This is a genomic window from Nesterenkonia aethiopica, assembly GCF_039534665.1.
GTDB lineage: Bacteria > Actinomycetota > Actinomycetes > Actinomycetales > Micrococcaceae > Nesterenkonia > Nesterenkonia aethiopica.
The window spans coordinates 168,676-225,106 of the sequence record NZ_BAAAVT010000003.1 but is presented as its reverse complement, the minus strand read 5'-3'; the positions used below and the strand labels follow the sequence as shown (position 1 = coordinate 225,106).

The window sequence follows — 56,431 nt, the reverse complement described above, 5'->3', positions numbered from 1 at the left end:
CCTGCCGGCGCACGCGAAGTGTCCCACCGTGGTGGTGCCGCTGAAGTTCTCCTGCCAGGAGTCCAACGCCGTCACCACCGCCACCGGCGCGATCCCCATCATCACCCCGGACGCCTCTGCGTCGGAGAGCGCCTCGGAGTCTCCACGGCGCAGCGATGACAGGCGACCCGTGGTCGCCGGCGTGGACGGTTCCGACTATGGCCGGGTCGCCGCGCTGGTCGCCGCCCGGGAGGCCAGCGAGCGCGGCACCACGCTCCGAATCGTCTGTGCACTGCCCCCGCTGGGCGCCACGCTGGTGTGGATCCCCACGCATGTGGAGGACGGGCAGGCAGTGGAGGAGCTGCGCGAGAAGCTCGAGGCCGGCCGCCGCTGGCTGCACAGCCACTACCCGAACCTGCACATCGACGCCGAGGTCATCGACGGCACCGCCGTGGACGTCCTGGTGGAGGAGACCCGCCACGCGCAGCTCACGGTGTTGGGCACCCGGGGCCGCGGCGGCTTCGCCGGCATGCTGTTGGGATCGACCTCCCAGGGCGTGCTCCACCACGCAGAGGGCCCCCTGATGGTGGTCCCGGAGAAGAAGGACCGGCGATTGGCCGACCGCCCGGAGTTCGGACCCGTCCTCGGTGAGTGAGCCTCCCGCCGGGATGTGAGCCGGGACAGCAGGAGAGGACGCATCATGGGCATCGGAGGAGTGGGCAAGGTCGCCATCGGCGTGCGGGACCAGCAGCGGGCGCTGTCCTTCTGGGTGGACGTCGTGGGCTGCCAGGTGGCGATCGACGCGCCCTACGGCGAGAGCGGCGAACGCTGGCTCGAGGTCACCACGCCTGACGGACAGACCCGGCTGGTGCTCAGCCTCGACCCGGACGGCGAACACACCCAGGATGCTCCGGAGGGCCTGCCCACCTCGGAGGTCTTCTTCTACGCGGAGGACCTGAGAGCGGCCTACGAGGAGCTGACCGCCCGGGGTGTGCGGTTCCCGACCCCGCCCCAGGAGCACCCCTGGGGCTGGTGGTCGCTGTTCGAGGACACCGAGGGGAACCGATTCGCCCTGCAGCAGCGCGGATGAGCCGCTGAGCGCCCTGCCCGGCGCTGCGGCTCACGACGTCGGCTGGGCCCCGGTGGTCCGGACGGCGTCGGCCCCTGCACGCACACCGCGGCGCACCGCCTCCTCCACGGAGGCGTCGGCGTCGAGCGCCGCCGCCAGGGCGCCCACGAACGCGTCCCCCGCCCCAGTGGTGTCCACCACGTCCACTGCGGGTGCCGGCACATGTGTGACCTCGACGCCGGGCCCCGGCAGGGACCGGCCGAGGTAGGCCCCGGCCGCCCCGGCGGTCATCACCACCGAGGGCACGCCGTCGGAGACCAGCTCCCGCATGGCCGCCAACCCTCCGCCGACGGGCGCCTCGGCGGCGCCGGGGGTCGATCCCCGGGAGCCGGCCAGCAGCGCAGCGGCATGCACGGCCTCATGCTCATTGACCACCAACGGGTCAGCACGACGCAGCGTCGCGGCGGAGACCTCCACCGCGGGTGCCAGGTTCAGCACCACCCGCCCCTGGGCGAGGCGTGCGGCCTCCTCCACACCCTCCCGGGGGATCTCGCCCTGCAGCACGACGACGGCGGCCTGGCTCAGCCGTGCCTCATGTCCGGCGACTGCGTCACGGTCCAACTCCGTGTTCGCCCCGGGGATCACCACGATCGAGTTCTCGCCGCCGTCGTCCACCGTCACCACGGCGAGTCCGGTGGGTGCCGCAACGGTGACCAGCCCGGTGAGGTCCACTCCGGCGGCGCGCAGACCCGACTGCGCCGGCTCGGCGAACTCGTCGGAGCCGACCGCGCCGATGAACGTCACGGATGCGCCGCGGGCGGCAGCGGCCACAGCTTGGTTCGCGCCCTTCCCACCGGGACGGACCTCCAGGTCCCGCCCCAACACGGTCTCCCCCGGGGCCGGGTGCCTGCGGGCACGGACGATCAGGTCGACGTTGATCGAGCCGACCACCACGACGCCCACGATGCCGCGCTCAGTCGCCGAGGGCGGATTCGAGTCGGGCGACCTTGCCCTCCAGCTCACCGCTGTGACCGGGACGGATGTCCGCCTTGATGACCAGGGAGATGCGACTGCCGTAGGGGGCCACCGCCTGGGTGGCGCGCTTGACGACGTCGAAGACCTCGTCCCACTCGCCCTCGATCTCGGTGAACATCGCGCTGGTGCGGTTCGGCAGCCCGGAGTCCCGGACCACTGCCACCGCGGCGGCGACCGCCTCGTGGACGGAGCCGTCCTCGGTCTGGCCTTCATGGCCGGGCTGCGGAGTGCCGGAAGGTGCCACAGAGAATGCCACGATCATGGCACCAGACTAGGGGCGCGCTCCGTGTCCTGACCAGAGGTGCTCACCGCCGCGATGACCCGGGCGGGGAAGTTCGTGGTCATCTCCTGCACGCCCAGAGCCAGCAGCAGCTCGACGTCCTCGAGCTCGTCCACGGTCCAGACCCGCAGGCCCGTCCCGCGGGCCAGCCAGGCCTTCACGTCGGCGCGTCGTTCCCGCACGAAGCGCATGCCCGGTCCGGCCAGCCCCACCTGGGCGTTCCACACCATGGCCTCGCAGTCGCGGGCCGTGCCGCGCATGACCGCCGAGACCACGGGCCGCAGCGCGAAGGAGAACCGCAGGTGCTCGAGCCGACGCAGCACCTGCTCCTCGGTGACCTGGTCGAAGAGCGCACAGAGCTTCTCCGGGGGCACCATCTCCGCCAGGTGGAGGAGGGAGCCCGGGGAGAAGCTCATGAAGGAGACGTCGACCTGCGGAGCCGAGGCCGCGGCGTGGCGAGACCGGGCCCCTCGGCCCGGGACCAGCGAGGTCTCCGGGTCCCAGCCGAATCGCAGCAGGATCTGCAGCACCTTCTCCTCCAACCGGTGCCCGAAGGGCGAGGGGTGCTTGAGCTCCACCGCCAGGCCGACATCCCGGCCCGCGTCGACCAGCAGCTCCAGCAGATCCTCGAACGTCATCAGCTGCTCGCCGGGGCGCCCATACTCGGCGGGCAGCCGCGGCGTCTTCCAGGAGTGCACGTCGAGCCGGCGCATGTCGGCCAGGGTGAGGTCGGCGACCGCGCCGTGGCCGTCCGAGGTGCGGTCCACCAGGGCGTCGTGGAAGCAGACCACCTCTCCGTCACGGGTCAGGTGCACATCGATCTCGATGCCGTCAGCACCCTCGTCCAGGGCACGTCGGTAGGCGGCCCGGGTGTGCTCCGGGAAGAGGCCGGAGGAGCCCCGGTGGGCGTAGACCTTCGCCCGACGGCGGGGACGCAGGGGGGTCATGAGGTCCAGGTCCGCCGGCAGCGGGTGCAGCGCGGGGTCGGGGATGCGCCCCACCGGGTGGGCCTGGGGCAGCGGGGACACCGGGCCGCTGGATCCGTGTCGACGTCGTTCATCAGCCACGGCTTCACGCTATCCCGCCGAGACCAACGGCGTGCGACGCCCAGGCGACGCGCCCCGGCGACTCCGGGTGAACAGCAGACGACAGGTCGGCCCCTCCCCTGCCCGGGGCTGTGGGGCGACCGGCCGCGCCGTCCATCAGGCGTCCCGATCCTCGCCAGGGGTTGCGGATGCGGAGCCCTCGGGGGCGCGCGACGGCGACTCGGGCGCCTCGGCCTGGACCTTCTGCAACTGCTGCTCGGCCCGCTGAGCACGCTTGCGTGCACGCTCCAGCTTGAGCTCGCGGCGGCGGGCGTCGCTGTCACTGCGACGCTCCTTCAGCTGGGTCCGACGCTCGGCACGCAGCTCCTTCTTCCTTCCGCGCCGCTCCTTCCGGTCGGCGCGGAACTTCTCGCGCTCCAGCGCGCGGCGCATGTCGTCGATCAGTGCCTGGGGGGTCTGCTCCGGAAGCTCCCCGAAGGTGCGGTGCGCGGCGCGGACGATCTGCTTGGCCAATACGTGGTTGGCCGCTCCCCCGACCACCGCGCCGATCCCGAAGGGGATCGCACGGGCCACCATAGTGGTCCCCTGGCGGATGAAGAAGCGCTTGACGAACTGCCGCTTGATCTGGTCCACCACCAGGCCACCCACACTGGATGAGCTCGCCAAGGATCGCATCGGCACCAGGGTGGAGAACGGTCCGGCGCCGCGGCCATCCACCTGCTCGGAGAGCTCCCCGAGCAGCTGGCGCCCTTCCTCGCCCAGCATGATCCCCATGACGAGGACCTGGGCCCGCTGCGGGTCCTCCGTGGAGACCCCGGACAGCTCAGCCACAGACTGCGCGTACAGGGCGCTGGTCTCCAGGAAGCCGCCGGTCGCCACTGCCGAGAGTCCCAAAGACACGACGGTCCCCACCGAGGGGATCGCCGCGGTCGCGCCGATGGCGGCGCCCGCTCCGGTCATCACGCGGACGAACTCCTTGTCCAGTTCTCGCGCCAGCTGCCGGTTGCTCAACGTCGGGTGGTTCTTCCGCAGGTGACGCAGATTCGCCATCACCAGGGGGCGCTGCACGGTGACGGCGCGGGTCAGGAAGCTCTCGGCGGCCGGGGTCAGGCTCCCGTCGTCGGCGAAGGCCTGTCGGGAGGCGAAGGTCAGCGCCTGCTGGCCGAAGAAGGTCGCGGCCGCGCCCCGCATGATCGACCGGCCGCGCCGCTCCTTCTTCCGGCGGGGAGCCGGCACCGGGCGTGGACTGGAGGGCCGGGGCGCCGGTGCCGGCGCCTCGGCAGGGGCGGGCGTGCGGTCGAGGGCACCACCGCGGGGGATCAGCGAATCAGGGGTCATTCTGCGGCTCCGATGGGTCGTCAGCTCCTCTGCCGCGGACGGGCCGCGACCGGGAGACGGGGACGGGGCGTTCTCCAAGGGAGACTAACGCATCCACCAGGACGCGGGGCAGTCGGGGCGCACCGCTGACGGGTCAGTCGGTCGCTCGGCCCGTGGGACGCGTCAGGGCGCCTGAAGATCCACCCAGACGAGGCGGTCGGCGAGCACGGCATTCCCGGCGGGGTCCACCAGGTCGAAGCCGAACTCACCCTCGGCGGGCCAGAAGATCCCGGAGTCGCTGACCTCGACCTCGGCGTCGGGCAGCACGAGGGAGACGCGCCGATCCGGCTCCCCCTCGACGGCCCGGGTGGCGTGCTCGTCGGTGTCCGTGTCGTCTCCGGCGCGCGCGCTGAGCGGCTGGTCCGTGACGGCCTCCGGGAGCGGGTCCTGCACTGCCGGGGAGTCCAGCAGCGGCAGGTCACGGTCGTCCTCGGGCTCGGCCTCGGCCGGGGCGCTGTCCCCGGGCCCGGCGCCGGGCTCGCCGACCACCACGAAGGAGGAATCGGGCTCGAGGGCTCCGGCCTCCCCGACGTCGTCATAGATGTAGGCGCCGCCCTGAGGGTCAGCGGACACGTAGTCCTCGATGAAGCGACGCTCGTCGGCTGCTCGGACGTCGTCGAAGCTGCGGGCCTCCTGCTCCGGCGTCTGGCTGTTGGCGATGACGTGGAGGGTCTCGCCGTCGTCGCCGATCTCCACCGGCACGTCCCACAAGGAGGTGGCCGAGAGCCGCAGGACGGACTTGTCCAGATCGGAGTAGTCGGCCTGGGGCAGCGAGTTGTCCGGCATGTCCTGCCACAGGAAGTCCTGGAAGGTGCGGACCTCGTCCTCGAGGATCGGGTACGCCGAGTAGACCACCATCCCGTGCTGGCCGGGGAACTCGCCGTAGCCCAGGGCGTCGCCGGGGCCGCCGATGCGGCCGTCGCCGTCGAGGTCGGTGCCCGAGTCGATGCCCGAGTTCGTCGGGGCGGTGTAGACGTAGGGCAGGTCCAGGCCTGCCGGGGCCAGATAGCGGGCGTTGAGGGTGTCTGCGATCCGACCGTCGGAGTCGTGGGTGATGCCGGTGAGGACCAGGATGTCCGGGGCGTTCAGATGCGCGGTGCGGGCCACGGTCCGAGCGGCGGGGCTGTGCCCGCCGCGGAGGGTCTCCAGCACGGTCTCTGCCGAATCGCCCGTCAGGCCCGCGTGCAGGGTGGCGACCCGGACATCGCCCTCGGCCTTCGCCACCGTGGTGTCCGCGGCGTCGGCAGCATCCGCGGCCTCCTCGGGCGCCGGCGTCGGCAGAGGCTGCCCGGGGGCCGGGTACGACGGCAGCGACGGCGCGGAGGACTCCTCGCCGTCGCTGGCATGTGTCGCATGCGCCGGACCGGCGGCTCCCAGGAGGAGCCCTCCGGCGATTCCGGCGGTCGCGCTGATCGCCAGGGTGCGGCGAAGTCCGTGCGCGGACATACGTGGGCCTGTAGGCATGCTGACCACCGTAGCGGCGGCCGGTGCCTCATCCAACCCAGATCAGCTCAAAGATTGAACAGTTACGGAGGTGTGACACTCGGGCGATGGAACGATTCATCGTTGTGACATGTTCGTGATGTGGATGCATGGTGACACACGCCACAGCGGGGCCGCCCCTGACCGGGACGACCCCGCCGTCACGATGCGCCTCGGGCCTCAGCCTCCAGACCGCCGCCCGAGGCGTCGCCTCATCCTTGGTCAGGATGCTTGGAGAGGTGCACGATCGCCGCGACCAGACCACCCCAGACGGTGATCAGCGCGACGAGCATCATCACGATCGCTGCAGCGTCCATCAGCGCTCCCCTCCTTCCGACGCGGACGAGTCGGCGGGTCCGCCGCGGCGGCGGCCATCGGCGCCGACCAGCTCGTCATAGTTGTCCTCATCGATCTCCGGGTCCTCCATATGCATGGCCGACCGGGCGTTCCACGGGCTGAGCGTCAGCACCACCGCGAGCACGGTGACCAGCGCCAGGGAGCCCCAGCCGAATGTGGCCACCACCCAGGTGTCGAAGCCGCCGTAGCCCTCGGCGATCTTGTCGGAGATGTCCATGTAGAGCAGAACAGCCAGCACGATCGGCAGCACGATGCCGATCAGCGCCTTCCAGACCGTGCCGACCCGGAAGGAGCCGTAGGCGTTGAGGCCCGCGGCCAGCACGTCCATCTTCCGGAACACCCAGGCCACCAGCAGGACCGCGACGAAGGCGCCGCCCACGATGCCGATGTTGTTGGAGAACGCGTCGACGGTGTCCAGGATCGTCACCCCGGAGACCCCGCCGATCAGCACGATCGAGATGATCGCACTGGAACCTCCGACGACGGCGACCGTCAGACCGCGCGACCAGCCCGTCTTGTCCTTCACCGCGGAGATCACGACCTCCAGGATGGAGATCTGCGAGGTGAAGCCCGCCAGGGTCAGCGAGCCGAAGAACAGCACACCCACCAGGGCGGAGGCGGGAGCCTCGGAGATGATCGTCGGGAAGGCCACGAACGCCAGCCCCAGCCCGGAGGAGACGACCTCGTCCACGGCCGTGTTGGCCGCCAGCGCCAGGAAGCCCAAGGCCGAGAAGACACCGATGGCCGCCAGCAGCTCGAACGAGGAGTTCGCGAACCCGACCACGAGACCGGACCCGGTGGCGTTCGACTTCCGCTTCAGGTACGAGGCATAGGTGATCATGATGCCGAACCCGACCGAGAGGCTGAAGAAGATCTGCCCGTAGGCCTGGATCCACACTGTGGCGTCCGTCAGCGCGCCCCAGTCCGGAGTGAACAGGGCGTTCAGCCCGGCGGCCGCGCCCTCGAGGGTCAGCGAGTAGGCCACCAGAATGGCGAACATGACGAACAGCACCGGCATCCCGATCAGGGACACCGTGGCGATGCCGCGGCGCACGCCGACGGCCAGGCAGAACAGCAGCAGCGCCCAGACGGCGATCAGCGGCCAGCCCACCTGCGCCACGAAGTCCACCGACAGACCTGCGCCTTCGGCGCCGCCGCCGTCGTACTGCAGGTACTCGGCGAAGAAGAAGCCCTCGGCGTCGTCGCCCCAGGCCTGGGACAGTGAGAACCAGGTGTAGCTGGCCGCCCAGGCGATGATGGCCGCGTAGTAGATGGAGATCAGGAAGCAGATCCCCACCTGAAACCAGCCGATGACCTCCGCGCCGGGGTGCAGACGCTTGAAGGCCATGGGCGGGGAGCCGCGGAACTTGTGGCCCACGGCGTAGTCGAACAGCAGGATCGGGATGCCTGCGGTGAGCAGGGCGATGAGATACGGGATCAGGAAGGCGCCGCCACCGTTCTCATAGGTGATGTAGGGGAAGCGCCAGATGTTGCCCAGCCCGACAGCCGAGCCGATGGCGGTGAGGATGAAGGCCTTCCGTCCTGCGAAGGACTCGCGGATCCGCACGCCGCCGGCCGAGCCCGAGGAGCCGACAGAGCTGCTCATGGTCTCTCTCCTGACGGAAGAAGAAGAATTGATTGGATAACCTCTTATCCTGACAGAACATCTGCGCTATCGTCACCAGTCAGGGCCGCGCGGCTTGCCCTCGGGACTCCACTTAAGGCCTAATGGACCATGAGCGTCAGTTTTTCGAGAATGAGATGCGCCATGACCATGACGGCGTCGACGCCGCTGCAGACTGCTGACCAGGCGACTGCTCCCACCCGGAGGACCTGGCGGCGCGCACGGCTCCGCCGTCTTTTTCATGCCTTCACCACGATCGAGACGCTGACCGAGACGACACTGCAGCACAAGATTTCACGGTAATACACAACCAAGGAGGACTTCATGGCTTCGCACACCGAAGCAGAAGTGAACCATTGGTCGGTGAGCTACGTCTGGCGAAGCCTCAGCAAGCCAGTCTTCATCCCGGCCGTCCTGATCATCGCCGCCGCCCTGATCTTCGCCACCTGGTTCGGCCGGGAGCACGGCGACGAGGCCTTCGAACAGCTCAACAGCAACATCGTCAACGGGATCGGCTGGTGGTACGTCGCCATCGTCACCGGGTTCGTGCTCTTCGCGATCTGGGCCGGGCTCTCCAAGGCGGGCAACATCCGACTGGGCCGGGATGACGAGAAGCCGGAGTTTTCGATCCTGTCCTGGTTCACCATGCTGTTCTCCGCCGGCATGGGCATCGGCCTCGTGTTCTGGGGCGTGGCCGAGCCGCTGTGGCACATGGTGGCCCCGCCGGACATCAGTGGTGAGGTCGGCGTCGACGCCGCCGGTGAGACCCTGATGGCCACTCAGGCCGAGCTGTCCGGCACGGCCATCGGCCAGTCGCTGTTCCACTGGGGCCTGCATGCCTGGGCGATCTACGTGGTCGTCGGGCTGGGCCTGGCCTATATGACCTTCCGCCGTGGGCGCCCGCTGTCCATCCGGTGGCTGCTCGATCCGGTCTTCGGCCGGCGGCTCATCGAGTCCTGGGTCGGTCACGTCATCGACGTCGTCGCGATCGTCGGCACCGTCTTCGGCGTGGTCACCTCGCTGGGCCTCGGCGTCCAGCAGATCGCCGCGGGGCTCGAGTTCATGGGCTGGGCGGAGTCCAACACGGCGCTGCTCACCTGGCTGATCGTGGGCATCACCGCCATCGCCACCATTTCGGTGATCACGGGTGTCCACAAGGGACTGAAGTGGCTGTCCAACATCAACATGACCATGGCCGCCGCCCTGGCCATCTTCGTCCTGCTGGCCGGCCCCACGCTGTACCTGCTGCAGCAGCTGGTGGCCAACGCCGGCGAGTATGCCTGGGCGTTCCCGCAGCTGATGTTCGAGACCGGCGCCTCCTACGCGGGCGGCGACGGCGGCGGCTGGTCCGCCGACTGGACCATCTACTACTGGGGCTGGTGGATGAGCTGGGCACCCTTCGTGGGCATGTTCATCGCCCGCATCTCCCGGGGCCGCACCATCCGTGAGTTCGTCTTCGGCGTGCTGCTGGCCCCGACCCTGATCGGCATCATCTGGTTCTCGATCTTCGGATCCTCCGGAATCTACTACCAGCTGACCGAAGGCGTCATGGTCGACGCCGAGGGCAACATCGGTACCGAGGCCGCGCTGTTCACCTTGCTGGAGCAGCTGCCGATCGCCTCCATCACCGCAGTGGTGGCGATCCTGGTGATCGCGTTCTTCTTCATCACCTCGTCCGACTCCGGCTCGCTGGTGGTCGACATCCTCTCCCACGGCGGCCGTCCCGACACGCCTCGCCTGACGCGAGTGTTCTGGGCTCTGGTCGAGGGTGCGGCGGCCATCGTGCTGATCGCCGCCGCGGGCGAGGCGGCCGACGCAGCTCTGCGCGTGCTGCAGGTCAGCTCCATCGCCGCAGCCGCCCCGCTGTCCATCGTGCTGGTGCTGGCGGTGATCGGCATGATCCGGATGCTGCACTACGAGGGCGCGACGGCGCCTCGCTATGTGCGGATTCGCCCGCAGGCCTCCCCGGCCTCCCTGGTTGACACCGCCCGCGAGGTGGCCGGGGCCGAAGAGGGCCCCGCGGTGGAGCGGAGCCTGCGCAAGATCGTCGCGGGCCAGGGCCGGGCCCTGTCCGGGTTCTTCGGCGGCACGTCCTCGACCCTGTCCGGCCTGCCATCCGGCACCGGCCGTGGGGTCACGGACAGCACCGTCACCACCACGGACGAGATGGTCTTCGCCATCCACGACGTCCCGGCCCACGCGACGCAGGTCAACCCGGAGACCGGCACGCTCAACCTCGACGAGGAGGCGTATTACCACGACCCGATCGCCGACGAACAGTTCGACACCCCGGAGTTCGCCGAGTCCGCCGAGGGCTGGGAGCAGGAGTCCGGGCACCTCTACGACGAAGTCGTCGGCAACGGCGACTCCGGCGAGGAGGAGGAGAACCCGCAGGCCTGACCCGCTGAACGGTCCCTGAGAACGCCGCTGGGCCCCGTCCGAATCATCGGACGGGGCCCAGCGGCGTTCTCAGGCGGCTGCGATCATAGGACACCGCAGCCAGGCGGGGGTCAGGAGCCGGGATTGAACTCGGCCGGGTTCGGGCCGAGGCGCCCGCCCTTCTCCAGACCGTCGATGGCCTCCAGCTCGGCGTCGGTCAGCTCAAAGCCGAAGACGTCGAAGTTGGCGGCGATCCGCTCGTCGGTGACCGACTTCGGGAACAGGATGCGGTCCTGCTGCAGGTGCCAGCGGATGACCGCCTGCGCCGGGGTCACTCCGTGGGCCTCGGCGGCGGCCCGCACGGCCGACTCGTCGAAGACCTGCCCCTGCGCCAGCGGGCTCCAGGCCTCGGTGGCGATGCCGTGCTTCTGGTTCGCCTCCACGACCTCGCGCTGCTGCAGGTAAGGGTGGATCTCGATCTGGTTGACCGCAGGGGTGCGGCCACCCAGGGCCACGATCCGGTCCAGGTGCTCCTCCAGGTGGTTGGAGACGCCGATCGAGGTGGACAGGCCCGCCTCAGCGATGTCCTCCAGGCCCTCCCAGGCACGCAGGTACTGGTCGGTGGCCGGCGCGGGCCAGTGGGTCAGGTACAGGTCCACGCGGTCCAGGCCGAGCTTCTCCAGGGAGGTCTCCATGGCGGCCCTGGCCTCGGCGCGGCCGAAGTCCGAGACCCAGAGCTTGGTGGTCACGTAGAGCTCGTCACGCGGAATCCCCGAGGCGGCGATGGCGCGCCCGACGCCCTCCTCGTTGCCGTAGACGGCCGCGGTGTCGATGTGCCGGTAGCCGACCTCGAGGGCCTTTGAGACCACACGCTCAGCGTCCTCGGCGGGCACCTGCCAGACGCCGAAGCCGAACTGCGGGATCTCCGTGCCGTCGTTGAGTGTGACAGTGGGTACAGCAGTCATCGCTTCCTTCTCTCTCACGGGTACACAGGCGAGCGAGAGCGCTCACGCCAGGTGTGAACCACCAGGATGTCAGGTTCATTCCGGCAACCAGCCATTTGTCTCCGGTGACGCAACTAAAGGTCACGACGACGGCGCGCCCTCCAGCCAGGCGCCCCGCGTCATCACCGCGCGCACCTCGAGTGCGTCATCCAGGACCACGAGATCGGCGAGGGACCCCGCCGCGAGGGTGCCGACCTCCTCGAGCCCGACCATCTGCGCCGGGTGGGCCGTGGCGGCCTGGAGAACCTGGTCCAGGGGAAGCTGCGCGCGCCGCACGCTGTGCCGCACGGCGGCCGAGATCGTCAGCGTGGAACCGGCGATCGAGCCGAGCTCTCCGGAGGGCTCCACCACGCGGGCCTCACCGTCGTCCACCTGAACCTCAAGGCTGCCCAGCCGGTACCGGCCGTCGTCGGCGGCCGCGGCGGACATGGCGTCCGAGACCAGCACGCAGCGGTGAGGCTTCACCGTGAAGGCCAGCCGTTGTGCGGCCGGGTGGACGTGCACGCCGTCGGCGATGAGCTCCACCCACGCGTCCGGATCCTCCAGCAGCGCGGCGACCGGGCCGGGCGCCCGGTGATGCAGGGACGGCATCGCATTGAACAGATGGGTGCCCACACTGGCCCCGTGGGTCAGCGCCTCGCGGATCAGATCGTAGTCGGCGTCCGTGTGGCCCACGGCGGCGACGACGCCGGCATCGACGAGCCTGCGCACCGCCTCCAGGCCTCCGGGCAGCTCCGGGGCGAGAGTGACCATGCGGATCAGCCCGGTGGCGAGGAACTCGTCGAGCGCCTGCAGATCGGGCGCGCGCAGGTGCTCCTCATGATGGGCGCCGCGACGCCGGGCGTTCAGCCAGGGCCCCTCCAGGTGGACGCCGGCGATCTCGCCGGACTCCACCAGCTCCCGCAGCCCGGCCAACGAGTCGCGCATCACCGGGTAGGGGTCGGTGACCAGTGAGGCCAGCATGGTGGTGGTGCCGTGACGCAGGTGTGCCGCCCGGACCGTGCGGGCCGCCTCCGCGCCGTCGAGGAACGAGGCCCCTCCCCCGCCGTGGACATGGACGTCCACGAATCCCGGGGAGAGCACACCGTGCTCGATGCTGACATCCGCCGGTGCGGGTGGCGCCCCCGGCCCCGACTCCACGATGCGCTCCCCCTGGAGGCGGAGCCACCAGGGGGACACATCGCCGGCGGGGGTCAGGGCCGCCGTCGCGTGGATCAGCGTCATCCGCGCTGCTCCGAAGCGGGGGTGGACTCGGCGTCCTCGTCCTCACGGCCGGGCGTCTTCAGGTTCCAGAGCCTGATCGCCGCGCGGAACAGCACGTAGTAGATCACCGCGTAGCCCAATCCGATGGGGATCAGCAGCCAGGGGTCAGTACCGATGTTCCAGTTGAGCACGAAGTCGAAGAGACCGGCGGAGAAGCCGAAGCCCATCTTGATCTCCAGGAAGTTCACCAAGGCCATCGCCGTACCCGTGAGGAATGCGTGGATGACGTAGAGCGGGAACGCGACGAACATGAAGGCGAACTCGAGCGGCTCGGTGACACCGGTCAGGAAGGCGGTGAGGGCACCGGCGCCCATCAGACCACCGACGGCCTTCTTCTGCGACGGCCGAGCCGCGTGATAGATGGCGAGGGCGGCCGCCGGGAGGGCGAACATCATGATCGGGAAGAAGCCGGTCATGAAGGACCCGGCCGTGGGGTCTCCGCTGAGGAATCGGGCGATGTCACCGTGGACGACCGTGCCTTCGGCCGTCTCATAGGAACCCAGGATGAACCACGGCGGGTTGTTCAGGATGTGGTGCAGACCCAGCGGGATCAGCAGGCGGTTCATCATGCCGTAGACGAACCCACCGAGCACGGCGTTCGCCGCGACCCATTCACCCAGGGCAGTGATCCCGGCGTCGAAGAGCGGGTAGATGAAGCTCATCAGCACAGCGATGATGATCGCCGCCAGCGCGGTGATGATCGGCACGAAGCGCCGGCCGCCGAAGAACGCCAGGTACGGGGGCAGCTTGATGCGGTAGTAGCGCTGCCACAGCCAGGCCGCGACCAGACCGATGACGATGCCTCCGAGCACGTGGAAATTGATCAGGGCCTGCTCCTCACCCTCGGCCGGTGCGCCGAGCACCAGCGGCGACATCGCCTCAGTGACGGCGTCATAGACCAGGTACCCGATCAGGGCGGCGAGTGCGGTGGAGCCATCGGCCTTCTTGGCCATGCCGATGGCCACGCCCAGGGCGAAGAGCAGCGGCAGGTGGGCGAACAGAGCGTCACCGGCACTTCCGACGACAGACGCGACCTGGTTCCAACCCAGTCCCTCCTCGCCGAGCAGGTCGGGCTGGCCGAGACGCAGCAGCAGAGCCGCTGCCGGCAGGGACGCGATGGGCAGCAGCAGGCTGCGGCCGAACTTCTGCACCGGCGCCAGGTTGATCTTGGGCATCGTGGATCTCTTCTTGGTCTCGGGGCCGCTGTCGGCGGTTTCGGGCGAACTCATCGGAGCGCTCCTTCCAGGGGCGAGTGAATCGGTGGTGGTGGGGTGGTTCTCTGTGGAGTCGGGCCGTTCAGGAGGACGACATGTCGTCCCGGCTGAGACTCATGTGGACCTGATAGCGGTCCCCGCGGTAGCGGGAGACCACATGCTCGGCCGGTCGGCCCGCCGCGTGGGAGACGCGACGGAAGACCAGCAGCGGGGTGGCCGGCTCGGCCTCCAGCATCCGTGCCGTCGGAGCGTCCGCCGCCTCACCCCACAGGGTCTGCTCGGCGGCGTCGATGAGGACGCCGTAGTCGGCGGAGAAGATGTCATAGAGGGACCCTGTGAGGTCCCGGCGGTCGAGATCCGGGAACAGGGAGGCCGGATACCATCCGGTCTCCACGGCGATGGGCTGCCCGTCGGCGCAGCGGACCCGGGTCAACGCCCAAGCCCGGCCACGCGATCCGGGGGTGCCCATCCCCAGCGAGGCGGCCGCCTCCGGAGGAGGTTCCACCGCCTCGCAGCTGATCAGCCGTGTGGTCGGGTGCAGCCCGCGGCGGCGCATGTCCTGGGTGAAGGACGCCAGGTGCAGCCGGCTCTCCAGCCGGGGCTGCACCACGAAGGTCCCCTTGCCGGGCACCCGCCGCAGCAGACCGTCCACGATCAGTGAGTCCACAGCCTTGCGGACCGTGGCGCGGGAGACCCCGTACTCAGTCATCAGCGTGCGTTCCGAGGGGATCATCTCCCCCGGCGTCAGCGACTCCGTGGCCAGGCGGGCGACGGCGGCGCTGAGCTGGATGTGCTTCGGCTCAGGACCATCGGTGATGCGCTGGTCCTGCCGCTGCTCGTCCTCCAGGGTCACGTGATCCACCTCTCGACAACTCGCTGTGTGATTGATACGGTCTGGTACGTACCAGTTGACTATGGCGTCGATCACAGGCGATGTCAAGGGCGCCACCACACAGCCCGACGGTCCTTCTCCCGAAAGCAGGAATCCATGTCCCTCCCGCAGGCACGGTCTACCCAGATGGCGCGAGAGATCGCCGAGCAGCCCGAGGCGCTGCGCGCCACCCTCGAGGCGCTGCTCCCGTCCCAGGGGCGTCTCAGCGAGTTGCTCTCCGGCCGACGCCACGTCCTCTTCGCCGCCCGCGGCACCAGCGACCACGCCGCCGTCTACGGCCGCTACCTGCTGGAGACCCAAGCCGGCCTCACCGGTGGACTGGCCTCCCCCAGCGTCGCCACGCATTACCGGTCCGACCTGGACCTCGCCGACTCCGTGCTCGTCAGCGCCTCGCAGTCCGGGCGCACGGAGGAGATCGTCGCCACCCAGCGCTGGGGCCGGGACCACGGTGCGGCCGCCGTCGCGCTGACCAACGGTCCCACCTCCCCGCTGGCGGCCGAGGCCGACGTCGCCCTGATCACCCGTGCCGGCGAGGAGCTCGCCGTCCCGGCGACCAAGTCCTACACCGCCCAGCTGGTCGGCATGGTGGTGCTCACCCTCGCCGCGCTGCGCCGGCGAGACCCGCAGGCCGCGGACGCCCTGGAAGAGCGGCTGCGTCACGTCCCCGAGGCCGTCGAGCGCCTGCTCGCCGCACGCGCCGGGGTGGACGCCGCCGTCGAGGTCCTCGCCTCCCACCGCACCACGGTGGCCACCGGTCGCGGCCTGCTCATGGGCACCGCCCTGGAGACCGCCCTGAAGATCGAAGAGACCTGCCTGCGCCCAGTGCGCGGGTACTCCTACGCGGATCTGCGCCACGGTCCCATCGCCGCCGTCGGCGAGGGCGTGGCCGCCGTCGTGCACGCCGCCGCAGACGGCCCGCTGAGCGAGCCGATGGTCCACCTGGCCCGTGACCTGCAGGAGCGCGGTGCCACCGTGATCGGCATCGGAGGAAACCCCGAGTTCCAGGCCGCCGCGGACGTCCACGTGCCCGGTGCCGACCTGCCGGAGACCCTTGCCCCGCTGGCCAACATCGTGCCCGCCCAGCTGATCGTCGAGGAGCTCTCCCGCACTCTGGGCCTCGACCCGGACGCGCCCCAGGGCCTGGCGAAGGTCACCCGCACCGACGCGTGACCTGCCCCGGCATCCCGCAGCTTCACCCACCTGAATCGCACCACCCGCACCCCTAGAGAAGGAGCCCCTCATGGCTGACCGTGCAGAGCAGATCCTGGCCGGACTCGGCGGATCCGAGAACATCATCGAGATCGAGCCGTGCATCACCCGGCTGCGCACCGAGGTCGAAGACGCCTCGCTCGTGGACGAGAAGGCCCTCAAGGCCGCCGGCGCCCACGGCGTGATGATCAGCGGCACCGTGGTGCAGGTGGTCGTCGGGCCCGAGGCCGACACCATCGCCGAAGACATCGAGGACCTCCGGTGACCGCTGAGAGACCGGCAGTCTCGCCGACGCGGGTGACCGCCCCCTGCCCGGGGCGGGTCCTCCCGCTCAGTGAGGTGCCGGACCCGGTGTTCTCCTCCGCGATGGTCGGGCCCGGCATCGCCCTGGACCCGTCGCCGGAGGAGACCACCGTCTGCGCTCCGCTGACCGGGAAGATCGTGAAGATCCACCCGCATGCCTTCGTGATCCAGGCCGAGTCCGGCGTCGGGGTGCTGGTCCACCTGGGCATCAACACGGTCCGACTCGAGGGTGAGGGCTTCGAAGTCCTGGCCGAGCAGGGCGCCACCGTGCACCGCGGCGACCCCATGGTCCGCTGGACGCCCGGGGAGATCACCGGCGACGGGATCTCCACCGTCATCCCCGTGGTGGCGCTGGACCAGCCGGAGGATGCCGTGACGACGACGACGGCGGACCACGTCACCGCCGGAGACGACCTGCTGCAGATCTCCCGGTGACCTCACCGGCCCGCTGAGCCCGGGACGACGCCCTCATCCCTGGTCAGCGGGCCGCTCCTGCCTTAGTCTGACTGCATCGACGACGTCGCGGAGCCAGCCTCCGCGGCGTCGTCACCGCCCGGTGCAGCTGCCGCCTGACACCGGCGGCACCCGCACCAGTCGAGCAGCAGAGGAGCAGAGATGACATCGTCCCCCGAGGCCGCGGCGCGACGCGCCGTCGTCGGCCGTGCCCTGCTGATCCTGGCGGCCCTGGGTGCCGCCGGCGCCGCAGGTGCCGGCATCGCCCAGTTGGCCTCCGCCGCCGACGACCACCTGATCTACGACGCCTGGCGCGCCTTCGGCCTGGTGGTCTTCGCCGGACTGTTCGCCCTGGTGGCCTGGCGGCCGACCGCCTACCCCGGCGTGCTGGAGCTGGCCTTCCTGCACAAGCTCGGCCTGGCGCTGGTCGCCTGGTCCCAGCTGGAGACGGCCGACGGCGCCTGGTTGACGCTCATCCTGGACGGCCTGCTCGCACTCGGACTTCTGGTGGCCTATGTGCTGCTGGGCTGCCACCGGGCCTGGAAGCGCGCCAAGCCCGCCGACGCCGTCGCGGACTCCCCGGCGGCGAGACTGGGGCGGAAGTCCTCCGGGAAGTCCCCACGGAAGTCCTCGGGGACGGAGCCCGCGACGCTGGAGGCCACCAAGCCGATGCCCGACCCGAGCGGACGCGGCGACCGACCGACCTCCACCGGCAGCACCTCAGGATCCGGGACCTCCGCCCGCCCGAACACGGCCGACGGCGGCTCCGGCGACTCCCAGGGACCCAGTGACTCCCAGGGACCCAGTGACTCCCAGGGGCCCGGGGGCATCCCCCGTCCGCCGCGCTCCTCCCGCTGAGCAGCCCCTTCCCCTCCGGCCGAGTTGGTCTGGAGTTGTGGATACTCGAGTCGATCGAGTCGAGTATCCACAACTCCAGACCAACTCAGCGTAGGGGCAGGTAGCCCGGCCGAGACAACGATGTCGGATTCCTGCTGGCGCCGACGGCGTCACCGGCGCATGCTGGTGCCGTGACCACCTCACTGCTCCCCGACGCCGAGGCCTGCATCAAGGCCGTGCGCACACGTGACGCCCGCTTCGACGGGCGGCTCTACGTGGGCGTGACCAGCACGGGGATCTACTGCCGACCCAGCTGCCCGGCTCCGCCGCCGAAGCGTGAGCATCTGACCTTCCACCCGACGGCCGCCGCGGCCCAGCGCGCCGGGTTCCGGGCCTGCCGCCGCTGCCGCCCGGAGGCCTCTCCCGGCTCGCCGGAGTGGAGCATCCGCCAGGACACGACCGCCCGGGCGATGCGGCTGATCGCCGACGGCGAGGTGGACCGCACCGGCGTGGAAGGACTCGCCGCGTCCCTGGGATACAGCTCCCGGCAGGTGGAACGGGTGCTCCGCGCCGAGCTCGGGGCCGGGCCGATCGCCCTGGCACGGGCCCAGCGGGCTTCCACCGCGCGGACGCTCATCGAAGGCACCGCGCTGAGCTTCACCGAGATCGCCTTCGCCGCCGGGTTCTCCTCGGTGCGGTCCTTCAACGAGACGGTGCGCGCCGTGTTCGCCGCCTCCCCCAGCCAGCTGCGGGCCGCCCGCCGCAACGGACGCTCTGTGGCCGCCGCCCGACCGGGGCAGGCCGCTGACCGGGCACCCCAGGACGACGGCGGCACCCCGCACCGACTGAGGCTGCGTCTGGCCTACCGGCCGCCGCTGCACGTGCCGAGTCTGTTCGGGCATCTCATCGCCACCGCCGTCCCCGGAGTGGAGACCTGGTCCCCGGCCTCTGGGACCTTCCATCGGGCACTGCGCCTGCCGCATGGCCTCGGGGTGGCCTCCCTGACCCCGGACGACGGCGAGCGCGGCTGGATCGACGCCGAGCTGCGGCTCACCGATCTGCGGGACCTGACCTCGGCGGTGCAGCGGTGCCGCCGTCTGCTGGACCTCGATGCGGATCCGGTCGGCATCGACGAGGCCATGAGCGCCGACCCGGTGCTCGCCGAGCTGGTGGCCAGCACCCCCGGCTGCAGGTTGCCCGGCACCACCGACCCCGAAGAGCTGGCCTTCCGTGTGGTGCTGGGCCAGCAGGTCTCCACCACCGCCGCCGGCACGACGGGTGCCCGCCTCACCCGGGCCGTCGGCGACCCGCTGCCCGATGCCCTTCGTCTGCCCGACGGCCCCACGCATCTGTTCCCCACGGCCGCGGCCCTCGCCTCAGCCGGGGCCAGCGCCTCCTCCGGCGACGATGACGGCACGGCCCCGCGGGGAGCAGCCTGGCCAGGCATGCCGGCGTCGCGCCGCGAGACCCTCCATGGGCTGGCGGATGCTCTGACCTCCGGGCGGCTGCGTCTCGGCGTCAGCGCCCCCTGGGGGGAGGTCCGCCGCCAACTGGCCGCCCTGCGTGGGATCGGCCCATGGAGCGTGGAGATGATCGCACTGCGCGGGCTGGGGGATCCGGATGCCTTCCCCGCCACCGACCTGGGAACCCGGCTGGCTGCGCAGGGACTGGGCCTGCCCGGTGACCCGCGCCCGCTGACCGCACGCGCCGAGGCCTGGCGGCCCTGGCGCTCCTATGCCACCGCCCTGCTGTGGGCAAGCAGCGACCACGCCGTCGCCCGCCTGCCGCAGCCCTCACCCCACACGAAGGAGACCAGCCCATGAGCCGGACGCCCACACAGGACGCAGAGGCTTCCCAGGCGACACAGAACACCCAGTCAGCACAGGGTGCGCGGTCGCACAGCATGATCGACTCCCCGGTGGGGCCGCTGGCGCTGGTGACCGACGGCGAGGCGCTGACCGGCGTCTTCATGGCCGAGCACCGTCATGCCGCCACGGATCGTCGGGGTGAGGCGGTGGCTCTCGGTGACGCCGCCGCCGTCGTGCGCCGCGCCGCCGAGCAGCTGGGCGAGTACTTCGTCGGCGACCGCCGGATCTTCGACCTGCCCCTGGCGCCGGAGGGCACCGCCTTCCAGCAGCGGGTGTGGGCGGCGCTGCAGGAGATCCCCTACGGGGAGACCTGGAGCTACGGACAGCTGGCCGCGCACCTGGGGAGCCCCGGCGCCTCGCGGGCGGTGGGGCTGGCCAACGGCCGCAATCCGATCTCCATCATCGTGCCCTGCCACCGGGTGATCGGCGCCGACGGCTCGATGACCGGCTACGGCGGCGGCGTTCCCCGGAAGGAGCATCTGCTGGCCCTGGAACGCGGGGAGCAGCCGCTGTTCCCCGCGACCGGGGGACCCGTGCCCAGCTGAGCGGCGCCGGAGGGCAGCCAGCTGGGCGCAGATCCCCCACATCGACCGGCAGGACCAGGGCGGAGAAGATCAGGGTCAGGCCCAGCGGAACTCGACGCCGCCGCCGAGATCGTGGCGACGGGCATCGCGCTCGGCCTCCGCACGGAGCCGGTCACGGCGCCCTGCCGTGTGCCCTGCCGTGTGCCGTGAGGTCCGGCGTGAGGTCCGGCGGCCCCGATCCTGGGGCGCCTGGGCGTCCGCCTTCGGGCTCACGGCCGGCCCGTCGCCCCTGCCATCGCCACCGTCGTGCCCGCTGCCGTCAGCACCGGTGTCGCCGTCACCATCGGCGTCTCCGCCGTCCTCGGCATGGCGCATCCGCTGCTCGGCGGCCTCCACCATCGACTGCCGCACCTGCGTCATGGACCAGACAACGGCCGCCCCCAGCAGCGCGGCGGCCCCGACGAACACCGTCGGCAGGCCGAAATGCTCGCCGATGAACCCGCCCAGCACCGCACCCAGCGGCATCAGCCCGAAGCCGACCGTCGTGATCGCGCCGGTCATCCGGCCCAGCACCTCACCGCTGACCAGGCGCTGGAACAGCGTGAAGGCGATGACATTGCCGGTCATGTTGAGGAAGCCCTGCAGGAGACCGGCGAGCAGCAGGACGTCGAAGCGGGGAAAGAGCACCGGCAGCAGCATGATCGGCACCTGCGCCAGGAAGGCGCCGAGCATCAGCGGCACCTCGGGAGCGCGCCGCGTCATCCGCTCCACCAGGAAGGAGGCACTGACAGCACCCACCGCACTGGCCACGGCGAAGAACGGGTACTGCGCCTCGGTGAGCCCGATCGCCGACCCCTGCCCCACCGCCCAGAGGACGAACACGGACATGAACGCCGTGGAGGCGAGGTTGGCGGCGCAGGACATGATCACCAACGGCCGCAGCACCGGGTGACGCCACACCAGGCGCAGCCCCTCGAAGACCGCGCTCAGACCGGCATCCGACGGCGACCTCTCCCCCTCGGCGGGCTGCTTCAGCTCCTCTGCGGCCCGCGGCTCCTCGGCAGCCCGCGTCACCGCGGTGGCTCGCGGCTGACCGGTGCGGCCCGCACGGTAGTCGCCGCGCAGCCCGAGGGTGATCAGCAGCACCGCCGCCGCACAGACTGCCGCGGAGAAACCCAGGAGCCAGCCGGCGCCGAGCACCACGAGCAGCCCGGCCACGGGGCGACCGATGAAGTCGTTGAAGACCTGCTCGGCGGCCATGGTGCGCCCGTTGGCGGCAGCCAACCGGGAGCGGGGCGCCACCTGCGGGACCATGGTGCGCCCAGCCAGATCCGCGAAGACCTGGGTGAGTCCGTAGAGACCCATGAAGAGGATCAGCACCTCGATGCGCAGCGCCCCGGCCAGGGCGACCGCGATCAGACCCACCAGGACGACGACCCGCAGGCTCAGGGCCACGATCCGGACCCGGCGGCGGTCGGAACGGTCGATCACCACCCCGGCGAACAGCCCGAACAGGAGCCAGGGCAGCCAGAACAGCGCCGAGAGCAGGGAGATCTCCTGCGGAGACCGGGTCAGCGAGACGGCGATCAGCGGGATGCCGGTCATCAGGACGCCGTCCGCGAGATTCGCCAGCGCCACGCTGCCCAGATGGGCCTGGAACCGCCGGCCGAGAGGTTCGGTTCCGGAGGTGGCCCCGTGGCTGACGCCGTCGTCGGACGTCTGCTCCGCTGTGGTGGTGTGCGCCATGGTGACCATCTCCGTAGACTGGTGCCGAGAAAGATTTGCAGAGATTTCTCTGCAACAACTTCTATGCAAAGGTATCTCTGCATATGAGCGCGCGCAAGACCCCCGGCCCGGAAAGTTCTGCCCAGCTGCCCGACCAGGCCCCGGAGAAGCTGCCCGGTGAGGCGGATCTACGGATGGACGCGAAGACCATGAAGGCCTTCGCCCATCCGCTGCGGATGGCGATGTACTCCTACCTGTCCGACCAGGGCTCGGCCACCGCCACCCAGCTGGCCAAACATCTGGACGAGAGCACCGGTCAGACCAGCTACCACCTGCGTCAGCTGGAGAAGCACGGCCTCGTGGAGGAGGATCCGGAGAAAGGCACCGGGCGCGAGCGGTGGTGGAAGCCCTCGGGGTTCAGCCTGCGCGCTGAAGTCATCCAGGGTGACCCGAGTCAGACACCGATGGCGCAGACCGTCATCCAGCACCAGATGCAGGAGCGCCTCCAGACCCTGCGCCGCTGGATGACCCACATCGACGAGGAGCCGCAGCGCTGGATCGAGGCCTCCGTGGACTCGACCCACACCGCCACCATGTCCACCGAGGAGATGCGGGCGATGCGCGACGAGCTGATGGAGGTCATCGCACGCCACACCGACGCCGCCTCCGAGCGGGTGAAGACCTCCGGGCCGGGCGAGGACGACCGCCGCGCCCGCGTCTATCTCAGCGTGCTGCCGCTGCCCTCGCCCGAGGACTGAGGCCCTCACACGCCCAGCCGGCGGCGCAGCTCCCGAGCATGGCGGCGGGAGACCTCCACCCGGCTGCGCTGGCGGTCGTTCATCACCAGCACCAGCGCACCACGGAAGTCCGGGACGAGCTCGCGCACATAGCGCAGATTCACCAGATACGAGCGGTGAACACGGAAGAAGTGACCCTGCAGGCGACGCTCGAGCTCATTCAGCGAGAACGAGACCAACACCCGTTCATCGCCGAGCTTCAGCGAGGAGTACCCCCGGGCCGCGGAGGCATAGACGATGGAGTCCCCGTCCACCAGCATGGTCCGACCGTCCTTCTGCACGGGGATCCTCACCAGCGGCTCCGGCTCGGCAGCCCGCGGGCGGACCGCCTGGCGCTCAGCGTCGGCCGCGGCAGGCACGCCGTCGTCGCGGCGCGCTCCCGGCTCGGCACGCTCCCCTCCCGAGGAGAGCGCACGCTCCACGGCCCGCTGGAGACGCTCGGCGTCGAAGGGTTTGACCAGATAGTCGGCGGCGGCGAGATCGAAGGCCTCGACGGCGTGGTCCGGGTAGGCGGTGGTGAAGATGACCTGCGGCCGATGCGGCATCTCCCGGAGCTGTTCGGCGATCTCCAGCCCGGAGAGCCCGGGCATCCGGATGTCCAGGAACACGAGGTCGTAGTCCAGGGAGTTCAGCAGCACCAGCGCCTCTTCCCCGTTGGTGGCCTCCCCGACCACCTGCACGCGCCCGACCTCCTCGAGGAGATAGCGCAGCTCCTCGCGGGCGGGGGCCTCGTCATCCACGATCAGCGCGCGGGGCATCATCCGTTCAGTATAGAGCTGGCATCCAGGGCTCCATGACGGGCGTCACAGGTGGAACCGCGCAGGCGCCCGTCACGTCATCGGCACGCGGAGGTCCACCACGGTGCCGCCGCCGCGCGGAGTGGAGATCGAGAGGTCATAGCGGTCCCCGAACAGGGACTCCAGCCGTTCGGTGATGTTCGTCAGCCCCACTCCCGCATGGCCGACGGCATCCACCCCGGTGAGCACGCTGTCCTCATGGTCGCCCACATCCTGGTCCCCGCTGAGCAGCTTCACCAGCACCTCGGCATCCATGCCGACGCCGTCGTCGGAGACCCGGATATGGGTGGTGCGGGTCAGCGGGTCCACCCGGGCCCGCAGCCGCACCGTGCCGCCCTCCTTCTTGTCCGCGATGCCGTGCTTGACCGCGTTCTCCACCAGCGGCTGGATGGTCAGCACCGGCACCCGGGAGGTCAGCACCTGCGGGTCGATGTCGTAGCGGACCTGCAGCCTGTCCCCGAAGCGGGCCTGCTCCAGGGACAGGTAGGTGCGCACGAAGTAGTACTCCTGGGCGAACTCGGCGAAGTGCCCCTCCTGGCGGACCGCGTAGCGGAAGAACTCGGAGAGCCGCAGCAGCAGCTCGCGGGCCTCCTCCGGCCGGGTGCGCGCCTTGGAGGCGATGGTGTTGAGGATGTTGAACAGGAAGTGCGGATTGATCTGAGCCCGGAGGGCGTCCAGCCGAGCGTGGGTGGCCAGGCGGCGCTCCCGGTCCAGCTCGGCGAGCTCCAGGTGCAGGGACAGCATGGTGGCCATGTCCTCCACCAGCTGTTTGGGCGGGATCTCGGTGCGCGCCTGGAACACCCCCAGGGAGCCCACCACCCGCGAGCCGATGGCCAGCGGTGCGATCACCGCGGAGCGCAGCGCACAGTCCGGGACCTTGCAGCCCAGCCCGGCCGCTTCCCGCACCACCACGGTGCGGCCCTTCTCGATGGCACGCACCGCCGCGCGGGTCTGCATCTCCCCGCCCACCCGGTGGTGGTCCGCCCCCGGCCCCACGAAGGCGAGGATGTCCTCCCGGTCCGTGATCGCGATGGCGTCCCCGGAGAGCATGGGACGCAGCAGCTCGGCGGTGCGGCGGGCCGCGTCCGGGGTGAGCCCGGAGCGCAGCGGCACCGAGCGTCCTGCAGCCGCCAGGTCCCGCACTCCGCGGGCCGCCTCGAGCCGATCCCGCTCATCCCGGGGCGGGATGCGGCCGCCCACGCTGCCGCCCACACGGCCGCCGCGGCGACCACGGGGCCCGCGCAGCGCCGACGGGTAGCCCAGCACGACGGCGAGCGTGAGCACCGTGCCGGCGCCGATGGTCGGCAGGATCGCCAACGGCGGATGCACCAGCACCTGGGTCACCAGGTACACCAGGGTCCAGATGGCCACCACTGCCCCGGCCAGGATGAGGCTACCGCGCATCGTTCCTCCTTCTGCCCGGCCGCGGCAGGCGGGTTCGACGGCGGCCGGCGGCGTCGTGCCGCTCCGCCCGCCGGGCGGCGATGGTCAGCCGGGCGAGCCGCTCGGCCTGCCGGTCCGCCGCAGTGCCGTGCATGATCCTCCAGGCCTGTTCGACGTCGTCGGGCGGTGTGGTGCGCAGGGAGACCACGACGGCGACGACGCCGGCCACCGGGGCGGCCACCAGAGTGGGGGCCACCAGCAGCTCCCGCCACCAGGCCGGCTCCAGCAGGCTTCCGGCGGTGAACATGACCACCGCGAGCGCCCCGCCGGTGAGCATCCCGGCCACCGCACCCCGGGCGCTCAGGCGGCGCCACCAGATGGCCAGCACGATCACCGGGGTCAGCGCGGAGCCGGCGACGGCGAACGCCCAGGTGACCATGGTGGCCACCAGGGACGGCATGGCGGGGGTGAACGCGTCGGGCCGCAGGGCGATGGCCAGGGCGGCGGCGGTGGCGGCGGCCACCAGGGTGGTGAGCCGGCCCGCCCACACCGCCTGACGCTGGGTGGCATGCGGGTTGATGTGGCGTTCGTAGACGTCATGGCCCCAGGTGGCGGCGGAGGCCAGCAGCAGCCCGGCCACGGTGGACATCGCGGCGATCAGTGCGGCGGCGGCCACCAGCCCGAGCCCGGATTCCCCGCCGTAGATGCGCCCCAGCACCGGCAGGGCGTGCTCGGGGATGCGCAGTACCCCGTCGATGGTGAGCCGCTCCAGCCAGGGGTGGTCGGCCAGGGCGGCGGGGATGATGTCCCGCGCGGCGGTGCCCAGCATGACCGCCAGCGCGTAGAAGGCGCCGATGAGCATCAGCACCCAGACCGTGGTGGTGCGGGCGGCCCGCCCGGTGGGGGCGGTGAAGTAGCGGTTCATCACATGGGGCAGCCCGGCGGTGCCGAGCCCCAGGGTGACCACCAGCGCCACCTGGCCCAGCTGCCCGTAGCGGGCGCCGGGCTCGCCGAACACGGCGGCCTCGCCGTCGTCGATGTGGTTGGTCTCGGGCTGCAGCTCCCAGCCCTGGGCGCCTTCGGCGGGGTTGCTCAGCGGCTCCTGGCTGAGCTGCTCCACTGCCTGCCCGTAGCGGAAGCCGTCCCCGGTGACCACCAGCGCCAGCCAGATGAGCGCGGTGAGCAGCAGCAGGAACTGGACGGCCTGGTTCCAGGTGGTGCCGCGCATCCCCCCGAAGGCCACGACGACGGCGATCACGGCGGTGGAGAGCAGCACCCCGGTGGCGTAGGGGCTCAGTCCCATCACGCCGTGGCCGACCAGCAGCTCCCAGGTGATGCCGCCGCCCACGGACTGCGGGATCAGGTAGAAGAGGATGACCAGCTGCACGATCCCCACGGCGGAGAGCCGGACCGCGTCGGACCCGAGCCGCCGGCCCAGGAAGTCGGCCAGGGAGAATTCGCCGAAGCGGCGCAGCGGGGCGGCCACCAGCAGCAGCACCGGCACGAACCCAGCGGCGAAGCCGACGGCGTACCAGGCGCCGTCGAGCCCGGAGACATAGACGGCGGCGGCGACCCCGAGGAAGGAGGCCGCGGAGAGATAGTCCCCACAGATGGCCCAGGAGTTGGTGACGACGCCGACCCGCTGCCCGGCCAGGTAGAAGTCCACGGTGGAGGAATGCCGCGGGCGGGTGATGAAGGAGACCCCGAGGACGATGACCAGCACGGCTGTCAGCGTGATGATGGAGGCGGCGGTCATCGGCCGGCCGCCCCGTCGTCGGGATCGCCCTGCGGATCGGCGTCGGCGTCGGCGTCGGGATCATGGAACGGCGACTCGGGCGGCACTGCGGCGTCGAGCAGGATCCGTCCGTCCTCGCGCCGAAGGCTCTGCTGCTTCTGGGCCTCCTCTGCGGAGGCCTCCGCGGGCTCATCAAGGACGTGCTCCGCTCCGACTCCGGCATGGCCCAGCATGCGGGACTCCACCGACGAGCTGAGGGTCGCGGCGGCGATGCCGATGACGGCGAAGACCACATAGAGGCCGACGCCGGCGGTGAGGAAGCCCGGGCTGAGGTGACCGACCAGCTGGGCCTCTGACCACCAGTCCAGGGTCATGGTCAGCACCGGGAAGGCGGCCACCAGCAGCAGGAACACCACGAAGTAGGTGGCCGCGATGCGGCGCAACGTGCGGAAGACCGCGTCAACCTCGGCCGGAGTGTCCCTGACCTCCGGGGATTCGCCCCAGGAGTCTCCGAACCCCCGCAGCCCCAGGTCATCGCGTCTCATGCCGCCAGTCTAGGCAGGTGCGCGGACTGGGCCAGGCGGACGGCGAGGCCGACCGGCGGAGCGCTCATGCTGCGGGCCGGGCCCTCCACAGGCGCACGGCCACCCGGATCAGGACGACCGCGCCGCCGGCGGCGAGGATGAGCCCCATGCCGGGCAGCAGTCCGCCCCAGGAACCGGTCTGTGCGGACAGCTGGATCAGCCGGACCGTCTGCGCTCCGACGATCAGGGCCACCAGCGCCCCGGGGATGATCGCATGCGCGACCGCCAGGCCCCGCTTGGGGACGAACCCTCCGGCGAAGGCCAGGAAGCCGACGGCGAGAGTGACCACACCCGGCCCGTCGGTGCCGCGCAGCGCGAAGCTCTCCCCCGCGATCGGGATGACGACCCACGGCAGGAACGCGGAGATGATGAGCATCAGGCCGCCGAGGATCATGGCGGAGCTGCCGGCGTGGAACACGCCCCAGCCGGTGGCACGGCCCGCCTTGATTCGGGCGGTGATGCCGCCGAAGATGCCTCTCTCTGATCCGCCGGAGCCTCCGGCCCCTGCGGGCGAGCCCGTCGTGCTGCTGCCCATCGCTGCGCCGTTCGCCGTCGTCGTCATGCCCCGATTCTACGAGTGACCAGGGTCACAGGGGCCACCCCGTCCGGCGAATGACCGCCGGACGGCAGTCAGCAGTCCACGAACGGCAGGTTCCACCCCGCGAGCGGTCACCGACACCCCGCACCGACCGCTCGCAGACCCATACCCGCCGCTGGCGAACACAGGGGCGCCGTCTGCGGAGCATCGCTTGTGAGCTGGCTCACAGTGGGGTTTCTTGGTCTCATGACCTGCGCCGCCCGAGTGTGGCGCGCAGCCGTCCTGGGCAGCACCGCACAGGATCACTCCGCATTGGAAGGGAAGGGAGCCTCCATGGCCGACACGGCATATGAGAGCACCTCCGGCGGCGCCCCGCCAGAACAGGACAACTCCTGGCGTGAGCGCTACTGGAAGAAGAATCTGCGCCTGATGATCGTCCTGCTGGCGATCTGGTTCACCGTCTCCTTCGGCTTCGGCGTGCTGCTGATCGAGCCGCTGAACGCCATCGAGATCCTGGGCTTCCCGCTCGGGCTCTGGTTCGCCCAGCAGGGATCCATCTACACGTTCGTGATCCTCATCCTGGTCTACGCCCTGTGGATGGACCGGATCGACGACGAGTTCGGCGTCTCGGAGCGCAACGGGGACGGTGAGAGAGCATGAGCGACATCCAGTTCTGGACCTTCTTCTTCATCATCCTGACCTTCGGGCTCTACATCTTCATCGCCTGGCGCTCGCGGGTGAAGGAGACCAAGGAGTTCTACGTCGCCTCCCAGGGCGTGCCGACCATCGCCAACGGTGCGGCGGTCGCGGCCGACTGGATGTCAGCCGCCTCCTTCATCGGCATGGCCGGCCTGATCGCCTTCCTGGGCTCGGACGGCTCGGTCTACCTGATGGGCTGGACCGGCGGCTACGTGCTGCTGGCCCTCCTGCTGGCCCCCTACCTGCGCAAATGGGGCAAGTTCACCGTCCCGGAGTTCGTGGGCGACCGCTACTCCGAGTCGGTGCGCATCGTCGCCGCCGTCGCCGCCATCGTGGTGTCCTTCACCTACGTGGTCGGCCAGATGAACGGCGGCGGCATCGTCTTCAGCCGCTTCCTGGGACTCAACCTCACCTGGGGCGTCATCGTCGCCGCCGCGATCATCTTCTTCTACGCGGTGCTCGGAGGCATGAAGGGCATCACCTACACCCAGGTGGCGCAGTACACCGTGCTGATCATCGCCTACCTGATCCCCGCCGTCGCGGTGGCCCAGCAGACCACCGGCATCCCGGTGCCGCAGATCTCCTACGGGAAGATCCTCGCCGAGTTGGACTCCCTGAGCACGGAGTTCGGGCTGCATGAGTTCACCCAGGCGTTCGCCGGGCGCGACGGCGGCCAGATCGACGTGTTCCTGGTGACGGCCTCGCTGATGCTCGGCACCGCCGGCCTGCCGCACGTGATCATCCGGTTCTACACCACCAAGACCGTCCGCGGCGCCCGGTACTCGGCCTTCTGGGCCCTGTTCTTCATCTCCCTGCTGTACCTCACCGCCCCCGCGGTGGGCGCGTTCACCAAGCTGAACCTGCTGCAGGGCGTGCAGGGCGCCACGGTGGACCAGCTGCCGGCCTGGATCGAGACCTGGGGCGCCACCGGCCTGGTGACCGTCGCCGACGGCGTCGACACCATCGAGACGGTGTCCAACAACGCCGCCTCCGGTGCGGATCTGATCGTCAACAACGACATCCTGGTGCTCGCCTCTCCGGAGATCGGCGGCCTGCCCGCCCCGATCATCGGCCTGATGGCGGCGGGTGGCATGGCGGCGGCCATGTCCACCGCGGCCGGGCTGCTGCTGGTCATCTCCTCGGCCGCCTCTCACGACCTGTACTTCCGGGTCTTCAAGAAGGAGGGCGCCTCCGAGAGCCAGCAGATGCTGGTGGGACGTGTGGCGATGGCCGCGGCGATCGTCATCGCGATCTTCGCCGGCATCAACCCGCCAGCGTTCGTGGCCCAGGTGGTGGCGTTCGCCTTCGGACTGGCGGCCTCCACGTTCTTCCCGATCCTGATCCTCGGGATCTTCTGGAAGCGCGCCAACGGAGTCGGCGCCACCGCCGGCATGCTGACCGGTCTGGTCTTCACCGCTACGTACATGATCTACACGCTGGAGGTGTTCGGCACCGGATCCAACGACCACATCCTGGGCATCAGCCCCGAGGGCATCGGTGCCGTCGGCGCCCTGGTCAACTTCATCGTCACCATCGTGGTGTCGAAGCTGACCGCCCCGCCGTCGCACGAGGTGCAGGAGATGGTCGAGTCCATCCGCTACCCGCAGCAGCGGAAGGTGGGCGCAGACGTCTGACGCTCCGGGTATCGGGCTCAGCCATCCCCTTGCCTGAGCCGCACATCCGGACGGTGGCGGCCCCGTTCGCGAGGTTCCTTCGGGACCTCCGGGCGGGGCCGTCGTCGTGGGTTGTGGGGCCGGCCCACCTCACACCACCCCACCCCGCCTCACACCAACCCACCCCGCCGAGTTGGTCTGGAGTTGTGGGTACTCGACTCGATCGAGCCGAGTACCCACAACTCCAGACCACCTCACGTCGGGGCGATGGTGTTCTCCCGCACCCAGCCCAGGTAGCCCGGGGAGCCGTCGAGGATCGGCTGGACGATCAGCTCGGGCTCCTCGTACGGGTGGTCCCTGGTCAGCAGCTCCTTGATCCCTGGGACGGCCGCGGCGGTGGTCTTCACCGTGAGCAGCTGCTCGGGGTCATCATGCACCTCGCCCTTCCAGCGATAGAAGCTGCGGACGGCGCTGACCTGCACGCAGGCGCCGAGGCCGGCGTCGAGAAGCGCGGCGGCCAGGCGTTCGGCCTGCGGCTCATCCTCCACGGTGGTCTGGACGGTCACGAACTCTGCGGCGGTGGGCTGGACATCGTCACACATGGCTCCAGTGTGCCGCACACCCCGCCGGCGACGTGGTCTGAAGTATGCGAAACTCGACTCGATCGAGCCGAGTACCCAAAACTCCGGACCAACTCGGCCCCAACGGACAATCCGAGCCCGGGGGACGCCCTCAGTCCAGGTGCTTGGCGGTGGTGTCCGGGGCCAGGCGCAGCATCACGACGACGGCGGCCGCCACGCCCACCAGGCAGACGGTGAAGGCCCCCGCAAGCCCCAGCCAGGGCTGCAGCCAGCCCACGAAGAGCAGGGGCCCCACGCCCGCGCCGATGCGGGAGACCGTGGAGGCCCAGCCAAAGCCCGAGCCGCGCATCTCCGTGGGGTACAGCTCGGAGACGTAGGTGTAGAGCACCGGGATGGCGATCTGGATGATCAGCCCGAAGCCGAGCACCATGACCAGCACCAGGGACGGGACGTCCATGACCAGCGCGAGCCCCACCAGCAGGGCGGTGGCGACCGGGGCGCTGACCGCCAGCAGCGCCTTGCGGCCCGTGGCCTCCACCAGCACGGTGGAGATCAGCACCCCCACGAGCCCGACGCCGGCCATGCCGGCCGAGGTGATGAACGCACGGGACTGCTCGTAGCCGGCCTCGATGAGGAAGTGCGGCATCCACTGCAGGGCGATGTAGTAGACGGTCATCACCGCCAGGAACATCACCCACGCGACCGTGGTGATCCGCCAGCTGTGCGCCCACACTCGACGCAGCTGCGCCACCAGGGAGCCGAGGGTCAGGCTGGAGGACTCCGTGCCCGGGATCAGCACGTACTCCCGCGGGGCCGCCCCGGTGCGGGCCACCATGCCGTCGATGATCCGCCGGGCTTCCTCGGTCCGGCCTTGTCGGATCAGATACATGGGGGATTCGGGGACGAAGAGCCGTACGGCGAAGACCAGCAGGGCGGGGAGGATCATGGCCAGAAGCGGCAGCCGCCAGTCGCCCCAGACGCCGACCAGCAGAGCGGAGACGAACCCGGCCAGCGCCGCCCCGATGGGCCACCAGCCGTCCATGGCGGTCAGCACCCGGCCCCGATGCTTGGCAGGGGTGAACTCGCCGACCAGGGCGTAGTCCACCGGCACGCATCCGCCCAGGCCGATGCCGGCCAGGAAGCGGAAGAGCACGAACCAGCTGAGGTCGTTGGTCATGGCCCCGGCGATGGTGAAGATCGAGAAGATCAGCAGCGTCCAGGCGAAGGCCTGCTTGCGGCCGATGCGGTCCGCGATGGTGCCCCACATGACTGCGCCGACCGCCATGCCGATGAGGTTGGCGGTCCCGATCCACGCGGCCTGGGAGGGCGTGAGTCCCCATTCCTCGCTGAGCAGCGGGATGAGGATGCCGTTGAGGGAGACGTCCCAGGCGTCGAACATGAAGCCGAGGCCGCCGATGAGGAAGATCCGGCCCTGAGTGCTCCAGCGCCACGGCAGGGACTGGACGATCATCTCCCCGGTGGGGCGGGCGTCACGGGGTGCGGTGGTGGTGTTCTGAGGCACGAGCACTGAGTGTAGAGCAGACGACGGCGGCCCCGGAGTCCATGGCCGAGCCGCCCTCATCGGACGTCATCTCGGCGTGGACTCTCGGGGCCGCCGTCGTCGTGCTGCTTCTGGGACGCGGGACCGACGAGCTCCGCAGAAGGGGCGTCAGTCCGTGGCGATCACTCCCAGGTGATCTCGAGCTCCTCGGCGGTCATGTCGACCACCGGGTCGCCCAGCCAGCGCGGGTCGCCGGTCCACAGCTCGTAGAGGTCGGTGCTGCCGCCTGAGCGTCCCTCGTACTCCACGTCGACGGTGATGCTCACATAGTCGGATCCCACCAGGTTCGGGTTGCTCCAGTCGAGCCGCGGCTCGATGTTCTGCAGGGCCTGCTGGTCGGAGGTCGACATCGAGCGCTCGATGGAGCCTTCGATGACTTCGGCGCCGGAGACCTCGTCGGGCATGTCCAGCCCGCAGCCGGCCTCCTTCTCATTGGAGGCCACGCAGTCCTCCACCTCGGTGATGATCAGGTCCCGCCAGGTGTCCTCAGCCTCTTCGGTCAGCGCCGGAGTCAGGTCCGCCGTGGAGACGTAGGTGTCGGTGGCGTGGACGACGCTGTCGCCGTCGAACATGAAGTTCTCGTGGGCGATGTCCAGCTCATAGGCCGCACCGAAGAACACGTAGGTGTCGGAGGTGGTGAACTCGACGCCATTGAGCGTGACGTCCAGGGAGCCCGCCGAGGGTTCGCTGATGCTGATCGCACCGTCGAGGAACCAGGAGTCGCCCTCGTCATCGGTGGAGGTCCAGAAGCGGTGGGTCACGGACTCCTCACCCAGGGTGAAGGAGGCGGTGACCTCCTCGCTGAACGCGTAGTCGCCCACCTCCACCTCGTTGACCGAGATCTCGGAGATCGGCGCGAGCTCCACCGAGACGTCCAGGACCTCCTGGGTCATATGCGTGGTGTCGGAGGGCGCGTCGATGAGCGAGAGCGCGCCCTCGGCGTCTCCCTCCGCGAGCGCAGTCAGATACGCCTCGACTGCTCCGTGCGGTGTGGAGTCTGCGCCCGGCTCGACGCTCGACTCACCCTCGCCCTCGCCACCGTTCTCGCCACCGTTCTCCGCCTCGGCATCTCCTCCGCCGCGGCCGAGCACGAGGAACAGCACCACGGCGATGACGATGATCAGCAGCGCCGCCCCGCCGATCAACCCGAAGATCAGGCCCTTGCCCGGCCCCTTGCCGGAGCCGTCGGAGCCGCCCGGGCCTCCGGGCTGGCCAGGTCCACCAGGGCCGCCGGGACCACCGGGACCTGCTGCTCCGCCGGCGCCATAGCCGGCCTGCCCGTACTGGTCACCATACTGCTGGCCGCCGTAGCCCTGCTGCCCGTAGCCTGGCTGGCCCTGCTGGCCGTACCCGGGTTGGCCCTGCTGGCCATATCCGGGCTGCCCCTGCTGGCCGTAGCCGGGCTGGGCGCCATAGCCTCCCGCTGCCTGCGGGCTGGTTGCGCCCGGCTGCCGAGGGTCGGGCTGGCCCTGCTGGGGGTCCTGCCCCGGCTGCCAGCCGCCTTGCTGTCCGTATGGGTTGTTCTCCGACATGAGTCGCCCCTCTGTCAGTCAGTCGATGCTGACTCCGGTCCTGATCACAGTGCGGTGGATGGGTCCACGTGCCGGAGTCCAGACCCGAAGGGCTGACCTCGATGCAGGCGCGAACCATCGCGGAACACACTGGTCCCGCACTCTCCCTCGGGCGCAACCCTACCTTCATCATGTAGCGGGTTCCGCATGGTGACAGTCATGCAGACGGAATGTTGTGAAGTCGTGACGTACGTGTCAGGGCGGCACGCATAGCCGCCCTGTCGGCGTCGTTCTGGTCCTGTGCCGACGCCGAGGGACGCTCTGCTGCGCTGCGGTCAGTCCAGGGTGCCCGCACGGAAGGCGCGGGCGGAGACCTCCAGCTCCTCGGCGGTGCGGATCAGCTGGTCCGCCCGGGCGGTCATGCGACGGGCGACGTCCTGGGAGGTGCCCTCATGGTTGTCCGCCCAGAGGGCCTCCCCGCGGGCGATGACCCGGCAGAAGGCGGCGGCCCGGTCGAAGGCGACGTCGATGTCCCCGGTATACATGCCCGCCAGGACCATGTCCGCCAGCTTGGTCATCTCATCGGAGGTGGGCGGCTCGGGCACGCCCGCGATCGCAGCGGTGGTGGTGCCGTCCCCACGGCCGGTGCGGTAGTACTCGGCCAATCGGCGGGGGTTCTCCTGGACGGCGGCGCGGATAGCGTAGATCCGCCACAGGCTGCCTGCCAACGAATGGGCCGGGGAATCAGCCCACAGCTCCGCGATGGCCTCGATGCCCTCCGTCTCGGCGAGCCTGATGAAGCGTTCGGTGATCTCCGGATCGTCCGAGTCCCGGCCGTGGTACACCAAGGCGTGGGCGGTGTCGTGGGCGGCCTGCGAGATCGTCGCCGGGTCGGCGCCGCCCTCCTGCTCGTCGAACACCGCGGGCTCGGTCATCTTCGGTCGGCGATGGCGGGCTGTGCTGCTCATCACGTCTCCTTCCGGTGGGGGCAATTATGCCGTGAATCGTCGCTGGTCACCAGGGTGTCAGCAACATGTCCGGCAGGAGCGCGATTCCTGGGCGAGAGAAGTCCCACAGGGCCTCGGAGCGAGGCAGGCGGCTCGTCGCCTGAGCTCCTCGGGACGGCGACGACGCCGGCACCCGCCTCCGACCGCCCGGAGTGATGGGCTACGATGGAAGTCGTCCTCGAGCCGCCACGAGGTGCGCCCCGCGGTGCTCCGAGGACCGCATCGCGGGCCTTTAGCTCAGTTGGTAGAGCATCGGACTTTTAATCCGCTGGTCGCGGGTTCGAGCCCCGCAGGGCCCACCATTGAAACCCCTGGTCAGAGCGCCGACACAGCCGGCTCCCCCTCTGACCTCGATCGGCTGCCGCCGTCGCCCGGGTCTCATCCCCGTGCGGCCTGGGCCCTGCCCCGCACGGGATAGCGCAGATGCAGCACGCCTTCGCCTGCGATGACGACGTCAGGATCCTCGAGCAGCAGCGGACCGTCGCTGAAAGACCCGAAGAAGGGCTTGCCTCGGCCGAAGATGACGGGCACCAGGTCCATCGCCACGTAGTCCACCAGCCCCAGCTCCAGAGCTTGCCCACCCATGTTGCCGGAGGCGATCCCGATCTCGCCCTCGCCGGCGAGCTCCTGGGCCAGCGCAACGCCGTCCTGGACGGATCCCACGAAATGGAACGGCGCCTCGGAATGCCAACCGTCGGGCTTGGGGCGATGCGAGACGACCACGACATGGTCGCTGGCGGGAGCGTGCCCCTCCCAGCCATTCGTGATGTCGAACAGATGCCGTCCGATGACCCCCACCGCCTGCCGGTCCCACATGCCGCGCACGTACTCGGCCGAGGCTGCGAAGACGCGGAAGGGGACGCCGCCATGCGCATCAGCATGGGACTCGTCATCCTGCAACGAATGGTCACCGGAGAAGTACCAGTCGTGCATCGCGCCGACGTCGTCATCCTCCTTCGCGATGAACCCGTCCAGTGTGACGACATTGTGCAGATAGGTCGTGGCCATCGTGTGCTCCGTCCTCAGTCGCGCGGTGTGGAGTGATGGATGGGCTCCTGGGCGTCGCCGTCGAAGGTGCACTGCCCGATGGGCTCGCGTCGCAGACAGATCACGCCCACTTCATTGAGTGAAGCCTGCGTGAGGATCTGGAGTCAAGGACCGTCCTGTCATCATGCCGAGCCGGGAATACGGACAGTGATGCGGACTGGCGCGTGCCGCAGAGATGGTCGGGCACCGGTGGACCCTGCTGATCCTGCGGGACCTACTGGTCGGACCTCAGCGATACTCGGATCCCGCCGGCGGACTGCCCAGCACCCCCTCCCACCTGGCATCATGAACTCATGGCTCACCTGCACCTCACCGGAGACCCTGCGGCCGACGACCTCCTCTCGAAGGACCCCTTCGCCCTGCTGACCGGCATGCTCCTGGACCAGCAGGTCGCCATGGAGGTCGCGTTCGCAGGACCCCAGAAGCTGCACGAGCGCCTCGGGACCTTGGACCCGGCGACCATCGCCGGCTACGACGCCGAGGAGTTCACCGCGGCCTTCCGGGAGAAGCCCGCGGTGCACCGCTTCCCCGGCTCCATGGCGGCTCGCGTGCAGAAGCTGGCCGAGGCTGTCGTGGACGACTGGGACGGCGACGCCGCAGCGATCTGGACCCACGACGCCCCGTCCGGCCCCGAGGTGCTCAAACGCCTCAAGAAGCTGCCCGGCTTCGGGGAGCAGAAGGCGAAGATCTTCCTCGCACTGCTGGGCAAGCAGCTCTCCTTCGACGGCGAGGGCTGGCGGGAGGCCAGCGCGCCCTACGGCGAGGCAGATGCCAAACGGTCAGTGGCCGACATCTATGACCGAGAATCACTGCTCGAAGTCCGCGAGACCAAACGTGCCGCCAAAGCCGCGGCCAGGGCCGAGAAGTCCAGCTGAGGTCAGACGGCGGCCAGGGGCGCCGCGCGAACCCGCCCCCACCGGAGTCCGCGGATGACGTCCGGCAACATGCCGTTGATCTGATGCCCTCTATCATCGGAACACACGGCCTGCCGACGCCCGGAAGGACACCACCCGATCATGATCAGCAATGGCGCTGACCACCCCGCACTCCCGGAGGCCCCTGCCTCCGGGGCCCACTCCGCTGACGGCGCGCCCCCGCGCCGCACACCCCCGCGCCGCACTCCGTCCTGGACGCGGGCCCTCGAGCGCGACCCGGGGATGCCGGCGAGCACCTGGCGACTGCGCAGCGACGCCTGGGAGTATCTGCGGTTCGCCGTAAAGCGCCTGGCGCTGGGCAGCGACGACGTCGACGCCCTCGCCTCCGACAGCGAGATCCACCGCTCCCTGCGCGCCCTGGAGACCATCGAGATGTACTGGGCGGGCTTCGGTCAGCGTTACGTGCGCACCATCGGCGAGCTCTTGGAGGACGGCGACTACCGCACCGCCTTCGACCTGATCGGCCGTGTGGTGCACCGGCTGCGCGGCGACACCGTGCCAGACGAGCCCCGGGACGAGCACCTGGAGGAGCCTGAGCGGCCCGAGACCACTTCGGACCCGGATCCGCGCCCGCGGTTCGAGGTGCTGATCATCGACGAGACCACCGCCGCCGACCGGGACACCATCCGCTCCGAAGGGCTGCGGCTGCGCTCGCCCGCCGACGCGTTCACCTATGAGTTCGTCGTCGTGCCCTCCGCGGACGACGCCGTCGCCGCCGTGCTGACGAATCCGCACATCCTGGCCTGCGTGGTGCGTCCGGGGTTCAGCGAACACACCCACCAGCCGCTCAGCCGCGACCTGCGGGAGACCATCGCCCTGGCCCGGTCCCAGGTCTCGGAGGGGCCGGCGTCGTCGCACAGCCAGCTCGCCTCGGTGCAGCGGGTGCTGCGCCTGGCGGACACGCTGGCCGCGCTGCGCCCGGAACTGGACCTGTACCTGATGGCCGGCGCCCATCTGGAGGACCTGGCCGGGGCGCTGACCCACCGCTTCCGGCGGGTCTTCTGGCGCGAGGACCAGCTGGAGCTGCACCTGTCCCTGCTGCGCCGGGCCTCCCACCTGTATGACACGCCGTTCTTCACCGCCCTGCAGGACCACGCACGCCGTCCGGTGGGAGTATTCCACGCGCTGCCGGTCGCCCGCGGCGGCTCCGTGGTGTCCTCCCAATGGATCAAGGATCTCGCGGAGTTCTACGGGCTGAACCTGCTGCTGGCCGAGACCAGCGCCACCTCCGGCGGGCTGGACTCCCTGCTGGCGCCCACCGGCACGATCAAGAAGGCCCAGGACCTGGCGGCCCGGGCCTTCGGTGCCCGGCAGACGTTCTTCGTCACCAACGGCACCTCCACCGCGAACAAGATCGTCCACCAGGCGCTGACGGCACCGGCCGACGTCGTGCTGGTGGACCGCAACTGCCACAAGTCCCACCACCATGCGGTGGTCCTCACCGGAGCGAAGCCGGCCTACCTGGAGGCGTACCCGCTCAACGACTTCGCCTTCTACGGGGCCGTGCCGCTGGACCGCATCAAGCAGCTGCTGCTCGACTACCGGGCCGCCGGCCGGCTCGACGAGGTGCGCATGGTGACCCTGACCAACTGCACCTTCGACGGCATCGTCTACGACCCCGAGCGGGTTATGGCCGAATGCCTGGCCATCAAGCCTGACCTGGTGTTCCTGTGGGACGAAGCGTGGTTCGCCTTCGCCGCGTTCCACCCGGTCACCCGGCGTCGCACCGCCATGAACGCGGCGAAGAATCTGGAGGAGCGGCTGAAGTCCCCGGCCCACGCTGCCGCCCACCGGGCCCAGCAGGAACGCCTGCACGACGCCGACGGCGCGCCCGCCCCGGACGAAGTGTGGCTGGCCCAGCAGCTCATCCCCAGCCCGGAGGCCCGCATCCGGGTCTACGCCACCCAGTCCACCCACAAGACGCTGACCGCGCTGCGGCAGGGATCCATGATCCACGTCCACGACCAGGACTGGGAGCGGGAGGCGGAAGAGTCCTTCCACGAGGCGTACATGACGCACACCTCCACCTCGCCGAACTATCAGATCCTCTCCTCCCTGGACATCGGGCGCCGTCAGGTGGAGCTGGAAGGCTACGCCCTGGTGCAGCGGCAGCTGGACCTGGCCTCCAGCCTGGCCCAGACGATCGCCCGCCACCCGCTGCTGCGCCGCACATTCCGTGTGCTCACCGCCAACGACCTCATCCCGGCCGAGCTCCGAGGAGTCGGCAGGCCCATGCCGCTGCGCCACGGGCTGGCGCCCCTGTGGGAGGCCTGGGCCCATGATGAGTTCGTCGTCGACCCCAGCCGCATCACCATCGAGATCAGCCGCACCGGCGTCGACGGGGACACGTTCAAACACGAGCACCTGATGGACCGGTACGGCATCCAGGTCAACAAGACCAGCGGGAACACGGTGCTGTTCATGACCAACATCGGCACCTCCCGCAGCGCCATCGCCTACCTGATCGAGGTGCTGGTGAAGCTGGCCGAACGCTTCGACGCCGCCCTGTCCCGGCGGCATCCCGACGACCGTGCGGCCCAGGATGAGCCGCTGCCCCCGCTGCCGGACTTCAGCGCCTTCTCCCCCGGCTGCGCCACCGATGCGGCGCTACCCGACGGCGACATGCGCACCGCGTTCTTCGCCGGCCAGCAGCGCCGGAACACCGAGCACGTGTTCCCCGAGGAGCTGCGAGCCCGGGTCGCCGCCGGCGAGCGCCCGGTCTCCGCCGGGTTCGTCACCCCCTACCCGCCAGGGTTCCCGGTGCTGGTCCCCGGGCAGGTCATCACCAGCGACGTCCTGGAGTTCATGGCGGTGCTCAGCACCCGAGAGGTCCACGGCTACGACCCGCAGCGGGGCTACCGGATCTTCACGACGCCGCCGTCGGACGTGTGACGAACCTCACGCCGCCGCGCGCCGCCACTCAGCGGCGGGCTCATCGGCGCGGCAGGGAGGAGGCGCCGTCAGAGACGCGCGCCATCCGCCGCGAGATCGCCGCGGCGAGCGCCGTCGCCGCCTCCGGCACCTTGTGCAGGTTCAGCACCGGCTCGAACAGTTCTGCCTCCAGCAGCACGATGCCGTGCTGGGCGCTGGTGACCAGGTCGACTCGGGCATAGAGCGGGGACTCCGCCGGGGAGGCGGCGTCGATGGCGGCCATGACCTGGTGGGCGAAGGACGCCTCGGCGGCAGTGGCCTCCACCGGCTGCGGGTCTTCGGAATACTCGCCGCCGGCCAGTCCCCCGCCGCGGGCCAGGATCGCGCCTTTGCTGATGGTGTGGGTGTGCTGGCCGTCGATGAAGTACAGCGCCTTCTCCGCGCCCGCGGAGAGTTCCGGCACCTCCGGCTGGATCATCACGGTGCGTCCTGCCGCCAGGATCTGCTCGCCCAGGCGCCGGGCGTCGTCGCTGGAGGCCTGCAGCAGCCCGGTGTGCAGGGCGCCGGCGGAGACCGTGGGCTTCAGCACGATCCAGTCGTCGTCGTGGGCGGCCAGGGCTGCGTTCAGCTGCTCAGCAGTGTCCGCCCACCGGGTGGGCACCGTGGCCACCCCGTGGGACTCGAGGTCCCGCAGGTAGACCTTGTCCAGATTCCAGTCCACCAGGGCCGGGGTGTTCAGCATCGGCACATGCCGATGCGTCTCATGCAGCCAGGCGCGGATCTCATCCTCCCTCCAGGGGTAGTCCCAGGGACTGCGCAGCACCAGGAGGTCGTAGTCGCCCTCACCCGGGGTGTGGGCGTGCCAGACCACGGGGGTGGCCCGCAGCCCGGCGGCGCGCAGCGCGGGCAGCAGCACCTCGGTGTCCGGGTCCTGCACCCCCGGCAGGTACTGATCGGTCACGACGACGCCGACATGTGCGCTCACGGTCCACCTCCGCTGATCCTCGGGACGCCTCGGCAGGATGACGACGCCGGGCCTCTCGACGATACAACGGCGGGCGGCACCGCCGCCCGCCGAGTCCTGCGCCTCACTTTTCTGCGGCCAGCACAGCGGCGCGAGCGGCGACCGCCCCATGTGTGGGGGCCACAGCGATCAGCCCGTCATAGAGCTGCAGGAGGCGGGCCCTGTCCAGCCTCCCGGTGCGCTTCCGATCGCCATGGACCGACTGGATGGCCGCCTCCAGCTGGAAGCGGCCCAGCGGCGCGCCGAGCCGGTGCGCCCGGTGCAGGAACGCCTCGGCCTGCCGGATCAGCCGAGGGTCCCAGAGGGCGGTGTCCTGCTCCTGGATGGGCGGCCACGGATCTGAGGCACGGGCCGGAGCGCGCGACTGGGCGAAGGTGAGCAGCGCGGCCAGCCCCCACGCCTCGGGCTCGTCTCCCAGCAGCTCGGCGACCAGCACCGCCAGCCACCGCGCCTCGTCGGCCAGCGACTCCCGGACGGCGTCGCGCTGGTCGAGCCAGTCACTCGCATACGCCCCGTAGATGGCCTCCAGGACGGCAGCCAGCCGGGCCAGCATGTCCTCACGGGTGGGGATATGGAAGGGGATGCCGGCGTCGCGGATGCGCCGCTTGGTGCGTACCAACCGCTGCGCCATCGTCGCCGTCGGGACGCCGTAGAGCCGTGCGACCTCTGCGGCGTCGCAGCCGAAGACGACCTGCAGCATCAGAGGAGTGCGCATGGTCTCTGCGATCGCCGGGTGGGCGCAGGCGAAGAGCAGCTCCAGACGCTTGTCCGGGATCCTCTCGACGTCGACCGCGTCCAGCCGCGCCGTGCTGTCCTCGGACTGGACATCGGCCACCTTGGCATCCATCGGCACTGAGCTCCTGGCCGCCGCAGAGCCCAGGTGGTCCCGAATCCGGTTCCTGGCGACCGTCATCAGCCAGGCCTCCGGGCGCTGCGGCACGCCGGTCTCCGGCCATGTGCGCAGCGCCCGCTCGAAGGCGTCGGCCAGGCCGTCCTCCGCCAGGGCGAGGTCCCGCACTGCGGCCGCCAGCAGGGCGAGCAGCCGTCCCCGGGACTCGCCGGCGAGGCGCTCCACCGCCTCGCGGGCGGACCCCGGGACTGGGTCGTGGGTGGCGCCGTCCTCCGCCGGAGGCTCGCTCTTCTGCACGGACTCGTCCTTGGGGCCTGTCATCCTCCCGGTGCGTCGCCCAGCCACTGGCTGTCGACGAAACGGGTGGCCACCGGCCGGATCTCGATACGCCCCCATTCGACGGCCGGCGCCCGGCCCGCCCAGGCGACGGCCTCGTCGAGATCCGCCACCTCCACGGTGACGATGCCGCCCAGGCGCTCCTCGCCATCGGCGAAGGGGCCTTCCTGGATACGGAGGTCTCCTGGTGAGCCGGAGACCGACGTCGTCGCGTGGGTGTCATGCAGGACCTCCAGACCGCGCAGCACGCCGGCCTCTTCGAGCGACGTCGCGTAGGCGCCGAACGCCCTCATCCCTTCGGCGAGCTGTTCCTCAGTGAGCTCTCCGGGGGCGGGCTCCGGGTAGTAGAGCAGCAGGGTGCACCGCATGGCCACCACGTCCTTTCGTCGGGATGATGATCTGACACAGTGATGACGATCGGCGCGGGCCAGAATCGACACCTGCGCGATCAGCCGTCCAGCTGGGCCCGCCAGATCGACCAGCCCCAGCAGAGGCAGAACGGATGCCCGGCCGGGTCGGCGTACACCTGGAACCCGGTGGCGGCGTCGAGGTCCTCGGCCGCCTCCAGCAGCTCCGCTCCGAGCCCCATGACCCGCTCATGCTCGGCCCGAATGTCCTCCACATAGAGGTCCAGGTGGCTCTGCTGCGGCTGCCCGTCCGGCCACTCAGGCCGGACATGGTCCGGGGCGTGCTGCACGGCCAACGGGTAGTCGCCGTCCACCTCCACCTCATACCAGCTCGGATCGGAGGGTCTGACCCGGCCCCCGTACACGCCGGCCCAGAAGGAGGCGACTGTGGCGACGTCGTCGGCGTCCAGGACCACGATCTGCTGCGCGAATCTCATGGACGCATCCTGACATCCGCGTGCGGGCCGGGTCCCGGGCTGCCGCCCGATCTCGGCCTCCCCCGGCTGTCAGCATCGCCGGGACCTCAGCGCTGGTTGATGCGCACCATGGCGCCACCAGGGTCCCGCACGGCGCAGTCCCGCACGCCCCAGTCCTGATCCATGGGCTTCTGGATGACGTCGACGCCGCCGGCGGCCAGGGACTCGAAGAGCCCGTCCACGTCGTCGGTGGCCAACGTGACCGCCGCGAAGGCGCCTTTGGCCATCAGCGAGCGGATGGCGGCGTGCTCCTCCTCGGTGATGCCCGGGTCGAGACCCGGCGGGTGCAGCGCGATGGCGGTCTCCGGCTGGCCGGGAGGGCCCACCGTGAGCCACCTCTTGTCCTCATAGGAGACGTCCTGCCGCACCTCGAAGCCGAGCAGGTCACGGTAGAAGCGCAGGGACGCCTCCGGGTCCAGATGGGGCAGGAACGCGTGCTGAATGGTGATGTTCATGGAGCTCACACTACGGAGCGGGCGTCTGTCCGGCTTCTCGATTCCTGATCACTTCTCCACCTCGGGCCCGACCCCGGCGCGGCCGACTGATCTGCTTGGCCACACAGGGCGGCAACCCCCGCAATGACGCCGCCGCCCGCCGGCGATACTCGCGGGGCGGCATACCCACCAGCTCGGTGAACCGGGTGGAGAAGGTGCCCAAGGATGAGAACCCGACCTCGAAGCAGATCTCGGTGACGCTGAGATCCCCACGTCGCAGCAGCGTCATGGCGCGCTCCACCCGGCGTGTCATCAGGTAGGAGTACGGCGACTCCCCATAAGCGAGCCGGAACTGCCGGCTCAGATGCCCTGCCGAGAGATGCGCACCCCGGGCGAGACTCTCCACGTCCAATGGCTGGGCATAGTCCCGGTCGATCCGATCACGGACCTGACGCATCAGCACCAGGGTGGCGCGACGATTCTCAGCATCCCGGGCCATCGGTCATCCCACGGGCGCGATGCGGGCCCGCAGCAGGCAGAAGATGTTGCCCTCCGGGTCCTGCAGGACGTGCCATTCCTCCTCATCGGACTGCCCGACGTCGGCGGGGCGAGCCCCGGCGGCCAGCAGCCGGTCCAGCTCTGCCGCCTGGTCCCGGTCGGTGGCGTTGAGGTCAAGGTGAAGCCGCGGTGTGGCCACGGAGGAGAGTTCATCTCGGGGGCTGAGGATGATGGTGGGCTGGGAGCCGCCGAACCCGTCCCGGGCGCCGATCTCGATGCTGCCGTCACCGGGGCGGTCCAGGACCACGAAGTCCAGCACCTCGCACCAGAACTCCGCGAGCCGCTCCGGCTCCCGACATTCGAGCACGAGTTCACCGATGCGGCAGGCCATGGACAGGATCTCCCTTCACGCTCATGGAGCGGTGGACCGGATCGACTGTTCCGCATCCTGCCACGCAGCACATGGCGCGGGAACCCGCCGCGGCCGAAGTTGTGCAGCGTCGTCACGACTGACGTAGGTCCGCATTCGCTGGAGCATGCTGCTGACGCCGCTTCAGTTGAGAAGCCTCATACTCTGCCGCCTCGGACCCCTCATGAAACTCAAGGACCTGCACATCATGAGCGACCAACGCATCCCTGACCTGCCCCGGAGTCGCGTAGAAGTACTCGCGGCGCATGTTGATGAGGTTGACGCGACGATCAGCGAAGTGCCGATGCAATGCACTCTCAAGGCCTACCGCATCCTCGCTGAAGATCATGGTGTGCTTATCAAAGTTGAACGGCACGGATGCGTCCGAGAGCTCTCGGATCCTGTCGTCCGGATTCAGACGTCGCGTCATCCCGATCTTGACGACCTTCTCACCGAAGGCACCCCGGTTGGAGATGACATAGACATACCCGGCCCGAGTATTGGCCATGGTGCGCTCCACGTCGGCGAGCTTCTCCTCGGCCTGTTGGAGAGCCAACGTCACTTTCTCCGCCTCTCCCGTCTGACCAGATTCGCGAAGAGAGAGCAGGACGTTTCTGTAGTGCGCGACCTCTTTCTCCTGCTTGGCTTTGAGAGCAAGGAACTCTTTCTGGGCCTGCGCTTCTTCGCGTTCGCGGCGACGCACTTCCCGTTCCTCTTCCTTGGCCGCCCTGACAGACTCGAGGTGCTGATGAGTCAGCTCCAGCTCCTGGCGCCGAAGGTGGGCATAGCGATGGGTGATCCGAATGCCCATCATCTTCCCCAATCGCGCAACGGCCTCCGCTGAGCGGTCCAGCCTCTTGACCGCGGTGGTCAGGTTTCCGGCCTTGACCGTCTTGATAGCGTTCTCCGCCTCAGCGTTATAGGCCCGAAGCAGGAGCTTCGACATGTCCGCGACCATCTTGCGACCCTTCGATACCGAATGGTTGACGGTCCAACCGGAGTCAGCGGTTGTCGCAGACTTGTCTTTGACCATCGCTTTGATCTCGGCCCGCACGTGAGACAGCTGAGCCGACAGCCGTACGGAGTCTTCTGCGGGGTTCTCGAAGTCGTAGAGCCCGTAGTCCTGGACGTCCTGTGCCTCGTTCAGCACAAGGACCTCATCCTTGAGCTTCGCAACCTCTGCACGGCGTTCATCCATTCGCTGATCCAGAGCTTCCAGGTCCTGACGCCGGACAGCTTCGAGGTTCTCCAGTTCATGGTGCTTGTCCGCGATGACTGCATCGAGTTCGCGTGCCTTCGCCTCGACAGCTGCATTCGCAGTCTGAATCTGTCTCTGAACGACGACGAGCTCATCTCTGCGCCGGATGTGGTCCATCACCCCGAGTCGCTGCACTTCGGATTCGACCCACAGGTTGCGTGCATGGGCTGACTCCGATGCCTCATGCGCCTGCACGGCCTGCCTACGGAGTCGACTCATGTAGATCATGGCCGGAACGACGAAGGGGATGGTGACGACGGGGAGCAGCGTGATTCCCAGCAGAGTCATCATGAAGGTGTACGTGCTGCGACTTCTGCCCAGCGGCTGCACGCTGGCCTGTCCGGTCTGTTCCACTGGTCAGCACCTCTCGGCTCACGACGCCCGACGCTGACTGCGTGGCCGTACTTGGTGACTGACATGCTATGCGGAGGCTATGACACGGCGATCTGCCGCCCGGCCCCTGGTCGGGCAGCGCGCGAGTTGGTCCGTGGTTTTGGGTACTCGACTCGATCGAGTCGAGTACCCAAAACCACGGACCAAGTCGCGCCACAGGGAAGGCCTCAGAACAGGCCGCGCGGGTTCCCGTCGTCGTCGATGTCGATGCTCTCCGCCGCCGGGGAGGAGCCCAGACCGGGCATGGTCTGCATGGTGCCGCAGATCGGGTAGACGAAGCCGGCCCCGGCGGAGAGCCGCACCTCCCGCACCGGCAGCCGCCAGCCGCTGGGCGCCCCCACCAGCTTCGGGTCCGAGGACAGCGACAGGTGGGTCTTGGCCACGCACACCGGCAGCCGCCCGTATCCGGCCTCGGTGTAGGCGGCGAGGTCCTTGGCGGCCGCCGGCGAGAGGTCTACGCCGTCGGCCCCGTAGACCTGCGTGGCGATGGTCTCGATCTTCTCCACCAGCGGCGCCTCGTCGGAGTACAGGAACCGGAACTCGCTCGGCTCCTCCGCAGCCTCGGCCACCGCATCGGCCAGGTCCGCGGCGCCGGCGCCGCCGTCGGCGAAATGCGTGGACACCGCACACCGCGCGCCCTCCTCGGCAGCCACCTGCGCGATGACCTCGTGCTCGCTGGGGAAGTCCGTGGGGAACGCGTTGACCGCCACCACGGGGGTCACCCCGTGGCGGCGGATGATCCGCAGCTGCGCCCGCAGATTCTCCGCGCCGGTGCGCACGTCCTCCGGGCTCTCCCGCAGCATCCCCTCGGGCAGCGGCCGCCCAGCCACCACCCGGTGCCTGCCGGAGTGCACTTTCAGTGCCCGCACGGTGGCCACGACGACGGCTGCGTCCGGCGCCAGTCCGGAGATCCGGCATTTGATGTTGAAGAACCGCTCCGCACCCATATCCGCGGCGAAGCCGGCCTCGGTGATCAGGTAGTCGGTGGCCCTGCCGCCGATCAGGTCCGCCACCACCGAGGAGTTGCCGGTGGCGATGTTGCCGAAGGGCCCACAGTGCACCAGGGCAGGCGTGTGCTCCACGGTCTGCAGCAGATTGGGCCGGATGGCCTCCTTGAGCAGCACCGTCATGGCGCCGGCGGCTTTGATGTCCTCGGCGGTGACCGGCTCACCGTCACCGGTGGTGCCCACCACGATCCGTCCCAGCCGGGCCCGCAGGTCCTCCAGTGAGCGCGCCAGGGACAGAGTGGCCATCACCTCAGATGCCGCCGTGATGTCGAAGCCGGTCTGGCGGACCGGCCCGTTCGCCGTCGGCCCTCCCCCGGCGGGCCCCAGGCCGGAGACGATCTGCCGCAGGGAGCGATCGTTGACGTCCATGACCCGGCGCCAGGTGACCCGCTCCGGATGCAGCCCGGAGGGGCTGCCGCGGTGCAGGTGGTTGTCCACCATGGCGGTCAGCTGGTTGTGCGCCGCAGTGACCGCGTGGATGTCCCCCGTCAGGTGCAGGTTGAGCCGCTCCATGGGCACCACCTGGCTCCACCCGCCGCCGGTGCCGCCGCCTTTGATCCCCATGGTCGGCCCCAGGGAGGGCTGCCGGACGGCGACGGCGGCCCGTCGGCCCGTGCGCGCCATCCCCTGGCTGAGCCCCACCGCAGTGGTGGTCTTGCCCTCACCCAGCGGGGTCGGAGTGATCGCTGTGACCAGGATGTACTTGGCCTGCGGGCGGTCCGCGAGACGATCGATCGCGGCGAGGTCCACCTTCCCGACGCCCCGCCCGTAGGGCTCGATGAGGTCCTCGTCCAGGCCCAGCTCAGCGCCGATCTGATGGATGGGCCGCAGCTCGGTCCGCGAGGAGATCCCCAGGCTGTCCTGGGCGCTGAGCGGCACGGCCCCCTGACCGTTGCCACGAGCGCTGGCCTCCGTGCGGCCCTCGTCGGATCCGGTGTGACGGGTGGTGGTCATCCAGGTGTCCCTCCTTGAGGCGCGCTGGTCGGCGCCGACGTCGGTGCCCGGCCGGTGCGACCGGAGTGGACGTGACGGGGTGGTCGGCTGAGACTACGACGCCGCGGACCGCCGCGGCCAGACTCGCCGCCAGCGGGTTCAGTTCTCCGTGGCCGGATGCCCGTTGCCCGCGACGAACGCCTGCTTGGGCGTGTCCTTGGTGGGATCCACGAACGGCTTGGGCACCACCACGGCGGGCACGATGCCGGCCGGAGTCTCGATGTCCAGCTCCGTGCCGATGTCGCTGAGCTCAGTCGGCACCATGGCGAAGCCGATGTTGCGCTCCAACCGGGGGGAGAAGCAGGCGGAGGTGACCTCGCCGATGCGTTCTCCTCCTCGCCAGACGGGGAAGGCCTCGATCATGGAGCCGTCGTTGAAGGTGCCCAGCGGTGCGCCGCCGATCTCCACCCCGGCCAGACGACGGCTGACACCCTGCTCCTTGATGCGGGTCAGGGCCGCCTTGCCGATGAAGTCGGCCTCCTGTTCGAGATCCACCATCCAGTCGTATCCCATGCCGACTTCGAAGGGGTTGGTGTCGAAGGTGATGTCGCAGCCGTGGGCGAGGATGCCGGCCTCGATGCGCCGCATATGGCACGGCCCGATGACGCGCATCCCGAACGGCTCGCCGGCCGCCCAGACGGTCTCCCAGAGCCTGACGCCGTCGCGGGAGGCGTTCTTGACGTAGATCTCGAAGCCCAGCTCCGCGGTGTACCCGGTGCGGGAGACGATGACCTCCATGCCGTCCAGCTCATACTCCTGGAGCCGGTAGTAGCCGATGTCGAAGACGCCGTCGCCGAAGATCGCGGCCATGACCTGCCCAGAGAGCGGGCCCTGGACCTGGACGGGGCCGACGTCGGCCTCTTCGACGGTGACGTCCAATCCGGAGTTGATGGCCAGCCCGCGGGCCCAGAGCAGGATGTCGCTGTCAGCCAGGGAGAGCCAGAAGTGGTTCTCTCCGAGGCGGAGCAGGACCGGGTCATTGAGGATGCCGCCGTCCTCGCCGGTGATGAATACGTACTTGCACTGTCCGACCTCACACTTGGTGAGGTCACGCGGGACGAGCATGTTGGTGAACTCGAAGGCGTCAGGTCCGGTGATCTCGATCTGCCGTTCCACGCCGACGTCCCACAGGGTCACCCCGTTGAGCAGCGCCCAGTACTCGGCGACCGGATCGCCGTAGTGCCGGGGGTGATACGTGTGGTTGTACACGCTGTACATCGCCACTCCATGCCGCCGCGACGCCCAGAAGAACGGTGATTTCCTCAGGCGCGGATACAGCAGGATCCGTGGGTCCGGGACGACGGCGCCGAGGCCGTCGTCGAGGGTCAGCGGGCCTTCATCGAGCGTCATGGGATCCTCCCCGGCTGCCACATCTTCGGAACACTTCCAGCATGACACTGTGTCGCGTACCACACAATAGGTTGCGCCCTGCGCGACGGTGACCCTTGCCCTGCGAGGCCGACCGCGTCATGCTCGAAAGGGATGAGGCCTGCCATGAACGCCCAGACGAGTCCGGAGAACGCCACCGCCCCGACGCATCGCCCCCCGGGGGCACCGGTGAGGTCCGTGGACCGCGCCCTGACCGTCCTGAGCATCCTGGCCCGCGACGGCGAGGCCACCCTCAGCCAGATGGCCCGAGAGCTGGGAGTGCACAAGTCCACCGTGGGTCGCCTGGCCGAGGTGCTGGTCCACCATGACCTGGTCGAGGCTCCCGACGGCGCCGGCGGGTACCGCCTGGGCGTGGGCTGCCTGCGGCTGGCCGGCGCCACGGCGGCGCGGCTGGACCTCTCCCTGGAGGCCCAGCCCGTGTGTGACGAGCTCTCCGCCCAGATCGGTGAGACCACCAACGTGGCCATCACCCGCGACGGCGTGGCCATCAACGTCTGCCAGGCCGAGGCTGACACCGCCGTCGCCATGCGCAACTGGATCGGCCAGCACACCGCCCTGCACGCCACCTCCAACGGGAAGGTGCTGCTGGCGCACCTCTCGGAGGAGGGCCGCCACGCGGTGTTCGACGCCGGCCTGGAGCCCTTCACCGCGCACACGCTCACCCGCCCCACCGAGCTGACGGAAGAGCTGCAGCGCATCCGCGGCCGCGGCTGGGCCTACGCCGTGGAGGAGTACGAGGAAGGGCTCAACGCGGTGGCGGCCCCCGTCTTCGACCACAGCGGCGCCGTCATCGCCGGGATCAGCGTGGCCGGCCCGTCCTACCGTCTGCCGCCGGACCGGCTCCCGGACATCCGGGAGCCGGTGATCCGAGCCGCCGACACCCTGTCGAGGCGCCTGGGCCACGGCGGCCGTCGCTGACCGCCGGCGAAACGCCGGCTCCTCCCCGACCTGGCACCCGGCCTGTCAGCCCTTCAGCCCTTCAGCCCTTCAGCCCTTCAGCCGACGATGCTCCGAGTCGAAGGGCGCCGTGCGGCCCACGGTCAGCACCTCGGCCGGCAGCCGCACCCCCAGGTACTCCACCAGCAGCTCCGTGCCGAGCACCGCCCGCTCGGGCGGCAGGTAGGCCAGCATCACGTATCGCCCCAGCGACGGCGCCGGGCCCGCGCTGGTGACATAGCTGCGCCGACCGCGGCCGTCCACCAGGGGTGAGCCGTCGACGTCGAGCACCGGCTCATTGCCGGTGGGGAACCGCGGCTCGGCGGCCCCGACGCCGGTGAGCGCGAGGGTGCACAGCACGGCGGCGGGCTCCTGGGCGCGGGCCGCAAGGTAGGCACCCTTGCCGAGGAAGTCCGCCTCCTTGAGCGTCGGCAGCGCGAGCCCGGCCTCCACCGGGTCCCGCTCCGGGGTGAGCTCCGCGCCGAAGAGCCGATGCGCCTTCTCCAGCCGACCGGTGGTCCCATAGACCCCGCCCCCTGCGGCGATCAGCCCATGTGGCCGCCCGGCCTCCCACAGGGCGTCCCACAGCGGCAGCCCGTGCTCGGTGGGCAGGTGGATCTCCCAGCCGAGGTCGCCCACATAGGAGATGCGCACCATCAGCGTCGGGATCCCGGCGAGCACCACCTCCCGTGCCGTGCCGAAGCGGAAGCCGTCAGCCGAAACGTCGTCGTCGGTCAGCGATGCGACGATGTCTCGGGCACGCGACCCCCAGAGACCGATCGCGCAGGTCGCCGAGGTCAGATCCTGGATCTCGATGTGCCCGGCGTCGAGCTCAGCGGCCAGATGACGGCGGAACCAGGCCAGGTCCCGGGCGCCGTCGGCGGCTCCGGTGATGACCCGGAAGTGCTGCTCCCCCAGCCGCACGATGGTCAGATCCGAGCGGAAGCCGCCGCGGACATCCAGCAGCGGGGTGTAGATGACCCGTCCCACGGGCCGGTCCGCATTCGCCACCGCCATCCGCTGCACCCCCTCCAGCGCCGCCTGGCCGGTGACGTCGAAGACGCCGAACGCGGTGAGGTCGAACATGGCTGCGTGCTGGCGCATCCTCAGATGCTCGGCCTCGATGATCGGCGACCACCAGCGGGCGTCCCATTCGTGGACCCGGTGGTCGATCCGGCGCGCATACTCCTCCACCAGAGGCACGTTGGCCGCGTACCACTGCGGCCGCTCCCAGCCCGAAGCCTCGAAGAACTCCCCGCCCAGCGCCTGGGTGCGCGGATGGAACGGACTGGTGCGCATCGGGCGACTGCTGGCCCACTGCTCACGCGGATGCGCGACCCCGTACACCTTGGGGAAGCCCTCAGCCGCCCGGGCCCGCACGTGGCGCCGGGTGCGGGCATAGGGCGGGAACCGGGTGACATCGGCCCCATGGACGTCCACCTCGGAGGCCCCGACGGTCATCCACTCGGCCACCGCCCGCCCGACGCCGGGCCCTTCCTTGATCCACACCGCCGCCGCGGACCACAGGCCGCGGACCTCCGCGGTCTCGCCGAGCAGCGGCGCACCGTCCGGGGTGAGGGAGAGCAGCCCGTTGATCGCCTGGGTGACCTCCACACCGTCGCGGCCCTGCTCCCCCAGCAGCTCCGGGTAGAGCTGCCGGGCATGGGCCAGCTGCGGGGCGAAGTCCTCTGCGGTGAAGGGCATCTGGGTGGGCGAGGCCTGCCCTGGGGCGCCGAAGGGCGGGATCTCGTCGGGCTCGTGGAGGATCGGCCGGTGCGCGTAGGAGCCTATCTCCAGATCCGGTCCGCGCTGCCGGGCGTACATGCGGGCGTCCATGTCCCGGACCAGCGGCACGGAGATCCACTCCTCGGTGGCGGCCAGCTCCGGAATCGGCCCGAGGTCCATCATCTGGTGCACTGCGGCCACCAGCGGGATGCGGGCGCCCGCCAGGGCGGCGATCCGGGGACTCCAGACCCCGCAGGCGACGACGACATGCTCCGCCTCCACCCGGCCGTGATCCGTGACCACCGCGCGGATGCGGCTCGGCACCCCGCCGTGCGGGCCGGCGTCGACCTCCAGCCCGGTCACCTCCGCGCGGTCGGCGACGGTCAGTGCCCCGCGCTCCTCGGCCCGGGCGCGCAGGAGCTCCGCGGCGCGGACGGCGTCGACGATGGCACCGGTGGGCGTGTGGAAGCCGGCCAGCAGCAGATCCTCGCGGATGTGGGGCATGAGCTCGCGGACGCGGGCGGGGCCGATGAGCTCGGCCTCCACGCCCCAGGCGGCCGCCGAGCTCATCCGGCGACGCAGCTCCTGCAGCCGCTCCGGAGTGCGGGCCACCTCGATCCCGCCGCACTCGGTGAGCACGCCCAGTGCCCGGTACTGCCGCAGCGAGTCCAGGGTCAGCTCGGTGATCTCGCGCGAATGGTCCACGGGGAACACGAAGTTCGAGGCATGGTCGGTGGAGCCCCCGGGCTCCGGCAGGGGGCCCTTGTCCACCAGGAGGATGTCCCGCCAGCCGAGCTCGGCGAGATGTCGCACGATCGAGCTGCCGACGATGCCGGCCCCGATGACGACCACCTGTGCGCTGTCTGGAATGCTGACCATCGCTCTCACCACCATTGCCAGGCGATGTCTGTGCCCCGATGATAGTGCCGCGCTCCGGGGCCTGGCCATGGTGGATCGGAGCGGGGTTCGGGGTGGAGTGCGGGGCCCCGACGCGACGACGCTCATCGCCCACCCGAGCCGACTCCCGTCATACATGGCTCTCCTGCGGCGACGAGATTACGCTGAGTCAGGAGGATGAGGGCGCGGACGACCACAGCGTCCCGCACGCCCGGAAGGAAGATGACCTATGACTGCACCCGCCCCGGGCTGGTATCCGGACCCCGAACAGCAGGACCAGCTGCGCTACTGGGACGGCCAGCAGTGGACCCCGCACCGGACGCCGATGCCGCACCGGACGCCCCCGTCCGGGCACGCCCAGGCCGCGGGGTTCGGCCAGTCTCGCCAGCCCACCGGGTACGGGCAGACCGCCGGGTACAGGCAGCCGGGCGTGCCCGGCGAGCCCAACGGATACAGCAGCCATTCCGGGTACGACCAGCAGCCCGGCCACTCTCAACCTCCCGGCCACCCCGGACAGCCCCCGCATGACCAGCGTCCACCCTGGGAGCAGCAGCCGGCGCAACGCTCCTCCGGCCGCGGCCTGATCATCGGGCTGGGGCTCGGCATCGGACTGTTCCTGGTCCTCGTCGTCGTCCTCGTCGTGGTCATCGTCTCGCGCATCGGAGCCGACGAGGACACCACCACGACCACGGGGCCGGAGCGAGCCCAGGAGAACCCCGAGACCCTCACCGTCGACGACTCCGTCACGGTGCACGTCCCCGACGACGCTGAGACCCGCCTGCAGCTCAGCGTCGAAGAGGCCGGCCTCTACCACGTGGCCACGCAGAGCGAGCAGGGCACCGACCCGGTCCTCGCGCTGCAGGACGCCGACGGCACCGAGATCGCCTTCGCCGACGACGGCGGCACCGACTCCCCCAACGTCATGGACGGCGGGTTCGAGATCGCCTTGGTCCCGGGCGAGTACGACGTGGTGGTCACCGAGTTCTCCGGCGACCCCGCTGAGGTGACAGTGACCACGGAACAGATCGCCGTCGCCGAGGCGCTCGAGGATGGGGAACACACCGTGGAGGCTGCCGCGGACGCCGCCTGGCTGGCGACCGTCGACGTCCCGGACGGAGCCAGCGTGGTGCTCGACGTCCGGGGCGACGACGGAGCAGACCTCGTCCTCGACGTCGTGCTTCCCGACGGCTCCGAGGAGCGCAACGATGACCGCAGCGTCAGAGATCCGGAGTCGGGCAGCGTGCTGGACCCGTATCTGGAGTTCGACGTCGACGAGGGCGGGGTCCTGACCATCATGGTCTCCGGCTACGGCTCCGGCGCCGCCTCCGGCACCATCAGCATCGAGGTCGAGGACTGAACGGTCGACGATTCATCGGCCCTGCCGACCGGCTCCGTCCGACCCCGTGAGCAGACACACGGGAACCGGATCCGAAAACACAGTTGACCGCAGCGACTTCCAGGGGGACACTGGGAATGTGCCGGGCTGCAGGTAACCCCCGGGCTCCAACCTTTAGCCGCTTCGAGCGGCCACGCGCCGTGAGGCGTTCCCAGCCCGGCACCCCAAACCACATAGCGGACGCGCCCTCAGCAGGCGCCGTCGTCAGCTCTGAACCCGCCCATGCCCTGACATGCGGCGGGTTCATCTGTCTGCAGGGCCGAGCGCGCACATCACCCTGCAGGTCACGGACACCATCGCGTCACCTTCCCGCTATACACTCTCCACGGACATCGCTTCACCGGGAGACCAGATGAGGACCACGGCATGATCGCACGACGAGGCCAGCGCCACTCCCAGGCGGTGGAGCTTCTCACCGACATCGGCCGGGAGGTCCGGACCGGGGTCAACCTGCTGTCCCAGCTGCTGGGCATGCCTGCCACCGACCGCCGTCCGCTGCGTGACGAGCTCATCGGCCTGGAGGGCACCGCCATGGACCTCCATTTCAACCTGATGACGCATATCCGCAGCGTCTTCCTCACCCCGCTCCCCCGGGAGGACATCTACGCCCTCTCCCAGCTGCTGAACCGCACCCTCGAACATGTGGTGGCCGCCGGAGATCTCATCATCGCCCGGGAGAACCTGGTGCTGCCGCGCCAGAGCTCGGACCAGCTGGAGACCATGGGCCGTCAGGTGGACCTCACGATCGACGCGCTGGCCCGGCTCGACGACTTCGACCACCTCGAGGAGTACTGGATCCAGATCCAGCGGCTCACCAAGCAGGCCAATCGCACCCACCGGGAGTGGCTGATCTCTTCCGACAGCGCCTTCCAGCCCAACATCGCACTGCAGCAGGCGCAGATCGCCAGCGCGATGCTGCAGGCGGTGGATTCGCTGCGGATGGTCAGCACCACGGCGGGGTCCATCATCGTCCGGGAGTCCTGAGGCCCGCCACGTGGAGATCCTGCTGCTCGTCCTCATCGTCGTCGTCCTGCTGCCCAACCTCTTCGTCGCCGGCATGCACGACGTCGCCAACTCCATCGCCATCCCCACCCGCACCCGAGCGCTGACCCCGCGGATCGCGACCCGGCTGGCCGCCGGAGCCAACGCGTTGGGAGTGCTGATGACCATCCCGCTGGGAGTGCACCTGTTCTCCTGGTTCGACTTCCCACGGATGGACCCGCAGATGGTCCTGGGCGTCCTGCTGACCTCACTGATCTCCCTGCTGGGATGGAACCTGTGGACCTACTTCCGGGGGGTGCCGACCTCGACGACCCACGCCCTGCTGGCCGCACTGATCGGCGGCGCCCTGGCCTCGATGATCCTCGACGGTACGGACTCCAGCGCGGTGCTCGGCCTCCCGTGGGCGGCCCCGCTGGCCACCCTGCTGCTCTCCCCGCTGGTCGCCTTCGGCCTGGCCTATCTCCTGGTGTTCCTGGCGGTGCGGGTCGCCCGGGGGGCGGATCCCGACGCCGTCAACGAGACCAGCCGGACCGTGCAGGCGGTGTGCGCCGGGCTCACCAGCCTGGGCACCGGCCTGCAGCAGGGACAGCGGTTCGCCTTCATCCTGCTGCTGGCCCTTCCGGCGGCGAACATCGACCACTCCGGCGCCTGGATCCCCGTCGCCTACGTCGTCTTCGCGCTGCTCATCGGGCTGGGCTGCCTGACCGGCGGGTGGCGCATCGGCCACATGCTGGGCCACCGACTGGTCACCATCGACCCGCTGCGCGGCATGGTCTCCACCACGACCACCTCGGCGCTGCTGTTCGTCGGCTCCATGGCGATGTCACTGCCGCTGTCGACCTCCCTGACCGCGGCCTCGTCGGTGATCGGGGCCGGGTCCAACCAGCGGTTCGCCACCGTGAACTGGCCACAGGCGATCCGGCTCTTCGCCTACTGGGCGGTGACCCCTCTGGCGGTCGGTGCGGCCTCCGGGGTCCTGCTGCTGGCACTCTCTCCGCTGCTGGAGTACTGACGCCCGGCACGCCCTGCCCGTTGACCCCGGAGCGATTGTCGGAATACGCGCACTTAAGCGAGGTTTAGCGACAATCCCTCCGGGGGCAACCCAGGCCGGGGCCGCTCAGCCGAACCGGCCGGAGACGTAGTCCTCGGTGGACTTCTCCTTCGGGTTGTTGAAGATCGTGGAGGTGTCGTCATACTCGATGAGCTTCCCCGGCTTGCCGGTGCCCGCGATGTTGAAGAACGCCGTCCGTTCGGAAACCCGGGCCGCCTGCTGCATGTTGTGCGTGACGATGACGACCGTGTACTCCTCCTTCAGCTCGGCGATGAGGTCTTCCACCGCAAGCGTGGAGATCGGGTCCAACGCGGAGCACGGCTCGTCCATGAGGATCACATCCGGCTTCACCGCGATGGTCCGGGCGATGC

At 70.0% G+C, this 56,431-nt stretch carries 53 protein-coding genes and 1 tRNA gene (2 of these 54 running past the window's edge); 20 read left to right on the top strand and 34 right to left on the bottom strand.

All coding sequences use genetic code 11. The features are described 5' to 3' along the window. Positions 1-634, top strand: the 3' portion of a protein-coding gene (locus ABD658_RS03430) for a universal stress protein (protein WP_344684900.1). Its footprint begins 443 nt before the window's first position; the window shows 634 of its 1,077 coding nt (coding positions 444-1,077); its start codon lies beyond the left edge, outside the window; its stop codon occupies positions 632-634. A gap of 45 nt (positions 635-679) precedes the next feature. Next, positions 680-1,069 (top strand): VOC family protein, encoded by a 390-nt coding sequence (locus ABD658_RS03425; RefSeq protein ID WP_344684902.1) that lies wholly within the window; start codon positions 680-682, stop codon positions 1,067-1,069. 30 nt (positions 1,070-1,099) lie between these two features. Here the strand turns inward: ABD658_RS03425 and ABD658_RS03420 are convergent, their stop codons facing one another. From ABD658_RS03420 to ABD658_RS03390, 7 genes are all read right to left on the bottom strand, one after another. Beyond that, a complete protein-coding gene (locus ABD658_RS03420; protein WP_344684904.1) occupies positions 1,100-2,011 on the bottom strand; it encodes a ribokinase in 912 nt (303 codons plus the stop codon). 10 nt (positions 2,012-2,021) lie between these two features. Next, on the bottom strand, positions 2,022-2,345 hold the full coding sequence (locus ABD658_RS03415; protein ID WP_070158511.1) for a thiamine-binding protein: 324 nt from the start codon (positions 2,343-2,345) through the stop codon (positions 2,022-2,024). Further along, complete coding sequence (locus tag ABD658_RS03410; protein ID WP_311026191.1) at positions 2,342-3,430, bottom strand: glycerophosphodiester phosphodiesterase; 1,089 nt, start codon at positions 3,428-3,430, stop codon at positions 2,342-2,344. Before ABD658_RS03410 ends, ABD658_RS03415 begins: the two co-directional genes overlap by 4 nt. Positions 3,431-3,565: 135 nt before the next feature. Then, entirely contained in the window at positions 3,566-4,747 is a 1,182-nt protein-coding gene (locus ABD658_RS03405) for a hypothetical protein (protein WP_344684910.1), read from the bottom strand. Between the two features lie 162 nt (positions 4,748-4,909). Continuing rightward, on the bottom strand, positions 4,910-6,250 hold the full coding sequence (locus ABD658_RS03400) for an endonuclease/exonuclease/phosphatase family protein (protein WP_344684912.1): 1,341 nt from the start codon (positions 6,248-6,250) through the stop codon (positions 4,910-4,912). A gap of 230 nt (positions 6,251-6,480) precedes the next feature. Then, a complete protein-coding gene (locus tag ABD658_RS03395) occupies positions 6,481-6,585 on the bottom strand; it encodes a methionine/alanine import family NSS transporter small subunit (RefSeq protein WP_170922698.1) in 105 nt (34 codons plus the stop codon). Further along, the gene (locus ABD658_RS03390) at positions 6,585-8,231 is read right to left on the bottom strand and encodes a sodium-dependent transporter (RefSeq protein ID WP_311026189.1); all 1,647 of its coding nucleotides are present in this window, start codon (positions 8,229-8,231) and stop codon (positions 6,585-6,587) included. The genes ABD658_RS03395 and ABD658_RS03390 overlap by 1 nt, the downstream gene beginning before the upstream one ends. A 342-nt stretch (positions 8,232-8,573) precedes the next feature. Between ABD658_RS03390 and ABD658_RS03385 the strand changes: the two genes are divergently transcribed. Beyond that, the gene (locus ABD658_RS03385; protein WP_344684916.1) at positions 8,574-10,649 is read left to right on the top strand and encodes a BCCT family transporter; all 2,076 of its coding nucleotides are present in this window, start codon (positions 8,574-8,576) and stop codon (positions 10,647-10,649) included. A 110-nt stretch (positions 10,650-10,759) separates the two neighbouring features. Here ABD658_RS03385 and ABD658_RS03380 read toward each other — a convergent pair whose 3' ends face one another. The 4 genes from ABD658_RS03380 to ABD658_RS03365 form a co-directional block, all read right to left on the bottom strand. After that, positions 10,760-11,593, bottom strand: a complete 834-nt coding sequence (locus ABD658_RS03380; protein ID WP_344743839.1) for an aldo/keto reductase — start codon at positions 11,591-11,593, stop codon at positions 10,760-10,762. A 120-nt stretch (positions 11,594-11,713) separates the two neighbouring features. Continuing rightward, positions 11,714-12,856, bottom strand: coding sequence for an N-acetylglucosamine-6-phosphate deacetylase (gene nagA / locus ABD658_RS03375; protein ID WP_344684920.1), 1,143 nt, complete (start codon positions 12,854-12,856; stop codon positions 11,714-11,716). Continuing rightward, positions 12,853-14,124 carry a PTS transporter subunit EIIC gene (locus ABD658_RS03370; RefSeq protein WP_344684921.1) on the bottom strand — a complete coding sequence of 424 codons (1,272 nt, stop codon included), beginning with the start codon at positions 14,122-14,124 and terminating at the stop codon, positions 12,853-12,855. Before ABD658_RS03370 ends, nagA begins: the two co-directional genes overlap by 4 nt. A 67-nt stretch (positions 14,125-14,191) precedes the next feature. Continuing rightward, positions 14,192-14,962 (bottom strand): GntR family transcriptional regulator, encoded by a 771-nt coding sequence (locus tag ABD658_RS03365; protein WP_344684922.1) that lies wholly within the window; start codon positions 14,960-14,962, stop codon positions 14,192-14,194. Between the two features lie 135 nt (positions 14,963-15,097). Between ABD658_RS03365 and ABD658_RS03360 the strand changes: the two genes are divergently transcribed. From ABD658_RS03360 to ABD658_RS03335, 6 genes are all read left to right on the top strand, one after another. Next, the gene (locus ABD658_RS03360; RefSeq protein WP_344743836.1) at positions 15,098-16,171 is read left to right on the top strand and encodes an SIS domain-containing protein; all 1,074 of its coding nucleotides are present in this window, start codon (positions 15,098-15,100) and stop codon (positions 16,169-16,171) included. 70 nt (positions 16,172-16,241) lie between these two features. Next, positions 16,242-16,475: a PTS sugar transporter subunit IIB gene (locus ABD658_RS03355; RefSeq protein WP_070161229.1), complete on the top strand. Its 234-nt coding sequence runs from the start codon at positions 16,242-16,244 to the stop codon at positions 16,473-16,475. After that, positions 16,472-16,948: a PTS sugar transporter subunit IIA gene (locus tag ABD658_RS03350; RefSeq protein WP_344684924.1), complete on the top strand. Its 477-nt coding sequence runs from the start codon at positions 16,472-16,474 to the stop codon at positions 16,946-16,948. The genes ABD658_RS03355 and ABD658_RS03350 overlap by 4 nt, the downstream gene beginning before the upstream one ends. Positions 16,949-17,128: 180 nt before the next feature. Beyond that, complete coding sequence (locus tag ABD658_RS03345; RefSeq protein WP_344684925.1) at positions 17,129-17,824, top strand: hypothetical protein; 696 nt, start codon at positions 17,129-17,131, stop codon at positions 17,822-17,824. 170 nt (positions 17,825-17,994) lie between these two features. Then, positions 17,995-19,626 carry a DNA-3-methyladenine glycosylase 2 family protein gene (locus ABD658_RS03340; RefSeq protein ID WP_344684926.1) on the top strand — a complete coding sequence of 544 codons (1,632 nt, stop codon included), beginning with the start codon at positions 17,995-17,997 and terminating at the stop codon, positions 19,624-19,626. After that, complete coding sequence (locus ABD658_RS03335; RefSeq protein ID WP_344684927.1) at positions 19,623-20,216, top strand: methylated-DNA--[protein]-cysteine S-methyltransferase; 594 nt, start codon at positions 19,623-19,625, stop codon at positions 20,214-20,216. The genes ABD658_RS03340 and ABD658_RS03335 overlap by 4 nt, the downstream gene beginning before the upstream one ends. 75 nt (positions 20,217-20,291) lie before the next feature. Here the strand turns inward: ABD658_RS03335 and ABD658_RS03330 are convergent, their stop codons facing one another. Next, positions 20,292-21,941: an MFS transporter gene (locus tag ABD658_RS03330; protein WP_344684929.1), complete on the bottom strand. Its 1,650-nt coding sequence runs from the start codon at positions 21,939-21,941 to the stop codon at positions 20,292-20,294. 83 nt (positions 21,942-22,024) lie between these two features. Here ABD658_RS03330 and ABD658_RS03325 point away from each other — a divergent pair, with 83 nt between their 5' ends. Continuing rightward, positions 22,025-22,678 (top strand): helix-turn-helix domain-containing protein, encoded by a 654-nt coding sequence (locus ABD658_RS03325; RefSeq protein WP_344684931.1) that lies wholly within the window; start codon positions 22,025-22,027, stop codon positions 22,676-22,678. A gap of 5 nt (positions 22,679-22,683) precedes the next feature. On the opposite strand, the gene ABD658_RS03320 is transcribed toward ABD658_RS03325, so the two are convergent. The 5 genes from ABD658_RS03320 to ABD658_RS03300 all read right to left on the bottom strand — a co-directional run bounded on the left by ABD658_RS03320 (position 22,684) and on the right by ABD658_RS03300 (position 27,778). Continuing rightward, positions 22,684-23,478, bottom strand: a complete 795-nt coding sequence (locus tag ABD658_RS03320) for a LytR/AlgR family response regulator transcription factor (protein WP_344684933.1) — start codon at positions 23,476-23,478, stop codon at positions 22,684-22,686. Positions 23,479-23,547: 69 nt separating this feature from the next. After that, entirely contained in the window at positions 23,548-24,918 is a 1,371-nt protein-coding gene (locus ABD658_RS03315) for a histidine kinase (RefSeq protein WP_344684935.1), read from the bottom strand. Next, positions 24,908-26,653, bottom strand: coding sequence for a sodium/solute symporter (locus ABD658_RS03310; RefSeq protein ID WP_344684937.1), 1,746 nt, complete (start codon positions 26,651-26,653; stop codon positions 24,908-24,910). The genes ABD658_RS03315 and ABD658_RS03310 overlap by 11 nt, the downstream gene beginning before the upstream one ends. Continuing rightward, complete coding sequence (locus ABD658_RS03305) at positions 26,650-27,177, bottom strand: hypothetical protein (RefSeq protein ID WP_344684939.1); 528 nt, start codon at positions 27,175-27,177, stop codon at positions 26,650-26,652. The genes ABD658_RS03310 and ABD658_RS03305 overlap by 4 nt, the downstream gene beginning before the upstream one ends. 64 nt (positions 27,178-27,241) lie before the next feature. Next, positions 27,242-27,778: a hypothetical protein gene (locus ABD658_RS03300; protein WP_344684941.1), complete on the bottom strand. Its 537-nt coding sequence runs from the start codon at positions 27,776-27,778 to the stop codon at positions 27,242-27,244. Positions 27,779-28,087: 309 nt separating this feature from the next. Here ABD658_RS03300 and ABD658_RS03295 point away from each other — a divergent pair, with 309 nt between their 5' ends. Both ABD658_RS03295 and ABD658_RS03290 read left to right on the top strand, forming a co-directional pair. Beyond that, a complete protein-coding gene (locus tag ABD658_RS03295; protein ID WP_083277246.1) occupies positions 28,088-28,414 on the top strand; it encodes a DUF4212 domain-containing protein in 327 nt (108 codons plus the stop codon). Then, a complete protein-coding gene (locus tag ABD658_RS03290; RefSeq protein ID WP_344684944.1) occupies positions 28,411-30,087 on the top strand; it encodes a sodium:solute symporter family protein in 1,677 nt (558 codons plus the stop codon). Before ABD658_RS03295 ends, ABD658_RS03290 begins: the two co-directional genes overlap by 4 nt. Positions 30,088-30,320: 233 nt before the next feature. Here the strand turns inward: ABD658_RS03290 and cutA are convergent, their stop codons facing one another. The 4 genes from cutA to ABD658_RS03270 all read right to left on the bottom strand — a co-directional run bounded on the left by cutA (position 30,321) and on the right by ABD658_RS03270 (position 34,687). Continuing rightward, positions 30,321-30,668 carry a divalent-cation tolerance protein CutA gene (gene cutA / locus ABD658_RS03285; protein WP_344684946.1) on the bottom strand — a complete coding sequence of 116 codons (348 nt, stop codon included), beginning with the start codon at positions 30,666-30,668 and terminating at the stop codon, positions 30,321-30,323. A 130-nt stretch (positions 30,669-30,798) separates the two neighbouring features. Further along, on the bottom strand, positions 30,799-32,118 hold the full coding sequence (locus ABD658_RS03280) for an MFS transporter (RefSeq protein WP_344743855.1): 1,320 nt from the start codon (positions 32,116-32,118) through the stop codon (positions 30,799-30,801). 212 nt (positions 32,119-32,330) lie between these two features. Then, positions 32,331-33,740 (bottom strand): hypothetical protein, encoded by a 1,410-nt coding sequence (locus ABD658_RS03275; protein ID WP_344684950.1) that lies wholly within the window; start codon positions 33,738-33,740, stop codon positions 32,331-32,333. A 314-nt stretch (positions 33,741-34,054) separates the two neighbouring features. Beyond that, a complete protein-coding gene (locus ABD658_RS03270; RefSeq protein ID WP_344684952.1) occupies positions 34,055-34,687 on the bottom strand; it encodes a hypothetical protein in 633 nt (210 codons plus the stop codon). A gap of 265 nt (positions 34,688-34,952) precedes the next feature. On the opposite strand from ABD658_RS03270, the gene ABD658_RS03265 reads away from it, so the two are divergent. Further along, positions 34,953-35,028, top strand: a tRNA-Lys gene (locus tag ABD658_RS03265). Between the two features lie 76 nt (positions 35,029-35,104). Here the strand turns inward: ABD658_RS03265 and ABD658_RS03260 are convergent. Further along, positions 35,105-35,734, bottom strand: coding sequence for a dihydrofolate reductase family protein (locus ABD658_RS03260; protein WP_344684954.1), 630 nt, complete (start codon positions 35,732-35,734; stop codon positions 35,105-35,107). 214 nt (positions 35,735-35,948) lie between these two features. Between ABD658_RS03260 and ABD658_RS03255 the strand changes: the two genes are divergently transcribed. The 3 genes from ABD658_RS03255 (at position 35,949) to ABD658_RS03245 (ending at position 39,600) form a co-directional block, all read left to right on the top strand. Then, a complete protein-coding gene (locus tag ABD658_RS03255) occupies positions 35,949-36,062 on the top strand; it encodes a winged helix-turn-helix transcriptional regulator (protein WP_344743827.1) in 114 nt (37 codons plus the stop codon). Positions 36,063-36,066: 4 nt separating this feature from the next. Next, a complete protein-coding gene (locus ABD658_RS03250; RefSeq protein ID WP_344684956.1) occupies positions 36,067-36,648 on the top strand; it encodes an HhH-GPD-type base excision DNA repair protein in 582 nt (193 codons plus the stop codon). A gap of 282 nt (positions 36,649-36,930) precedes the next feature. Further along, positions 36,931-39,600, top strand: coding sequence for an aminotransferase class I/II-fold pyridoxal phosphate-dependent enzyme (locus ABD658_RS03245; RefSeq protein WP_344743853.1), 2,670 nt, complete (start codon positions 36,931-36,933; stop codon positions 39,598-39,600). 40 nt (positions 39,601-39,640) lie between these two features. Here ABD658_RS03245 and ABD658_RS03240 read toward each other — a convergent pair whose 3' ends face one another. From ABD658_RS03240 to ABD658_RS03195, 10 genes are all read right to left on the bottom strand, one after another. Next, complete coding sequence (locus ABD658_RS03240) at positions 39,641-40,564, bottom strand: ATP-grasp domain-containing protein (protein WP_344684960.1); 924 nt, start codon at positions 40,562-40,564, stop codon at positions 39,641-39,643. A gap of 103 nt (positions 40,565-40,667) precedes the next feature. Next, entirely contained in the window at positions 40,668-41,750 is a 1,083-nt protein-coding gene (locus ABD658_RS03235) for an RNA polymerase sigma factor (protein WP_344684962.1), read from the bottom strand. 20 nt (positions 41,751-41,770) lie between these two features. Further along, positions 41,771-42,157: a YciI family protein gene (locus ABD658_RS03230; RefSeq protein ID WP_344684964.1), complete on the bottom strand. Its 387-nt coding sequence runs from the start codon at positions 42,155-42,157 to the stop codon at positions 41,771-41,773. Between the two features lie 80 nt (positions 42,158-42,237). Beyond that, complete coding sequence (locus ABD658_RS03225; RefSeq protein ID WP_344684966.1) at positions 42,238-42,633, bottom strand: VOC family protein; 396 nt, start codon at positions 42,631-42,633, stop codon at positions 42,238-42,240. An 86-nt stretch (positions 42,634-42,719) separates the two neighbouring features. Beyond that, positions 42,720-43,127: a VOC family protein gene (locus tag ABD658_RS03220; RefSeq protein ID WP_344684968.1), complete on the bottom strand. Its 408-nt coding sequence runs from the start codon at positions 43,125-43,127 to the stop codon at positions 42,720-42,722. A gap of 10 nt (positions 43,128-43,137) precedes the next feature. Further along, a complete protein-coding gene (locus ABD658_RS03215) occupies positions 43,138-43,605 on the bottom strand; it encodes a helix-turn-helix transcriptional regulator (protein WP_344684970.1) in 468 nt (155 codons plus the stop codon). Between the two features lie 3 nt (positions 43,606-43,608). Next, positions 43,609-43,995 carry a VOC family protein gene (locus ABD658_RS03210; RefSeq protein ID WP_344684972.1) on the bottom strand — a complete coding sequence of 129 codons (387 nt, stop codon included), beginning with the start codon at positions 43,993-43,995 and terminating at the stop codon, positions 43,609-43,611. Between the two features lie 112 nt (positions 43,996-44,107). Continuing rightward, positions 44,108-45,625 (bottom strand): SNIPE associated domain-containing protein, encoded by a 1,518-nt coding sequence (locus ABD658_RS03205; protein ID WP_344684974.1) that lies wholly within the window; start codon positions 45,623-45,625, stop codon positions 44,108-44,110. Positions 45,626-45,831: 206 nt separating this feature from the next. After that, positions 45,832-47,625 carry a formate--tetrahydrofolate ligase gene (locus ABD658_RS03200; protein WP_344684976.1) on the bottom strand — a complete coding sequence of 598 codons (1,794 nt, stop codon included), beginning with the start codon at positions 47,623-47,625 and terminating at the stop codon, positions 45,832-45,834. Between the two features lie 138 nt (positions 47,626-47,763). Next, positions 47,764-49,014, bottom strand: coding sequence for a glycine cleavage T C-terminal barrel domain-containing protein (locus tag ABD658_RS03195; RefSeq protein WP_344684978.1), 1,251 nt, complete (start codon positions 49,012-49,014; stop codon positions 47,764-47,766). 144 nt (positions 49,015-49,158) lie between these two features. On the opposite strand from ABD658_RS03195, the gene ABD658_RS03190 reads away from it, so the two are divergent. Beyond that, positions 49,159-49,971: an IclR family transcriptional regulator gene (locus ABD658_RS03190; protein ID WP_344684980.1), complete on the top strand. Its 813-nt coding sequence runs from the start codon at positions 49,159-49,161 to the stop codon at positions 49,969-49,971. A 69-nt stretch (positions 49,972-50,040) separates the two neighbouring features. Here the strand turns inward: ABD658_RS03190 and ABD658_RS03185 are convergent, their stop codons facing one another. After that, positions 50,041-52,593 (bottom strand): GcvT family protein, encoded by a 2,553-nt coding sequence (locus ABD658_RS03185; protein WP_344684982.1) that lies wholly within the window; start codon positions 52,591-52,593, stop codon positions 50,041-50,043. Positions 52,594-52,840: 247 nt separating this feature from the next. Between ABD658_RS03185 and ABD658_RS03180 the strand changes: the two genes are divergently transcribed. From ABD658_RS03180 to ABD658_RS03170, 3 genes are all read left to right on the top strand, one after another. Continuing rightward, on the top strand, positions 52,841-53,968 hold the full coding sequence (locus ABD658_RS03180) for a DUF2510 domain-containing protein (RefSeq protein ID WP_344684984.1): 1,128 nt from the start codon (positions 52,841-52,843) through the stop codon (positions 53,966-53,968). A 405-nt stretch (positions 53,969-54,373) separates the two neighbouring features. Further along, positions 54,374-54,991: a DUF47 domain-containing protein gene (locus ABD658_RS03175; RefSeq protein ID WP_344684986.1), complete on the top strand. Its 618-nt coding sequence runs from the start codon at positions 54,374-54,376 to the stop codon at positions 54,989-54,991. Positions 54,992-55,001: 10 nt separating this feature from the next. Continuing rightward, positions 55,002-56,021: an inorganic phosphate transporter gene (locus ABD658_RS03170; RefSeq protein WP_070162695.1), complete on the top strand. Its 1,020-nt coding sequence runs from the start codon at positions 55,002-55,004 to the stop codon at positions 56,019-56,021. A gap of 105 nt (positions 56,022-56,126) precedes the next feature. Here ABD658_RS03170 and pstB read toward each other — a convergent pair whose 3' ends face one another. After that, a protein-coding gene (gene pstB, locus ABD658_RS03165) for a phosphate ABC transporter ATP-binding protein PstB (protein WP_070162697.1) crosses the window boundary here: on the bottom strand, positions 56,127-56,431 show its 3' end. The gene runs 475 nt beyond the window's last position; only the last 305 of its 780 coding nucleotides appear in the window; its start codon lies beyond the right edge, outside the window; it ends in the stop codon at positions 56,127-56,129.

Excerpts from the sequence above, each read along its gene's own strand:
- ABD658_RS03425 (WP_344684902.1), top strand. The coding sequence starts at position 680 with ATGGGCATCGGAGGAGTGGGCAAGGTCGCCATCGGCGTGCGGGACCAG.
- ABD658_RS03415 (WP_070158511.1), bottom strand. The coding sequence starts at position 2,345 with ATGATCGTGGCATTCTCTGTGGCACCTTCCGGCACTCCGCAGCCCGGC.
- ABD658_RS03405 (WP_344684910.1), bottom strand. The coding sequence starts at position 4,747 with ATGACCCCTGATTCGCTGATCCCCCGCGGTGGTGCCCTCGACCGCACG.
- ABD658_RS03400 (WP_344684912.1), bottom strand. The coding sequence starts at position 6,250 with ATGCCTACAGGCCCACGTATGTCCGCGCACGGACTTCGCCGCACCCTG.
- ABD658_RS03395 (WP_170922698.1), bottom strand. The coding sequence starts at position 6,585 with ATGGACGCTGCAGCGATCGTGATGATGCTCGTCGCGCTGATCACCGTC.
- ABD658_RS03390 (WP_311026189.1), bottom strand. The coding sequence starts at position 8,231 with ATGAGCAGCTCTGTCGGCTCCTCGGGCTCGGCCGGCGGCGTGCGGATC.
- ABD658_RS03385 (WP_344684916.1), top strand. The coding sequence starts at position 8,574 with ATGGCTTCGCACACCGAAGCAGAAGTGAACCATTGGTCGGTGAGCTAC.
- ABD658_RS03380 (WP_344743839.1), bottom strand. The coding sequence starts at position 11,593 with ATGACTGCTGTACCCACTGTCACACTCAACGACGGCACGGAGATCCCG.
- nagA (WP_344684920.1), bottom strand. The coding sequence starts at position 12,856 with ATGACGCTGATCCACGCGACGGCGGCCCTGACCCCCGCCGGCGATGTG.
- ABD658_RS03370 (WP_344684921.1), bottom strand. The coding sequence starts at position 14,124 with ATGAGTTCGCCCGAAACCGCCGACAGCGGCCCCGAGACCAAGAAGAGA.
- ABD658_RS03360 (WP_344743836.1), top strand. The coding sequence starts at position 15,098 with ATGTCCCTCCCGCAGGCACGGTCTACCCAGATGGCGCGAGAGATCGCC.
- ABD658_RS03355 (WP_070161229.1), top strand. The coding sequence starts at position 16,242 with ATGGCTGACCGTGCAGAGCAGATCCTGGCCGGACTCGGCGGATCCGAG.
- ABD658_RS03345 (WP_344684925.1), top strand. The coding sequence starts at position 17,129 with ATGACATCGTCCCCCGAGGCCGCGGCGCGACGCGCCGTCGTCGGCCGT.
- ABD658_RS03335 (WP_344684927.1), top strand. The coding sequence starts at position 19,623 with ATGAGCCGGACGCCCACACAGGACGCAGAGGCTTCCCAGGCGACACAG.
- ABD658_RS03330 (WP_344684929.1), bottom strand. The coding sequence starts at position 21,941 with ATGGCGCACACCACCACAGCGGAGCAGACGTCCGACGACGGCGTCAGC.
- ABD658_RS03325 (WP_344684931.1), top strand. The coding sequence starts at position 22,025 with ATGAGCGCGCGCAAGACCCCCGGCCCGGAAAGTTCTGCCCAGCTGCCC.
- ABD658_RS03320 (WP_344684933.1), bottom strand. The coding sequence starts at position 23,478 with ATGATGCCCCGCGCGCTGATCGTGGATGACGAGGCCCCCGCCCGCGAG.
- ABD658_RS03315 (WP_344684935.1), bottom strand. The coding sequence starts at position 24,918 with ATGCGCGGTAGCCTCATCCTGGCCGGGGCAGTGGTGGCCATCTGGACC.
- ABD658_RS03310 (WP_344684937.1), bottom strand. The coding sequence starts at position 26,653 with ATGACCGCCGCCTCCATCATCACGCTGACAGCCGTGCTGGTCATCGTC.
- ABD658_RS03305 (WP_344684939.1), bottom strand. The coding sequence starts at position 27,177 with ATGAGACGCGATGACCTGGGGCTGCGGGGGTTCGGAGACTCCTGGGGC.
- ABD658_RS03300 (WP_344684941.1), bottom strand. The coding sequence starts at position 27,778 with ATGACGACGACGGCGAACGGCGCAGCGATGGGCAGCAGCACGACGGGC.
- ABD658_RS03295 (WP_083277246.1), top strand. The coding sequence starts at position 28,088 with ATGGCCGACACGGCATATGAGAGCACCTCCGGCGGCGCCCCGCCAGAA.
- ABD658_RS03290 (WP_344684944.1), top strand. The coding sequence starts at position 28,411 with ATGAGCGACATCCAGTTCTGGACCTTCTTCTTCATCATCCTGACCTTC.
- cutA (WP_344684946.1), bottom strand. The coding sequence starts at position 30,668 with ATGTGTGACGATGTCCAGCCCACCGCCGCAGAGTTCGTGACCGTCCAG.
- ABD658_RS03280 (WP_344743855.1), bottom strand. The coding sequence starts at position 32,118 with ATGATCGTCCAGTCCCTGCCGTGGCGCTGGAGCACTCAGGGCCGGATC.
- ABD658_RS03275 (WP_344684950.1), bottom strand. The coding sequence starts at position 33,740 with ATGTCGGAGAACAACCCATACGGACAGCAAGGCGGCTGGCAGCCGGGG.
- ABD658_RS03270 (WP_344684952.1), bottom strand. The coding sequence starts at position 34,687 with ATGAGCAGCACAGCCCGCCATCGCCGACCGAAGATGACCGAGCCCGCG.
- ABD658_RS03260 (WP_344684954.1), bottom strand. The coding sequence starts at position 35,734 with ATGGCCACGACCTATCTGCACAATGTCGTCACACTGGACGGGTTCATC.
- ABD658_RS03255 (WP_344743827.1), top strand. The coding sequence starts at position 35,949 with ATGGTCGGGCACCGGTGGACCCTGCTGATCCTGCGGGACCTACTGGTC.
- ABD658_RS03250 (WP_344684956.1), top strand. The coding sequence starts at position 36,067 with ATGGCTCACCTGCACCTCACCGGAGACCCTGCGGCCGACGACCTCCTC.
- ABD658_RS03245 (WP_344743853.1), top strand. The coding sequence starts at position 36,931 with ATGCCGGCGAGCACCTGGCGACTGCGCAGCGACGCCTGGGAGTATCTG.
- ABD658_RS03230 (WP_344684964.1), bottom strand. The coding sequence starts at position 42,157 with ATGCGGTGCACCCTGCTGCTCTACTACCCGGAGCCCGCCCCCGGAGAG.
- ABD658_RS03225 (WP_344684966.1), bottom strand. The coding sequence starts at position 42,633 with ATGAGATTCGCGCAGCAGATCGTGGTCCTGGACGCCGACGACGTCGCC.
- ABD658_RS03220 (WP_344684968.1), bottom strand. The coding sequence starts at position 43,127 with ATGAACATCACCATTCAGCACGCGTTCCTGCCCCATCTGGACCCGGAG.
- ABD658_RS03215 (WP_344684970.1), bottom strand. The coding sequence starts at position 43,605 with ATGGCCCGGGATGCTGAGAATCGTCGCGCCACCCTGGTGCTGATGCGT.
- ABD658_RS03210 (WP_344684972.1), bottom strand. The coding sequence starts at position 43,995 with ATGGCCTGCCGCATCGGTGAACTCGTGCTCGAATGTCGGGAGCCGGAG.
- ABD658_RS03200 (WP_344684976.1), bottom strand. The coding sequence starts at position 47,625 with ATGACCACCACCCGTCACACCGGATCCGACGAGGGCCGCACGGAGGCC.
- ABD658_RS03195 (WP_344684978.1), bottom strand. The coding sequence starts at position 49,014 with ATGACGCTCGATGAAGGCCCGCTGACCCTCGACGACGGCCTCGGCGCC.
- ABD658_RS03190 (WP_344684980.1), top strand. The coding sequence starts at position 49,159 with ATGAACGCCCAGACGAGTCCGGAGAACGCCACCGCCCCGACGCATCGC.
- ABD658_RS03185 (WP_344684982.1), bottom strand. The coding sequence starts at position 52,593 with ATGGTCAGCATTCCAGACAGCGCACAGGTGGTCGTCATCGGGGCCGGC.
- ABD658_RS03180 (WP_344684984.1), top strand. The coding sequence starts at position 52,841 with ATGACTGCACCCGCCCCGGGCTGGTATCCGGACCCCGAACAGCAGGAC.
- ABD658_RS03175 (WP_344684986.1), top strand. The coding sequence starts at position 54,374 with ATGATCGCACGACGAGGCCAGCGCCACTCCCAGGCGGTGGAGCTTCTC.